We start from the raw sequence: 57,023 nt of genomic DNA, 5'->3' as shown, positions 1-57,023 counted from the left end.
TAATGCGGATGCTTTTTGCAAAGACGGTTATTGCCCGCAAAATTACAGTGGTCAAGACTATGGAAATGTCACATTAGATCAAGCTTTTATTCATTCCTATAATACACCTGCTGTCAGGCTTGCAGATAGTATTGGACTAAAAACTGCTTTCAGCTATTTAGCTCATTTTCCTTTTAAAAAGGTGACAGAAGAGGATGTTCATCTGTCCTCCGCTATCGGTGGATTCACAGTTGGTATGTCTCCGCTTGAGATGACGAATGCTTATACTGTCTTTGGAAATAACGGCAGCTTTAAAAGCTCACATGCCATCACGTCCGTAACAGATGCTGACGGCAATCTGCTTTATGAATGGAAGGAAGCAGAGGAAACGGTCTGGAATAAAGCGACGAATGACAAGATGAGAACCTTGCTAAAACACACAGTGACATCCGGAACAGCAAAGAAGGCAAATTTTCAAGCTCCTTATCTGGGAGGAAAAACTGGTACTACGAATGATTATAAAGATTATTGGATGGTCGGTTTATCTAATGATTTAACTGTTGGTGTTTGGGTCGGAAAGGATGCCCCAACCAATTTGAAAAGCATTGAAAGCAATGCTCCCCATCTTTCTATTTGGAAAAAGATATTGATACCATAAAAAAGCACCTGTTCAAAAAATGGACAGGTGCTTTTTTAGATTGGCAAGCTGCCAATAATAGCGTTATATAGCTTGATACATAATAACAGAAATCCTGTAATCATGACAGCCCATGTTAATACTTGAAAGAAAATATAAAAAATGATTCCGCTAAAATTCAGACTGCCGCTTGCAGAGTTAACGAAATAAACAAAGTAAACAAGTGTCGTCACGACAAAGATAGCAAGAAGAATAATATAGCTGTATACACCGAACAAGGAGAGAATACTGCCGCAAAAATAAATGAAGCTTCCTTTCCTTGTTTTGATTAAGCTGTCCCCTTTTGAATCAATGGAAAAAAACAATAACGATAACCCATTTAAAGTGTCTGCAATCAGTTTAAGTGCAGATAACGCCATAAAAATAAACACGCAAAAAAACAGCAGCAATGCAAGCCTAATCCCTGTCTCTGAGAAAAATTCCAACAAACCCTCATACATCCCCAGCCTTTTAAAAAGGTCAATCACTGTTGACTGGATGCGGATTGCAAAAGATAAGCTAAAAAAACTGATAGAAAAAAGCGGAAAGTAACTAGTCAGATATGTATTCATCTAATTCCTTTAATAACTCCTTATGCTAAACATTGGTAATAAAGATATAGCTCTTATTGTATTAGGAAATGCCTTATTAAGCAAAAATCCATCTTTCTAAAAGCTTACTCCTCTCTATTTTTTCCTTACATATTGGTTAATACACAAAGTATGAACAATTTTAATGAAGCTTTAAAAACAATATGTACCAATCCAATACAGGGCTTAATAAAGGAGGTTTAAGCACATACTATTATTGTCCTACAAGAAGGGGCAAATTATAACTGGGGTGAAGCTAAATGGAAAATATTCGTGAAGGTTTAATTCCGACTGTTTTAGGTACTGCAGTAACTACAGCTGGCCTTGTAATGAAGCAGAACCGCAAAATCGACTCTATGGTTTCCAATACGGTGTTTGGCTTTGGCTTAGCACATATTGTATTAGGAGCGATTGATTTAGTGGAGCACCGCAACAAGTAATGAATTTATGCATTAGCGCGAAGCGGCTTTTTCGTTTCGCCTAGTGCTTTTTTTATTACGCCAAAGGACATAAAAGTGCCTAAAGTGTACATATGAAAAACTGGATAGGAATACGATAAAGTAGCCACTAACAGAAACCGATTGGAGTGAATAATATGTTAAGACCTTCTCATCGTGTTTATCCTTATCAGCCAATTCCCATTCACCCATATTTGCATTATCCTTATCCCATTCGTCAGCTTCCGGAAGTAAAGCCAGATCAGTTTGTTAAAAGTGCGCAAAGCAGCATGGCCCTGTTAACAGATGCAAATACACTTATAACAAGATTCCAATCAAGAGATTATGCAAGAAGAGTTATGCAAGCAGCTCAAGCCTCCAATTCCAGCGCTGTAAATGAATTACTTCGCACAAGCGGAATAAAAAACCTCCCAAAAATTAAATATAATCCGGATGGAATCACACTTGATTTTGACAATAAGAATGCTCCTCCATGCTGTTATTTAACATTGAAGCTGCGCTGGAGTGAATAATAAAAAAAAACTCCCGCATACAAATAATGCGGGAAAATACTTTTAATAATAAGGGTATGGGCCGTACGGAGCTGGACCATATGGAACCGGTCCATAAGGGACTGGCGGTCCATAAAAATAAGGTCTTGGTCTAACTAGCGCACCTCCGACTGCTCCTCCTACTAATCCACCTATTAATCCACCAACTAATGGAGCTCCAAAGAAAATTCTTGAATCTTGAGGACGATATCTATATCCATACATATGCACGCATTGCCTCCTCTTCTTTATTTGTAGCAGTATACTCTATTACATATGCATCTGTCCCTCTTTTGGACTGGGCAGCCGCCTTCCCTGTAAAAATTCTCCCTTAATAGGCTTGGGGATTATCATTATTTTTCGCACCTTTCACCCACTGCTTGTTTATACTATAGGGAAAAAACTTGAACTACAGGAGGCAAGGGCATAGAGATGAATGAGTTGTTTGATCTAACAGGCAAAACAGCTATTGTAACAGGCGGGGGACGAGGGTTAGGCAAAGAGATGGCCGCTGCATTAGGCGAAGCAGGTGCCAACATTGTTATTTGCTCAAGAAAGCTAAGCAACAGCAGTGAAACAGTCGAGTTTCTTAAAGAAAAAGGTATACAGGCATTGGCACTTTCTTGTGATGTTTCCAATCAAAAGGATATCGATCAGGTTATCGCAAAAACTGAAGAACAGTTTGGCTCCATAGACATTCTTGTTAACAACAGCGGCACTTCCTGGATAGCACCTACATTAGATTATCCGGAAGATAAATGGGACAAAGTGATGGATGTAAATGTTAAAGGAACCTTTTTGTTTTCCCAAGCTGCTGCCAAAAAAATGCTGCAGCAAAAAAGCGGAAAAATTATCAACATCTCCTCTGTTACAGCTAACTTCGGCACACACCCTCTTTTCTTAGATGCAATTGCCTATAATACGAGCAAAGGTGCGATTATAACTCTAACTAAAGAACTAGCAGTAAAACTAGCTCCGTATAATATCCAAGTCAATGCAATTGCTCCGGGCTTTTTCCCAACAAAAATCACTTCTGTATTAGAGAAACATGAAAAACAGCTATTGATGAAGATTCCAGCACATAGAGTCGGCCATTCCAGTGACTTAAAAGGGTTGACACTATTATTGGCAGGCATAGGTTCGGACTATATAACAGGACAGACTATTGCCATAGATGGCGGTTTGTCATCCATGCTCTAAGCTTTGCAAGGGTGTGACAAATCTGATATTTGAAAAAGAAAGGATGTTAACAAATGGGTCAGGTTACATTAGATGTATATGATTTACTCAAAAAGGGAGGAACCTTCCTTCAGTTTAAAATTAACAATATGATTCAAAATCAGCTCAACCATTATTCATTAATCAATGTTGCAAAAACACAAACAAATGCCCTTACAAAAAAGATAAAAAAACTTCAACAATATACAGAACAAACAGCTGCTGTTTTAAATTTCCCTACTAAGACAGACCTGTCTAATGCCACACAGCTTATCCTGCAATCAGAAGAAAAAATCGACAATATTGACGACCAGCTTTATCAAATTACAAAAATGCTTCATGAAATGAAAGAGCTTGTCGCAAAGATTGCATTAAGCAATCATGAATCAATGGATGCTCCACTTTCTGCAAGCTTAAGTGAAGAAATTGCCAAACAAGAAGAGGAGATTGCCACACTTCAACAAGAGATGCTGCAAGTTAAACAAAAAATGGCCGAACAAAAAGAGCAGCTGATTATAACGGAAACACCTTCTGTTGATCCTTACAAGGTGAACTGATATGGTTTTAAAACGATTCTCTCATTTTTTGGATGCACTTTCGGAGGATGAAATACCTGTCGGCCTCTCTGAGAAATATCCAATCTGGAAGAAAAACAAAGCAACCCTCTGGTATTATCCTTCTAAACATAGAAAGTTTAAAGAACCGATTTTCTTGATATATTCTGTCGTTAACAAAGCATATATTTTAGATTTAGCTCCATCACTCAGTCTGATTGAGGCATTTACAAATGCCGGATATGACACCTATTTAATTGACTTTGGCACTCCAGGTTTCGAAGATCGCAATACTACAATTGATGACTATATTACGAAGTATATTGAAAAAGCATACACAAGAGCACTGCGCCATGCTTGCACAAACGAGATGACAGTTATTGGCTTTTGCCTTGGAGGGACATTGGCAACCGTTTTTGCAGCTATTACCGATCAAAAAATAAAAAACCTTATTTTAGCTGTATCTCCGATTGACTTCTCCCAATTTCCTATCTTTGACAAATGGCAGAAAGCCTTGCGCGACGGGGAAGTGAAAGTAGATGATTTTATTGATACCATTGGAATGGTACCGCCTGATTTCATTAAATACGGAACAAGGCTTATCGTTGCTCCTGTATCATACAGTCACTATCTGGCATTATTAAACCGCAGTGATGATCCAAAATACCGGGAAAAATGGCTGCGGATGAACAAATGGACGCTTGATCATATCCCGCTCCCTGGCAAAGCCTTTAACCAGCTCATGAACGACTATGTCCGCGATAACAAGATTGTTGAAGGCGGTTTAGAAGTTAACGGAATTCCTGTTGATTTTCGGAATATTACTTGCAACCTGCTTGTTTTTTCAACCAAATATGATCCCCTTGTTCCGAGTGAATTGTGCGAGCCGATCATGGATCTTGTGGGAAGTGAAGACAAGACATTCATCCTGTTTGAAGGCGGGCATGCATCGTTAGTTGCCAATAAATCTATGCCTTTCCCAATGGAGGATTGGCTACTCAACCATTGCACTCCAGTTGATGATGATTGTTAAAATGCTAAAAAGCTGCATCCCTTTGGATGCAGCTCTTTTAATATTTTTTATCCCTCTTGATTAAATCTTTCAACCAATAGCGCTAATGTTCTTGTCATAACACCTGTTGCTCCTGCTTTCTGCAGTTCTGAGCTGTTATTTGTATAAGAAGTACCGGCAATATCAAGATGTACCCATGGTGTTCCTTCCGCAAACTCACCAATAAAAGCACCTGCCACAATGGCATGTCCTTCTCGTCCAGGAGAATTGTTCAAATCAGCAACCGGGCTGTTTCTGACTCTTTTCTTATGGCTTTCAAATATCGGCAGTCTCCAAATAGGCTCTCCTGCTTCATAAGATGCTTCTAGCACTTGTTCAAACAGAGCTTCATCATTTGTCATTGCACCAGTTGTTTCCATACCTAGTGCAACAATCACACCGCCAGTTAATGTTGCTACATCCACTAAATAACCTGCACCGTGTTGCTTCGCATATGTGACAGCATCAGCAAGCACGAGACGGCCCTCTGCGTCTGTATTTAATACTTCAATAGTTTTGCCGCTCATCGAAGTGATAACGTCATCTGGTTTAAAAGCAGAACCGCTGATCATATTATCTGTTGAAGCAATGACAGCAACTACATTTTGTTCTGGCTTAAGCTCTCCAATGATTTCCATTGCGCCAAGAACAGCAGCCGCACCGCCCATATCTGTTTTCATGCCGACAATCCCGTCCTTCGGCTTAATAGAATAACCGCCCGTATCAAAGGTGACTCCTTTTCCTACAAGACCGATTACATCTGTCCATTCTTCTTTACCCTGATACTTAAGGACAATCATTTTTGGCGGTTCGGTCGAGCCTTGATTCACTGCAAGAATAGCTCCCATTCCAAGCTTGAGCATATCCTCCTTCTCCAGAATCTCAACCTCAAAGCTGTATTTTTCTCCAAGCTGCTTTGCATACTCAGCCATATCAGTAGCTGTCAGCATGTTACCAGGCAGGTTGACAAGTGTTCTCGCAGAGTTTGTTCCCTTTCCGTATGTATAGCCTACAATTGCAGCAGCACGTACTTCTTCTTCGTCTGTTGCGCTGTAGAGAATTACTTCCTCAATCTTTTTCTCTGGCTCATTGGATTTTTGCTTATAGCCTTCAAACTCGTATGTAGACAATGCTAATGCTTCTGCTAATGCATGGGAATTGTCAAGAGCATCTAGAGTTTCCGTCACAAAGGATTCTACAAAAACGGCTGCTTGCTGATACTTAGCTTTAGAAAGCTCTTGAAATACAGCTCCATAAATTTCCTGCACTTCATGGAAGGTAAGCTCCTTTTGTTTTCCTAACCCAGCAAAAACAATTCTTTTTGCACCAATTTGACCGAATGTATGCACAATATGTATGTGTTTTTTCTTTGCAGACAGATCGTTTTCCTTCAGCAGATTAGTTAATTCTCCTCCAAAGACTTCATCAAGCTCTGCTAATTTACCTTCCAGTTTAATAGACTTTTCAAACAATCCAATTACTATACATTCTAATTTATCTGTAAAGTTCCATTCTTGTTTAAAGTTAAACATATATTTTTCTTCCTCCATTCTGTTGCTGCTTCTTTTCTATTATAGCGGACTGCGAGATATTTCGTATAGCTAATTAGTTTTCTTCTCAAGATAATATTGCTTTTTAAGTAGAACTCCAGTAATTTGGTTATGTTATAATAAGAGAAAGCAATATCTTTCAATTAACACTATTTCCATAATTATTGACTTTTATTATTGGATTGGAAGGACTTGCTTTTCAAAAAGATTTAATTTGCTGCAATACGGGTAGTGTTTTATTTTAGAGAGAATACATAACCTTGAGGTGATTTTTTTGGATCTGCTTATCAATTTTCCTTTTTTAGCAAGTCTTGCAGCAATTTTCTTCGCTCAGTTTGTTAAGGTCCCAATTACTTTTTTTGTTACAAAAAAAATTGACTGGTCCTTGCTTACAAGCACAGGAGGCATGCCAAGTTCTCATTCAGCTGCAGTAACAGCACTCTCAACAGGCGTTGCCTTAGAAACTGGCGCTGATTCCCCGATTTTCGCCGTGTCAGCTATCTTTGCGATCATTACTATGTTCGATGCAACTGGTGTTAGACGGCAGGCTGGGGAACAAGCAATAGTGCTGAATCAGCTGGTGGATGATTTCAATAAATTTGTAGATGATGCTAAGGGCTGGCAGCAAAAGCCTGAACAGCAAAAGAGAAAGCAGTTGAAAGAGCTCCTCGGACATAAGCCGATTGAGGTTTTCTTTGGAGGACTTACCGGGATAGCTTTAACACTCATTCTCGATTTAATTTTTCACTAAAAAAAGTTCCACGGAGAAATCTCCTGTGGAACTTTTTTTTATTTGCTTTCTGCACTTGTGTATTGCTGGCGGAAAACCTGCATAGATTTCGCTTCATTAAACGCTGTTAATGTTTTCTCTGTCAGTTTCCCTTTGCCCATTTCCACTATGTATACGTCTACTGTTTTCTTGCCCCATTGGCTATATACGTCGTCTACTGTTTCATAGTATAAATCAAGCTTATTCCCTTTGATGGCAGAGCCAGTGTCTGCAACAACTCCAAATCCATAGCCTGGGATAAATAGCACGGTCCCGATTGGGAATACACTTATATCTGCAGCAATCGTGCTGTATAAATCACGCTTCACCTTTACACCAGAATAGGTGATGCCAAATGACGGATGACTAGGGTTTTTTCCTGTTGATTCAAAGCCAGCCGTATAACCAGTAGCCACAACTTGTTTCTTTGGATATTGGGACCAATCTCTTTCTTCAAGCAAAGGCGGATTGCCTGTTACCTCTGTACTAGAAGATATTTGTGTGCTTGCTGCAAAAGCTTCCTTCAAATTCTTAATTCCAAATCCAATCTTTTTAAATGTATGATCTAAATAAGAATCATCCTCTGTTTCATTACTGTCTGAAAGATGGAATGAGCTCGCTTGTACTCCTGAAATGGATTGAAATGTTGTTAGTAGTGCTGCAATGAAAAGTAAGGTCATTCCGACCCTTCTAAAAATTTTTTTACTTGTCATATTTTTCAACTCCTCCAAAACTATTCATTTCCCAAAATGGAAACAATTATTCACAAATAGTTTAAAAGAGAAGCCATTTACCTAGTAAATTAACAAAAATTGCTATAAAATACCGGTTTTTCACTAGTATAATTTGGTTAACAGCCGCCTATTTATCTTTTTCTGCACTCTTTTTTAGGTATTTTACATATTTTAAGAGGAGATTTAAAAGAGAAAAAAACTGCCTCTTCCATTCGGAAAAGGCAGTTTTTGTTTAGCACTCTTCAGGCGTACCTGCGTTAACTGCTGTGCGGAAAGAGGAACCGCATCCGCAAGATGCGATGGCGTTCGGGTTGTCGATTGTGAAACCGCCGCCCATTAAAGATTGTTTATAATCAATTTTTGTGCCTTTTAAGATGGCTGTGTCATTCTTATCAACAAGCACTTGAATACCGTGCTGCTCTGTTACATAATCATTTTCTTCTTTTTCAGGTGCAAAGCCCATCCCGTAAGAAAGTCCGCTGCAGCCTCCTCCTCTGATTGCAACCCTAAGATAAGAGCCTTCCTCTTCGTTGTCTTTCATCATTTCTTTAATTTGCAATGCTGCCGCATCTGTAATATGAAGTACTTCTTCTGTCATAATAAATCCTCCCTTTCTGATGTTTCTTCTTCCTTATATTATATACCTCGCGACAAAACTACTCAACTTGTGCAACTCACCAAATATATACCAATTAATTGCAGAAGCATGACAACTGTTATTTGATAATATTATTAATTTTTTAAATAATCGTTACTTTAATAGGTAATTATCCTTAATGTTATGTATAATAGTAGTATAAATTAACTAAATTATTTTTGGAGAGGTATGAGAAAATGACCACCATTGAACCTCTTTATGATAAAAATTGTCTATGTCCATTATGTACCACCTCTTTTACAACAAAGAAGCTGCGTTCCCGATTTATTAAAGCAAAAGGGTTTGATTCTGACTTTTTTCCATTTTATGAAGAACATAATCCGCTTCTTTATTATGTCAATGTCTGTCCTGCATGCGGTTTTGCGTTCGCAGATCAAGCAGAGGTCCGTTTAAATGAAGCAGAAAAAGCAATCTTAACAGAAAAGATTTCAAGCCAATGGAATCCGCAAAACTTTGGAGAAAGCAGAACGATAAGAGACAGTGTAAAAACATATAAACTTGCTGCATATGCTGGGATTCTAAGACATGAGAAGCATATTTTGATAGCTGGTTTATACATAAGACTGGCATGGCTTTATCGAATGCTGGAGGACGTAAACGAGGAAACTCGCTTCATGAAGCTGGCGTTATCTGAATACGAGCTGTCTTATTCAACCGGAGACTTCAGAGGAACTCAAGTTTCTGAAATAAAGACACTATATTTAGCAGGTGAGCTTTGCAGAAGAACAACAAAAACAGAACAAGCTGTTAAGTATTTCTCAAAAGTAATCGAACAGCAAAGCAAAACGATTGAAAAAAATATTATCAGTCTCGCAAAAGATGGCTGGCTAAAAATCAGAGAGCTGCAAAAAGCTTAAAAGCAGGCGAGTTTCGCCTGCTTTGTCTGTGTTCCTTCTATTTAAAACATCGGATTTTCTTCTATATGCTTGTACACATTCTGAACAAGCTCTTCAGGTGTTTCACCTGTCACCATTTCTCCGTCTACAAGGGCAAATAAAGATTCCCCGCACTGTCCGCACATGCCTAAACAGCCATAATCTATTACATCCAGTTTATCATCCTGCTCTAATTGGAGCTTTGCCGGTTCTGCCCCGGATGCTAGATTGCTTAAACAAAATTCAATAATCGGTTTAAACAATATAATCACCTCTTCAATAACACATATACTAACTTTTTTTATTTTATTTATCAAGCTTAACAGTATGTTTGTTATTTCTTCTTCAATTAAGAATAAACCGCCTAATCCTCATAATATACTTAAAAATAGTTAAGGATAAAATGCTTCGAAAAAGTTGTATATATTAACAACCTTTGTTCAAATACAATATGAATGTCCTTTTTAGGGAGGTTTTATGAAAAAACTAATTATACTTGGAGGCGGCTATGGCGGCATGATGCTGTTGTCCCGCCTGATTTCTAATCTGCCATATAACATAATGGTTATCCTTATTGATAGAGCCCCTTACCATTTTTTAAAGACAGAATACTATGCTTTAGCCGCAGGCACCGTCACAGATGAGCATATTAGGATTCCCTTTCCTAAACATCCCCAAGTTTCCATTCTAAATGCAGAAGTAGCAAGTATTGATTTACCATCACATAAAGTGAATCTCGTAAATGGAGAAAGTATCGTTTACGATGATTTAGTTATTGGCTTAGGCTGCGAGGATAACTATCATGGCATAACAGGAGCCGATAAGTTTACACACAGCATTCAAACGAGAAGCCGCTCACAGATGACTTACTCAGAGCTTAATCTATTGGCGGAGGAATCAAGGGTTGCTATCATCGGCGGAGGCTTAAGCGGGGTGGAGCTCGCCTCTGAAATTGCGGAGAGCCGCCAAGATTTGCATGTTACCTTGTTTGACCGGGGAGATACAATCCTTTCATCATATCCTTCGAAGGTAAGCGATTATGTGGAGAAGTGGTTTGGAGAACGAAATGTGGAAATAATCAAAAATTCCACTATTACCTTAATTGAAGAGAATACGGTATACAATAATGGAGAGCCTTATCCCTTTGACTGCATTGTTTGGACTGCTGGCGTCAAGCCGAACAAAATAGTTCTCGATCTTTCGGCAGACAAAGATAAAAAAGGGCGAATACTTCTCACCGATCATCATCACTTGCCTGATGATGACAAAGTATTTGTAGTTGGAGACTGCGCGAGTCTTGGCCTGCCACCGAGCGCCCAGCTCGCAGAAAAACAGGCTGTGCAAATAGCTGCCGTTTTGATTGCCCGTTGGAAAGGAGAGAGACTTCCTTCCTTTCCAACGCTGAAACTGAAAGGGGTGCTGGGCTCACTTGGAAAAAAGCATGGATTTGGGCTTATTGCCAACACTGCATTGACTGGCCGTATTCCGAGAATTTTAAAGCACGGGGTATTATGGAAAGATAAAAATAAAAAAAAAAGTTACTTCATTCAGCCCAAAAATCGCGGCTGAAGCGATGAGGCTTTGAGCCTTTTGAGGCTGACGAGACAACATCTCTTCAGCCTGTTTTCTTTGGATTATTGTGCGCTATTGTATCCGTACCTTTCAAACTCCTCATAAATCCGTTTCAGCTTCGGATTGCCTTCACCAATTATTTCATCGTCAATTACGACAACTGGATAGAATAAATCTTCTTCAATGACCCTTTTACAAAAGGCGTTTTTATCCTCATCATAATTAGCTTCAAAGATATCATAATAATGAATCTTGAAATCTTGATCAGGGAATTTCCTTTTAAGAGCAGCCTGCAGCCACTCATATGTATCCTTTGAAGAAGGGAGATTCACACAGCTCGCACAAATTTGTTCTGCACCGTAAATGCTTATTTCTAATTCTCTTTTCATTTTTCTTCCTCTCTTTCCTGTTTAATTCACTCATTGAAGTGTTGACATTATTGTCTCAGGAAGAGACAATGCAATATGAAATAATGTTTAGGTGTTTTCATGTTTCTAGAATAGATTTTTCTCTTTAATGTGATTATAATAAATTATAGGAAAGGAGTCGATATGAATGGCAGAATTAGAAATGAGAGAACAAGTACAGGAAGTACTAGATAAATTACGCCCATTCCTTCTTAGAGATGGTGGGGATTGTGAATTGGTAGATGTGGAAGACGGCATCGTAAAATTGCGTTTGCTTGGAGCTTGCGGAAGCTGCCCAAGTTCGACAATCACGCTAAAAGCTGGTATTGAGCGCGCTCTTTTGGAAGAAGTTCCAGGGGTATATGAAGTAGAGCAAGTATTCTAATACAACTTTAATAGCTAAAAAGGGCAGCCAATGGCTGCCCTTTTTATATATTGCTGTATGCTTTCCCTTTTACTTCCACACCATTCTTATCAATTTGCACGGGAAGATAATTCATATCAGGCAAAAGCTCCTTCAGTCCAGCGGCAACCGCTTCTGTCTTCCCTGTTTCAATGAAACATAAGACTGTTGGACCTGCACCGCTTAAGGCGACACCGTATGCCCCTAATTTCTGAGCATGCTGTTCTATTATCTCCAGATGCGGGACAAGCTCCTTTCGATACGGCTGATGATATTTGTCCAGCGCCATCATCTTGCCGGCAAGCTTGTTGTTGCCTGTCAGCAATGCGGCCACAAGAAGATTGGAAACAGCACCTGCTGCAACTGCTTCTGCAAATGGCATCGATTTAGGGAGCACATCTCTTGCTGATTTCGTAAGAAGCTCTTCATTCGGTATAACGGCCAGCAATTCCAATTCTACTGAATGGATTACTTCCACATCTGCCTCGCTTCCAAGCTGACATCCAACCACAAGGCCGCCAAATATGCTTGCACCGACATTATCCGGATGCCCTTCCATATTGGTTGCGATGGTAAATTTCTCTTCCTCTGTCAATTGAAGCTCACCTAAGGAATCGGCAAGCTCTATTGCAGCAACAATTGCCGACGCACTAGAACCGAGACCTCTAGCCAGCGGAATTTCGCTTGAAACGCTTACCCTGCAAGGCGGCAATTCTTTATTGTAGCTTTTGGCTACTTGTATAGCTGTTGCGATGATAAAGTTGCTTTCATCTGACGGAAAAGTCTTCAATTTTTCTGAGAGCGGTATTACCTCCCATTTTTCTGCTGGAGAAGCTTCCACAATCAAATATAGGCTCAGAGCCATGCCAAGGCTGTCAAATCCCGGTCCAAGATTTGCCGTACTTGCTGGAACCTTGATTTGAAGCATCTCACTTTCCATCATATATGAACGACTCCCTTAATATGAGCCGCCACTGCCTTTTCATCGTTCGGCAGAACAACAGGCTTAATTGGACTTACATCTATAGCTGTGTTCGGATCTTTTAAGCCATTTCCTGTCAGTACAGCAACGATCTTGCTGCCTTTAGCAATCTTACCGCTTTGCAAATGCTTGTAAACTCCAGCGATAGAAGCACAAGAACCAGGTTCTGCAAATACGCCTTCTTTAGCTGCAATCGTACGGTAAGCAGCGATGATTTCTTCATCTGTTACTTCATCAATAATACCTTCTGATTCCTGCTGGGCTTGTACAGCCAGCTTCCAGCTCGCCGGATTTCCAATGCGAATTGCTGTTGCGATTGTTTCCGGATTTTCAAACACACGATTATGGACGATTGCTGCTGCTCCTGCTGCTTCAAATCCATGAATCTTTGGCAGTCCTGTTTGTTTTGCTTCGTTATATTCCTTAAAGCCTTTCCAGTAGGCGCTAATATTGCCTGCATTTCCGACTGGAATTGCCAAGATATCAGGTGCTGTGCCAAGCTGGTCACAAACTTCAAATGCAGCTGTTTTCTGGCCTTCTAATCTGTATGGATTGACAGAATTCACTAGCGCAACTGGTTCTGTTTCGCTGATTTTCCGAACCATTTGCAATGCTTGGTCAAAGTTTCCTTCAATCGATATAATCTCAGCACCGTACATAACAGCTTGAGCTAGTTTACCCATCGCAATTTTACCTTCTGGAATTACAACGATACAGCGCATGCCTGCACGAGCTGCATATGCTGCAGCTGCAGCCGATGTATTTCCAGTAGAGGCGCAAATAACAGTGGAATTGCCTTCCTCCTTAGCTTTAGCGACAGCCATCACCATGCCTCTGTCTTTAAATGAACCAGTCGGGTTTGTACCTTCTGTTTTTACATACAGCTCTACTCCCCATTCCTCTGAAAGCTGTTCAAGCTTTATTAAAGGAGTGTTACCCTCATTTAAAGTCAGACTTGGTGTGTTATCGTTAATTGGCAAATAATTTTTATATTCTTCAAGCAGGCCTTTCCATCTCATTACTTAGTTCCTCCTTCTACACGGTAAGAGCTTTTTACTGTACGGACAGATGATAAGTCTCTTAATTGAATTAGTATATTTTCATAGTTTAACAAGGATGCATGATGCGTAATTAAGACTATTTCTGCCATGCCTTTTTCTTTTACAGGCAATTGCAGAATCTTTTCAAAGCTCACACCATTTTTGGAGAAGATTGATGTAATTTCAGCAAATACACCTACTGCATCTTCTACTTGCAGACGAAGGAAGTATTTGGAGTACATTTCGTCCGGTTTCTTCAAGTTCTTTTTAAATTGTGGTGTAATAGCGGTTTTTCCGTTTACACCCAATCTCATGTTTTTTAGGACATTCACTAAATCAGAAACGACTGCAGTTGCTGTCGGCATGCTGCCGGCACCAGGCCCGTAAAACATCGTTTCTCCTACTGCTTCACCGTATACATAAACAGCATTAAATTCATTGTTGACTGCCGCTAGCGGGTGACTGTCAATTAAGAAGGCTGGCTGTACGCTCACTTCTACTTTTCCGTCCTGTCTATGGGCAAAACCAATCAATTTCATCGTATAGCCAAGCTGCTTGCCATACTGAATGTCTTCTTCCGTGACCTGAGTAATCCCCTCAACCTTCACATCTTCAAGGCTGATGTTCATAGAAAAGCCTAATGTAGCCAATATCGTCATTTTCCGAGCTGCATCAAGACCTTCCACGTCAGATGTCGGATCGCTTTCGGCGAATCCGAGTCGTTGTGCTTCTTCCAAGACTTCGTCGTACGCTTTTCCTTGCTTAGTCATTTTTGTCAAAATAAAGTTTGTCGTTCCATTCACGATTCCCATCAGTTTCGTAATGTGGTCTGATGCTAGGCCATCGACAAGTCCTCGAATGATAGGAATCCCGCCAGCAACGCTTGCTTCGTAGAATAAATCACAATTATTTTCTGAGGCAACTTGTAAGAGGCGCGCCCCGTAAACAGCCATTAAATCCTTGTTAGCTGTTACAACGTGCTTGCGATTTTTAAGGGCTTGGAGCAGCCTTTCTTTTGTCTCCTCTACGCCGCCCATCACTTCAATAATCACATCTATTTCTGGATCATTCAGAATCTCATCTGGATTTGTTGTTAACATGTCAGTTGCAATGGATACATCCCGGTCTTTATCTATATTTTTTACAAGTATCTTTTTTACTTTGACGGGACAGCCGATTTGGTGCATGATTTTATCTTGGTGATTTTCTATGATTTTTACAACACCTGTGCCGACAGTGCCCAATCCAAGCAGTCCAATTGATATTGTCTCCAATTTGCTATTCCCCCTAAGATGTTCTCTTTAAAAAAACAACTGTCTTTGTATAGTAGACATTATAGTGTTAGATCTGATTTTTTACAAGAGGTGAATTATATATTCTTTGAAAATTTATTCAACTCTTATTTTTGTCATTTTACTGTTTTTTCTATTATAAAGTAATTTGTAAGAAAAAGGGGAACTATTTTGGACAAGAATACCCGGCTAGAAAGCGAGCCGGGGAAAGGGTAATTGTATAAAAAGGAAGGTTAATAAAGCCAGCTTAATGTGGGGATTTTTGATTTTTTGACAGGTGCTTCAACCATCTCAAAAAAAACGCGCAGGAACTCCTCTGAATCCTTTGACTGATTTAAATATTTCTTTAATTGATCCTCTAAATAATGCCGTTGTGCCTCACTTGAGCTTGAATAATAATTTTCGACACACTCCACAAAATGGAGAGGAAACAGCAATCTCGCATAGATCAGCCTCCAGGAAAACGGGCTTAATGGTGCAATGCTTTGATAGTCATTGTAAAAATTTCGAACATCCCGATAATAGGTTTTAATATTAAGAAAATATCTTTCTCTTGTCCATTCTGCTAAATCTCTGCCGCAATGATCGAATACCCAATCAAATGGATTCTTTACATAATACTCTCCCATCCATGTTGATTTCATGAAACGGTTATGGCAAATCGTCCCGCTGTCAATCGGTGAAGGTTCATCATCAAGCTCTGTATCGACCAAATACTGAATCGCATTTTCAGAAACTCCCATATAATATGGAAATGCCTCGAGAAACAGTTTATCAAATTCGCTTTCAGGTTCCTGGTACATCTTTGTATTCCAAAAGGCCTCCATCTGGTCAATCCTCTTTTCCCACAAACCTTTCCATTGTCCCATTCGCGAAATTTTCTCGACACCAAATTGGACCGATCTGCCCCGATAATGAAACTTTCCTAATTTCCTTCCTAATTGCTTTGATTGAAAAGGCTGAACATGCTCATTCAGCATAATACAGTACGCCTGTCCTTCCACCTCTTCTCTAATATTGCCATCCTTTGATTCCAGAAATGTCCCAACTCTGTAATCACCCAAATTTGTCATATGATTTACAAGCTCATGAAGCTCTAATATCTCTTCATCCTCTTTGTTGTCTACTGGTATAAGCGTATACAGCTTGCCATCCTTTCTGCAGGCTTCATAGTGACCAAACCTCATTTCATCTGTGACCTCTACGCCATAATGACTGTGTAAGATTTTCCGAATCATCATACTCCTCCTTTTCAAAGAACGAATCTGCAAAACACCTTATAAGAAAATATATGTCGTTAAGTGATAATCTTGAGTTTTTTCTTTTATAACCTGTTGCTAAAGAAATTTTCAGTAAAGAATGACACATACCTTTATAGAAGTCCTACATATACTAACAAGTATACAGCTATTATCACAGCCTGCCTTTTACGCAATGCTCGGTAAAGCGTACAGCCAATATTGGCATAGTAAGCAATGATGACCACTGTGTTTAGATAGTGAATACAATTAGAAAAGGTGATAATATGTCAGATATTACAGAAAAAACAGCGAGAAAATGGCTTCACGAGCGCGGAGTTACCATAGAAGATATTGGAGAACTAGTTTATTTATTACAGGAAAAATATCACGAGAATTTAGAAATGGCTGAATGTATCCATAATGTAGAGCGTGTATTGTCCAAAAGGGAAGTACAAAATGCCTTGTTAACTGGCATACAATTAGATGTGCTTGCAGAAAAGAAAATGCTCGAGGCACCGCTTCAAGCCATTATCGAAAGTGATGAAAGTCTTTACGGCGTTGACGAAGTACTGAGCTTTTCCATCGTAAATGTATATGGCTCAATCGGCTTTACTAATTACGGATATGTAGATAAATTAAAACCTGGCATCCTTAAGAAGCTTAATGATAAATCGACAGGGAAATGTCATACTTTTTTAGATGATATAGTTGGTGCTATTGCTGCGGCAGCATCAAGCAGGCTGGCACATAGTGTCAGGGGTGAAAAATAGATGAAAATAAAAAAGGAAGAACACACTAAGTGCTTCTTCCTTTTTTGTTATTCCCACTCAGAAAGACTGTTAACGGAATATGTAGGTTTTTGCTCATAAGTGGCTAAATGCTCTGCTGTTGTGACACCAGAATGAACTAACAATGTATCAATTCCTGCATTTACCCCAGCTAATATATCGGTATGATAATTATCGCCTACCATAATAGCCTCATTCTTATTTACGCCAAGCAGTTTCAATGCTTGTTCCACGATGATTGCCTCTGGCTTGCCCATATTAAGTGGGGCTGTGTTTGTTGAAACTGTTATGACTGATGTAAGGGCACCGTTTCCAGGAAGAAGTCCCCTCTCCGTCGGCAAAGCTGTATCACCGTTTGTGATAATGTATTTAGCTCCGCTGCGGACAGCAAGACATGCCTGCGCCAGCTTTTCATACGTGATTTGCTGGTCCATGCCTGCTACTACATAATCAGCCTCTTCATGATTAGCCAGTATTTGAATGTCTTTTTCTGTAAGTGCATGGCGCAAGCCTTCTTCACCTATCATATAAACACTTGCTGATTTGTTCTGTTCGTATATATATCCAGCTGCAGCCATAGCGGAAGTAAACACTTCCTCTTTTTTTGCAGGTATGTGGAAATCTCTTAACTTTTGGGCTACTTGCTCTGGTGTTTTTGTCGAGTTGTTCGTCACATATAAATATGGGATACCAAGGGCAATTAAGCGTTTGACAAATTCAGCCGCTTCTTGAATTACTTCTGTCCCTTTATACATAGTCCCATCTAGATCGATTAAGTATCCTTTATAGTTTTTCATGAATATAAAAGCCCTTTCTATTCCATTTATCATGCTAGTTTTTGAAGGCAGTAACTGGACCGAGTTCATTAATCAAGTAGTTTTTAACAGATAACGAGAAGGATTCAACAGAAGGTATTCCCTTCTCCAATGCTTCCCTGACAATCTCATGAGAGATATTCGTATAATCATGCACCAGTGTTTTTCTCAAACCTAGCAGCTCTTTAATTTCACCTGCAACGCTAACTGAAAGTACTTTTTCGTCAGTAAGAATTTCCATAATATCCTCATAGCTGCCTGGATCTCGCATGATAAAACCGTCAATCATACTGTTGCCGACATCAAGCATTGCCTCAATCATCATATGTGCAAGTCTTTCTAATGCCAATTTCTCAAGTTTGGATTCAAACGAATCCTGTTCTTTAAACATCTGAACCAATTGCTGTAAATATTGTAATTGCTGCCCGATTTTTTCCCGATCCACAAAATACATTTGAATGCCTCCTTCATTTTTTTTTAGTATAGACAAAACCTCACACAATCGTTTGCAGATTATTGCTTAAGCTTGTCGGCCTCGCATAAAAATAGCCTTGTGCCAAATCAACCTTATTTCTTGAGAGAACAAGCGCTTCTTCCGCACTTTCAATCCCTTCTGCTACAACTATTGAACCTACTTCCTTAGCTATTAGCAGCAAGCCTTTAAGCATCGATTCTTTGACAGAATTTTTGTCAATATTCTGGATGACAGAACGGTCTATTTTAATGATATCAGGCATGATTTCACTTATCGAGTTCAAGCTTGCATAGCCTGCTCCTGTATCATCTATAGCCACTCTGAATCCAATTAGGCGCAAAAGCTTCAAGTTAGAAATGAAGTATTCTAATCCCTCAATTGAATCCCGTTCTGTCACCTCAATGGTAATCCTGTTTGGAGATATCTCTTTATATTTGTTCATCAGCTTTTTCAAGTCTTTCACAAAATGCTGATTACCTAATGTTAACGGTGTAAAATTAATAAAAATATCGAACTTCCAGGTAGTTAATTTTATTTGTTCAAGCGCTTTTTCCAATACGACCATTTCAAGGTCATAAAGATGGTTGGTTTGCCGTGCAACAGAAAACAGTTGGAGGGGATTTTCAAGCGATGTGCCGACAGGTCCTCTTGTCAGCATTTCACATGCTTTAACCTTATTTGTTTCCACATCCAAAATCGGCTGTGCTAACAAGCGAATATCTTTATTTGCTACAATTTTCCCTAACGCAAATGACATTTCATTAAATTCGGACGTTAAGCCTTTTTGGGCCATCGATAAAGCCTGCTGATAAGCAAGATAAATAGCATCCCTTAATTGGTCGATTTGCCTGTCAATAAATATATAGCCTGTGCAAAAAATCGGCTGTACCGACTGCTGCAGAGATCTCCAAACTTTTGTTTGCAGCTTTTCCAATATTAACTGGATCGTAAAATCTATGTTAGGAACAGTGTCCATCTTGTGATCAATCTTCAAGAATAAGGCAATTCCATCCTGATAATAGGCACGGACTGCTGCAATTTGGTCAGAAGGTATTTCTTCTCTAATAACGGTATGGAATGCTTCTCTCACTTGCTCCCATAATCTTTGGGATGCTGCGCTGTCCATTTCCCGTTTTAAGATGGCCAAGTTATGGATGGAAAAGACAATTACAGCCACTTCATTTCCTTTATGAAGGGCCGCACTTACGTTTTGCTCCACAGGATCCCTCAAAATAAATTGAGGAGGATAATATTTTAATTTACTGGCAGGAAAAATAATCTTCCCCCAGTTCGTTAAGCTTTTTATTTTGTTGACATACACATGGACCATCTCTTCATTTCCTCTCATACAGCAAACCTGATAAGTAATAGCAAAACAGCTCTAAAAAAAACATTTATTTTTATTAGTAAACGTTTTCCTTATTTATGAAGAAGTGCTGCAAAAAGAGTCAGCACTGTACTTACATTATTGTTTTTTTATTTTCTTAACGACAAAATAAGGACATCCGAAATTGCAATATTCATACAAATATTCTGTTAACGTACTGATTTTTGTATCAAAGCTGGATTTCTGATTTTGGTCATCAAAAAATCCTCTGAGTCTAAGCTGACCATAGCCCCAATCACCGACAATATAATCATACTTTGTTAAAATATCACTGTATCTTCCTTTAAATGCCTCCTCATTGAAGCCCTCTTTTCGTTCTTCAATAAGTTCATAACAATGATTATTTATGCAAACCAAAACCTTCACCCCACTTTTTTGAAGCTTCCTTTTTCATATGTATATATGTATGACTTTATATGTAATCCTAAATAAGTCCTATTTAAGATAAACGTGCATATAACCTAATAGGTACTATATCTCACCATTTCATTATAACCCGACAATAGACAATTTACATAGTGCTGGCAAGGAAAAATTATAATAATTATGACAAGAAATAGGAAAGGCCCTCCATTTATAACTGATTATTCAGGAAAAACAAAAACAGAGTAAACTATGCTTCCTAAATAGCAGCAAGATTTACTCTGTTCCTTTACATTATGCTTCTTTCTTTTGTCCTGAAAGCATTTGGTTTTTCTTTGCCTCACTGACTTGTTCATCCGCATGATACGAAGAACGGACAAGCGGACCTGCTTCACAGTGACTGAAGCCTTTGCTTAAAGCAATTTTCTTTAGTTCCTTAAATTCATCTGGATGATAATACTTTTGTACTTTAAGATGCTTTGCTGTTGGCTGCAAGTATTGTCCTATTGTCATGATATCAACGTTGTTTGCTCGCAAATCATCCATCGTTTGAATGATTTCTTCCTTCGTTTCCCCTAATCCAATCATCAAGCTTGATTTTGTAGGAATCTCAGGATACATTTCTTTTGCTCTTCTCAAAAACTCAAGCGATCTTTGATATTTAGCACGTGCACGTACTCTTGGCGTCAGGCGCTCTACTGTCTCAATATTATGGTTCATAATATCAGGCTTCGCATCCATTAATTGGCGCAGATTCTCCTCTATTCCTCCCATATCAGACGGAAGGACCTCTATGCTAGTAAATGGATTTTTCCTGCGGATTGCCCGTACCGTTTCAGCAAAAACAGCTGCACCGCCATCCTTCAAATCGTCTCTTGCGACAGCTGTGATAACAACGTGCTTTAAGTTCATACTAAAAACAGAATCAGCAACTCTTTCCGGCTCTTGCCAGTCAAGCTCTGTCGGCAAGCCTGTTTTAACTGCACAGAATCGGCATGCTCTTGTACAAATATCTCCTAAAATCATGAAGGTAGCTGTTCGTCTCACAGCCCAGCATTCATGAATATTCGGACATCTTGCTTCTTCACATACTGTATGCAGCTTTTTTTCTCGCATCATTTTTTTTAAACCAGTGTAGTTTTCATTCGTGTTAAGTTTGATTTTCAGCCATTCAGGTTTTCGTTGGTATTCGTCTTTTCTTTCTGCCATTTCGATTCATCTCCTAGTGATCCTTTTTTAGAACTCGTATCTTCTAGTCCTCTCTTTTCTTTGTATTTCGAAAAAAGAGACAACTGTTTGTAAACAAGTGTCGCCAGCAGCTTAAAAATGCTGCAAAGCTAGCTATACTACAACACATGTCACAATGATTTAGATGTATCTTATACACAAATACTAGGCTTGTTATTGTTCCAATGTCACTTTAACATAACCAAATCTCACCTACAAGCTGGTTATTACCATTTATTGATATTCATTTATTTTGCTGGTTGCACACAAAATAAAACGACTAGTTTTAGGAAGGAGGGATTTGATGCGAAAAATATGTTTCTTAGCTGTCTTGCTTGCATTTTTGGCGCCTAATATTGTATCTCATGCAGCGGAAAATAAATCCTCTGCTGATGATACATATTATAAAAGGATGGAGCTGTATGAAAAGATTGAAGCGGTAACACAGCTGCCATGGTATTATATAGCTGCAGTTGACCAATATGAACGAAATATACGAGCTTCACGTAGGGATCTTCCTAAAGCGACCGGCTTGACCGGCATCTATTTCCCAAAAGAAACATGGGCTGGCATCATAAATCCAGACAGTGATGATACAAATCCTAAAAGCATTGCTTTTTTCGGAGGACTTGGTGTCGATGGCAATGGGGATGGAAAAGCAGACTCTTTAAATGACGAGGATGTGCTATTTACATTTGCCAATCATATTCTTAAATTTGGCGTTGATGAAGATAACTTCCGAATTGGACTTTGGGATTATTACAAACGAGATAAAACAGTAAGCATTATTATGGGTAAAGCTTCCATTTACCGGCATTTCGGCCGCTTAAACCTCGACGATCATGCATTTCCAGTTCCGTTAAGAAGTAATTACAGTTATCGGAGTACTTGGGGAGATGCACGAGGATGGGGCGGAAAACGAATACATGAGGGAACAGATATTTTTGCCGACTACAGTGTTCCTGTCAGGGCAACATCTTATGGCATCATAGAAATGAAGGGCTGGAACAGATATGGCGGCTGGAGAATTGGAATCCGCGATATCAATAACAATTATCATTATTTTGCCCATCTAAGCGGTTTTGCGAAGGATGTGCATAATGGCATGATTGTCGAACCGGGAATGCTTATCGGCGGTGTCGGCAGTTCAGGCTATGGACCTCCAGGAACTTCTGGAAAGTTCCCGCCTCATTTGCACTATGGCATGTATAAGGATAACGGCAAGACAGAATGGTCTTACGACCCGTTCTCCCATTTAAAAGTGTGGGAAAGGCAAGAAAGAATTAAATTAAAAGCAAAAAAATAGAATATTGGCTCATGTGTCCCGCTGCTTTTAAAAGGACCTTGAGCCAATATTCATTCTTTATTATCTGCCGGTAATTCTACAGCAGGAATACTGCTCCCGCTTCCATTATAAAACTCAGGCACATCTCCTTCAAATCCTGCCATCGCAATTAATATATCTTGTTTGACAGTCGTCAGCTCTGTTGCAAACGGGATAATAATTTGAATGTCTACCTTTAACTCCACGAATGCTTTTACTACAACATAATTAATGCCGACATTCTCTGTCTCTGTCTTTAAATCTGATTTAACACTGCCGACAACATTAAATTTAATTGGTACATCAGGACCAAGATTTGCGAGCAGTGCATTATTTGTTGCTTGGCCGATCGGGACATTATAAACTATTCCTTCATCTCTTGCAGTTAAATCTTTATCTAATTTAATATCCGTTAACTCTGCTGCTGCAGGAATATCGCCCTTTTCCATCCTGTTTATGTTGTCCTGTACTAAGCTCGTAATTTCTTGTTGTTTTTTTACAACTTGTGCCGTATTGAATACAAAATTATTGCCATCTATCATTAAATTATTCTCTTCTTCTCCTGTCTCGCTTTTAAGTGCATCATTAATCACCAAAGTTGCCAGCTTCTTTGTCTGTGACTGTGCATAATAGGCCAGCGTAGGCTTTAAGCCATTATTGATAATCCAGAGGCTCAATATGGTGGAGAAGATAAAAAACACTGCTGTAATTACAAGAGTCTGCTGAAAGGTCAACGGTTTTTTCCGAGTCATCCTTTGACGAAAATAAAATTTCCGCAAAAAAATATCCCTCCTTCCCATGCTAATGTATATGCAGAAAGAGGGACATGTAGAAGGCTAAACCACATGTGAATATTCGATATTTTGCTTACCCTAAAGCCTCACAATCAATAATTGTAATTGCAAGGTTTTCCTTTAAATCAAGATCATATGGTTGTATTGCTGTTCCATTCTTTTCAATAACGCGGATGACAGGACGTTCATTAAATCCTTTGTTCTGCCTTGAAACAATGCCTTTTTCACCGCTGCTTAACATAACACTTACTCCATTTGGGTAAAGAATGATGGCATTGCGGAATGCTTCGACAATTTTCGCGTCAAAGAGTGTATCGATCCCTGTATACAGCACTTCCAACGCCTCATGCGGAAGCATTGCCTGTCTGTAAACACGATTGGAAGTTATCGCATCAAAAACATCTGCAACAGCAATGACCTTGCCGAACAGATGAATTTCTTCCCCTGTAATTCCTCTCGGATAGCCTGATCCATTCAGTCTTTCATGATGTTGATAAGCACAGTGCGCTACAATTAAAGGCATATTATGGACTTTCCTAAGCATATCAAATCCAGCATTTGCATGCTTTTTAATTTCCGTAAATTCATCTAACGTCAGCTTTCCAGGTTTGAGCAAAATCTCCAATGGAATATCCATCTTGCCGACATCATGCAGAATCGCACCAAGACCGAGAGTCTCGAGCTGCTTCCTTGGCAGCTTTAACTCCATTCCTAACGCTAAAGAATAAAGAGTGACATTCAAGCTATGTGAAAAAATATAATTGTCATACAAAAACACATCGCTCATAATAGAAAACAGTTCTTGATGTCCTTTTAGTTCCTCAAGGACTTTGTCAATAAGCTGCTTAAAAGCAGGAGCTGATTTTTCCATGATGAAGGATTTTTCCTTACTGCTGGAACCCTTCAGTTCCTTAAAGCTTGTTTCAATTGTCTGCATTGCCTCTCTCTTTAACCGATCAGAGATCGGAGCAACCGGATAGATATCATCGGTTAATTTATCATCTATATATAAATAAGCAACGCCTAACTGCACTAATCGTTCTATTAATTGTTTATCAAGCCTCACGCCGTTGTTGACGAGAATATTTCCCTGTTCATTATGTATTGGTTTCGCTAATATTGCTCCTTCTGAAAGGTATTTTGTTCTTACTAATCTCATTCCATACTAGCTCCTATTGTCAACTTGATATAAGAAAATATGTGCCATGATTACATAAAAGACATAAAAAGGAGGGAATGGTTTTCCCATCCTTTTAGATTTAATAAAAAGCTTGCACAATCTGCTACACCATCTTTAGTAATGCTTCCTTACCTATCATACCCTTATGAATACCAAGGTTTTCTGCTTCATAAGTTATCGATTCCAGCGGGGCATCAAGCAGCTGCTCGATTGTCTTTACACCGACAGCCCTCCCGGCAATTACTTTTCGATCCTTTAATTTTTCATTTAATAAACCAACATCCAATGCTCCGCACATGATATACCCTTTATCATTTTTTACTACAAGCAGGTTTGTCTTGGGCAGCTGGACGCTTACTGCTATGAATGTCTGCTCCTCTATCACAATAGGATAAACTTCCACCATGACATGTCACCCCTCTCTTTTTCCTTATATACTATTCAGCGAAAGAAAGAGGCGTGTATTACAAGAAGTCCATTTTTAACAGCTAAACGGCCATTCTCTGCAAAGCTTCTGCCAAAATATTTCTCATAAACTCAGGCAAAAAATACTGTTTTTCTGGTGCGCGATATATAGATGGAAAGAAATCGCCGAATGTGAACATATCCGGTATTGCTACAATATATTCTGCTTTCGGGTCAAGTTCTTTGCCGCCTATCCAATAGGTAATAACTTCACCATTGGTTTTTGTCTGTACACCCCTTGAAATCATTTTGCCCATTAATGTTCCTCTAAACCCTAGTCCTTTTACATGAAGGGTTTCCCATGAAGGCTGCTTCATATCTGTGAGAACTTCTTTCAATTCTGCTCCTGACAAAGTAACATTACAAGGATTGATAGGATGTGGACAGATGCTTAAAAGGTCAAAATAGCTGACCGGGCCCTTGTTTAGATTGTCAAGAATCAAACCTTCATTAAGGATAGCTACATCTGCATTGCACCATGCAAGAACTGCCTCACATAAAAGGCCCGCTGTTTCCTGTTTCGTAAGCTGCTTAGACAGTGAGATCACTTCCTCAGAAAGTGCTTTTTTGCCTTCTAAATAAAGATTCTCAATATATTCCGCTTCGTTTTCTGCTGGAGGCAGCTTGCTTGTTTCATATACCTCTGCCTGTTTTGCCAGCACTTTTTTTGCATGAGGATCATATTTTATTTCAATATGTCCAGCAAATTGTCCATATTTACCAGCAGCTCCTAACAGGCTGTTATTAATGAGTTTTCCTTGATGAAAGATATGGTGTGTATGTGCTCCTAAAATTATATCAATTTCCGGATAGTTTTCAGCCATCTGCTCGTCATCATTAATTCCTAAATGCGACAAGACGATAATGATGTCTGTTTTATCTTTTAACAAACCCAGCTGTTCCTCTAAAGCCTGAAAAGGAAGTGTCAGCTTCCAGCCAAGCAATTCATATAAAGTGTGAAAATAGGCAGTCAAACCAATAACACCAATGCGTGTCCCTTTATTCGTTTCATATATCTTATGTGGGATGCACCAATCTGGCCTACTCCCATTTTTATGAAAGAGATTGGCTACAATCACATCGTAGGAAGCATCTTGATAAAGTTGATCTAGTGCATGATAGGGCAGTGTGATTCCTTCATTATTACCGATTGTTACTGCATCGAACTGTTCTATCTCCAGCAGTGTAGCATTCGCTTTTCCTTGTGTTGCCTCAGTGTATGGATGAGATAAATCTAAATGGTCACCAATATCAAATAAGAAAACAGAATCGCCTGCCTCTGTATGCCAGTTTTTTCTTTTTTGGAAAAGCTCCTTGATTCTAGGCCAGTTCTCAAAATGACTGTGCAAATCATTAGTATGATATATATGGATATTTTCCATTGTTTCGCCTGCCTATCGTATTAAAAGATTCTAGAACTAAGATGTTAAAACAAATCCAGTTGTCTAGGTGCAAGATTTCTATATTCAATGCCAAGTATTTTCATTAACTGCAGTGCATTGTCTGCAGCATCCCCGCCAGAATTATTGTTGAAAAGAACATAAACATGTTCACATTGCTTCTGTAATCGTTTAATATTCTCTGCCCATTCCTCTAATTCCTTCTGATTATATCTGTAAAGATACCGAACCTCTCTCCAGTTTGGATTGTTTTTTTGTGCCCAGCCGTAGTAGTTCCTGCCATGGAAACGGATAAGCACCTTATCGGTTCGGACAGTTTCTAGGATAGCAGGAATGGATCCTGGCATTACCTGGGGTTCATCACAGATGCTATGAATCCAATTTTCTTCCTGCATAAAGGCAAGTGTTTGCTCTCTAAATTTCTCATCAAACCATGATTGATGTCGAAATTCTAGTGCACAAGGGATGTCCTTCATCTTCGCTTTGCATACCCTTAAATAATCCACATGCGCCTTTGTGCAGTCAAACCATGGAGGAAATTGGAAAAGCACCATACTCAGCTTATTATTTTCAATATATGGTGAAATAGATTCAATAAACGCATCAAACATTTCTTCCTTCGTTGCAAATGGAAGCTCTCCTCTTTGATGGCCAGTCATGCCCTGATATGCCTTTACAATAAATTGAAAAGCCTCTGGTGTTGTAGCTGTCCATCTTTGCGCATTCTTTATTGGCTGTATAGCATAAAAAGAAGAGTCTACTTCAACTGTCGGGAAATAGCTTGCATATTCCTGCAGTTTATTTCGCGGAGAAACATGGGAGCCATACAAAGAATCATGGTCGCCCCATCCAGTTAAACCAATCTGAATCAAATGACCACCTCTACTAACATTATGTACGAAAACGGTAAAAGTTCCTAGAGCTAATGACCTATTTACCGCTTTTAATTTTCTGTTTATACAGGTTTCTAATATTATTATCTTAACATACCCAATCGTAACTTTGCTTTTTATAAAAAAAATTCGTATCTAAACTAGATACGAATTTTTTTACATTAACCGATGGAGCCTTCCATTTCAAACTTGATTAGGCGGTTCATCTCAACGGCATATTCCATTGGTAGCTCTTTAGTGAATGGCTCAATGAAGCCCATTACGATCATTTCAGTAGCTTCCTCTTCTGAGATACCTCTGCTCATCAAGTAGAATAACTGCTCTTCTGAAACTTTAGAAACCTTCGCTTCATGCTCAAGTGAAATATTATCATTTAATATTTCATTGTAAGGGATAGTATCTGATGTAGATTTATTATCCATTATTAATGTGTCACACTCGATATTAGCACGTGCTCCGTCTGCTTTACGGCCAAAGTGTACAATACCGCGGTATGTTACTTTTCCGCCTTGTTTCGAAATAGATTTTGAAACAATTGTTGACGAAGTGTTTGGTGCTAAGTGAATCATTTTTGCACCAGCATCTTGGTGCTGACCTTTACCTGCAAGTGCGATAGACAATGTCATTCCTCTTGCTCCTTCACCTTTCAAGATGACAGCAGGATATTTCATTGTCAATTTACTTCCGATGTTACCGTCAATCCATTCCATTGTAGCATTTGCATCACATACAGCTCTTTTTGTAACAAGGTTGTATACGTTGTTTGCCCAGTTTTGGATTGTAGTATAACGGCAATAAGCATCTTTTTTGATGATTATTTCTACTACTGCACTGTGAAGAGAGTTTGTTGTATATACAGGAGCTGTACAGCCCTCTACATAATGAACATGTGCCCCTTCATCAACGATGATCAATGTTCTTTCGAATTGACCCATATTTTCTGAGTTAATACGGAAATACGCTTGCAACGGCGTATCTACTTTGATTCCTTTTGGTACATAGATGAAGGAACCACCAGACCATACAGCTGAATTCAATGCAGCAAACTTATTGTCAGTTGGAGGAATTACAGTTGCCCAGTGCTCACGGAAGATATCTTCATTTTCTTTCAATGCTGAGTCTGTATCCTTAAAGACAATTCCCATATTCTCCAAGTCTTCTTGCATGTTGTGGTAAACAACTTCAGATTCATACTGAGCAGAAACACCTGCAAGATATTTCTGTTCCGCTTCTGGAATACCAAGCTTATCGAAAGTTTGCTTGATTTCTTCTGGAACTTCATCCCAAGAACGTTCTGTCTTTTCAGATGGTTTTACGTAATAAGTGATTTCATCAAAATTCAATGAAGCCAAATCTCCGCCCCATTGAGGCATTGGCATATTGTAGAAATGCTCTAGAGACTTCAAGCGGAAGTCAAGCATCCACTGCGGCTCTTCCTTCATTTTTGAAATTTCTTCAACGATTTCTTTCGTTAATCCACGCTTAGAACGAAAGATGGAAACGTCTTTGTCTGAAAATCCATATTTATAATCCCCAATATCGGGTGCTTTTTTTGCCATTTCGTTTTCCTCCATTCTAATGCAACTCCTAAGATGGGACTAAAAAGACTGCAATTAGTTAAGACCTTCGTTGAAGCCCTTTTCCATCGCTTTCCATGCCAGTGTTGCACATTTAATCCTAGCCGGGAATTTGCAGACGCCCTGAAGCGCTTCAATATCCCCTAAATCTATATCTTCACTATAGTCTTTTCCCTGCATCATTTCGGAGAAAGTATTAGAAAGCTCAAATGCTTCTTCTACTTTTTTTCCTTTAATCGCTTGTGTCATCATTGAAGCTGATGACATGCTGATGGAACAGCCTTCTCCATCAAACTTTGCGTCTTTAACAATGCCGTCCTCCACTTGCAGTGTCAGCAGGATTCGGTCACCGCATGTCGGATTATTCATGTTAACCGTCAGACTGCCTTCTAAAATCCCTTTATTCCGGGGATTTTTATAGTGATCCATAATGACACTTCTGTAAAGTGTATCTAAATTATTAAAAGACATCGCTGAAATACTCCTTTGTTTTAACAATTCCGTCAACAAACTTATCAATATCATCTTCGGAATTATAGAGGTAGAAGCTCGCCCTTGCTGTTGCAGAAACGTTCAGCCATTTCATCAACGGCTGTGCACAGTGGTGGCCTGCCCTTACAGCAATACCTTCTGCATCAAGCACTGTCGCCACATCATGAGGATGGACATCCTCAATATTAAATGTAATGACACCTGCTCTGTTTTCGGCACTTTTTGGACCGTATATTGTCAGACCCTCTACTGTAGACATTCTCTCCATTGCGTATGCAGCAAGTTTATGCTCATGCTCTGTAATATTATCAAGACCAATCTCTTCTAAAAAGTCAATTGCTGCTCCTAGACCAATAGCGCCAGCAATGATTGGCGTGCCTGCTTCAAACTTCCATGGAAGCTCCTTCCATGATGATTCATACAAGCCGACAAAATCAATCATCTCGCCGCCAAATTCGATTGGTTCCATGTTCTCAAGCAAATGCTTTTTGCCATATAAAACACCGATCCCTGTCGGACCGCACATCTTATGGCCAGAGAAGCCGAGAAAGTCACAGTCAATATCTTGAACATCCACCTTTAAGTGAGGAGCAGCTTGAGCAGCATCTACGACAAGCACAGCACCATGTTTGTGAGCAATTGCCCCTATTTCCTTCACTGGGTTGATGATGCCAAGAACATTGGACACATATGTCACAGAAACAAGCTTAGTTGAATCTGTAATTGTTTCCTCCACGTCGGCTAAGCTGATCGTGCCATCCGCTTGAAGTGGCAAGTACTTCAGAACAGCTCCTGTTCTTTTGGCCACTTGCTGCCATGGAATGATATTACTGTGATGCTCCATCGGAGAGATGACAATTTCGTCACCCTCCTTTAGGTTTTCCATCGCATAACTTTGTGCAACCGTATTAAGGGCAGTAGTCGTACCTCTCGTGAAAATAATTTCCTCTGTAGATGTCGCATTGATAAAGTTCTTGACCTTTTCTCTTGCTCCTTCATAACCATCAGTAGCTCTTGTCCCAAGTGTATGGACACCACGATGGACGTTGGAATTATATTCTCTGTAATACTTTTCTAATGCTTCAATTACTTGCACCGGCTTTTGCGAGGTTGCAGCACTGTCTAAATACACCAAAGGATGACCGTTGACTTCTTGGTTTAATATTGGGAAGTATGGACGAACATCTTTGATATTCATTATTTTACTTTCCTTTCAATTACCTCAACCAATTGCTTTTTAACCCCTTCAATTGGAAGCTGTTCCACTACAGGAGCCAAGAAGCCATGAATAACAAGTCTTTCTGCCTCATGTTTTGGAATACCGCGGCTCATCAAGTAGTAAAGCTGCAGTGGATCTACTCTTCCGACAGAAGCAGCATGCCCTGCTGTTACATCATCTTCATCAATAAGCAGGATCGGGTTTGCATCACCACGAGCCTTTTCACTTAGCATAAGGACACGTGATTCTTGCTCGGCATTAGCTTTTGTAGCACCATGCTCGATTTTTCCGATACCGTTGAAGATAGAAGAAGCACTATCCTTCATAACACCATGTTTTAAGATATAGCCTTCTGAGCTTTTACCGAAGTGTACAACCTTCGTTGTAAAGTTTTGCTTTTGCTCACCGCGGCCAACAACAACTGATTTCGTATCACCAAATGAACCATCGCCCATTAGGTTTGTTGTGTTTTCACTGATTGTGTTTCCATCGTTCATGAAGCCTAATGCCCATTCAATCTTCGCATCACGATTAGCTACTCCACGTCTGTTAACATATGTTGTAACACCTGTTGCCAAGTTGTCTACAGCACCGTATTGCACTCTTGAATTAGCATTTGCTACAACCTCTGTAATGATGTTGAAAACTGCTTCTTTCGGCTCTGCAACAGAAAGATAGTTTTCCACATAAACAACAGAGCTATTATCTTCTGCCACAACCAATACATGGTTAAACAAGTTTGTTTCCTCATCATCATGAAGGAAGATTGATTGAATCGGTTCTTCAACCACGACATTTTTCGGAATATACAGGAATACTCCGCCGTTCATCAATGCTGCATGCAAGGCAGTTAATTTATGCTCATCAATCTTCACTGCATCCTTCATGAAATATTTTTGCAACAGGTCACCGTGTTCTCTAGCTGCTGTGAAAATATCTGTAAAGATTACGCCTTTTTCCTTAAGCTCGTTAGAAACAGCTATAAAAGTAGGGCGGTTGTTGCGTTGTATATAAAGAGTTTTATTGTTTTCCAGGTCGATCAATGCTTTTGCTTCTTCTGGAAGGTCGTTTACACTGTCGAAGTCCTGGCTGCTCACGATATGTTTATCTATTTGAGTGAAGTTCCAGTTCTTGATGTTTGTTTTGTCCGGCTTTGGCATCGGCAAGTCTTCAGCCAATTCCAATGCTTTCACACGCAATTCTGTTAACCAAGCTGGTTCACCCATATCTTTTGAAAAGGAAGTGATGTATTCCTGATCAAATGGTAATTTAATTTCCGTTGTCATGGTCGGGTCCTCCTAACTATTACGCTTCTTGTTCAACTGTTTCGTCTTCAATGCCAAGCTCTTGCTTAATCCAATCGTAACCTTCTGCTTCAAGGCGTGCAGCTAGTTCAGGTCCGCCAGACTTAACGATGCGGCCTTGCATCATAACATGGACAAAATCAGGTGTAATGTAGTTCAATAATCTTTGGTAATGCGTAATAATTAAGCAACCGAAGTCTTCGCCGCGCATTTGGTTGATACCTTTAGAAACGACTTTCAATGCATCGATATCCAAACCAGAATCGATTTCATCCAAGATTGCAATTTTCGGCTCAAGCATCATCAATTGAAGAATCTCATTACGTTTCTTTTCACCGCCAGAGAAACCTTCATTCAAATATCTTTGTGCCATATCTTGATCCATTTCCAAGAATTCCATATTGCTGTCCATTTTACGGATGAATTTCATCAATGAAATTTCGTTTCCTTCTCCTAATCTGCTGTTTAGGGCAGAACGCAAGAAGTCAGCATTTGTGACACCGCTGATTTCACTTGGGTATTGCATTGCCAAGAAAAGGCCAGCACGGGCGCGTTCGTCTACTTCCATTTCCAATACATCTTCGTCATCAAGCTGAACACTTCCGCTTGTTACTTCATACTTAGGATGTCCCATGATTGCAGAAGAAAGAGTTGATTTACCTGTACCATTTGGTCCCATGATTGCATGGATTTCTCCGCCTTTAACCTCAAGGTTTAAACCCTTGATAATTTCTTTCTCATCAATTGCTACATGTAAGTCATTAATTACTAATTTAGATTGACCCATTATTTAATACCTCCACAGTAAAAGAAGTTTTGTTCACAAAATTGTCGAAACTTCATTATCAATTTATTATCATTCTAATCTTATAACAAATAAAATCTAATGGCAACCTTTGTAGCCCCAAACTTATTTGTTCATTACACATAATAATACCAAATATTATGTATTTTTTAAAATATGGCGATTTTTTCATTTTGCTGTAGTACACTGGAGGGAATTATTGTCATTTTTCCACTGTCAAACTTGAGTAGTAAAAACAATTTCCTTCCTTATTATATATTCCAAAAAAACACATCATGAAGAAGGAGCCGGAAGACGCTTAACGCTAACCCCCGGCTCCTTACTTCCTGCGTATCTTCATGCTTATTGCTGGATTGATGTAAATTCTGCCATTGCTTCTTGCACCAATGTAACAGCCTGACTCATAACAGCTCCGCCTCCGAAAGCAGCAGTGACACCAATTGCTTCGAGGATTTCTGCTTCTGTAGCGCCTTGGTCGATGCAGCCTTTTACGTGATAGATAATGCAGTATTCATCTTGAGAATACAAGCTAATTCCTAATGCGATAAGCTGCTTTTCCTTTTGCGATAAATGTCCTTCTTGGAAGCATTTCTCCGTATATGCATTAAATAATTCAGCAAGCTCAGGCATTTTTTTCGTAAATGTTCCTAATCCTTCTTTATAGTGGTGAATTGCATTTCCTATTGAACCATGTGTTTGCATATCCATCAATCATAGCCTCCATTTTTCAAAAGTTAGCACTAAATTGCAATGTGAATCGCAAACTTAGTATTGATAAATGAAGTAATTCTTATTCCTTAAAATAAAGAAACGCTCTTTAGAGATAAGAGCGTTTCTGCGTATTATTCAGATACAGGGATAACTGCACCTTTATATTCTTCGTTGATGAAATCTTGAATTTCTTTAGATTGTAATACTTCAACAAGTGTTTTAATTTCTTCTTTATTTTCGTCTTCTTTGCGAACTGTGATGATGTTTGCATATGGAGACTCGCTGCCTTCAATTTCAATGGAATCTTCAACTGGGTTTAGGCCAGTGTCCAATGCATAGTTAGCATTGATTACAACAGCGTCACCTTCGTTGTTATTGAAGATTTGCGGCAACAATGATGGCTCATAATCAGGTTTGAATTTAATATTTTTTGGGTTTTCTGCAATATCGTCAACCGTTGCGCTTACTTTATCTACGCCATCTTTAAGCTTGATTAAACCGCCTTTTTCCAATAGTGAAAGCACACGGCCTTGTTCTGCCACAGAGTTAGAGAAAATTACTGTTCCGCCATCTGGAAGTTCATCTAAGCTTTTGTATTTTTTAGAGTAAACAGCCATAGGTTCAATGTGGATTGCTCCAGCGCTGACAAAGTCATAGCCGTTTTCTTTAATTTGATTTTCAAGGTAAGGAATATGTTGGAAATAGTTTGCATCTAATTCTTTAGATTCTAAAGCTTTGTTTGGCAAGATATAGTCTTGGAATACTTCAATTTTTAAGTCAATACCTTTGTCAGCCAGGATTGGTTTTGCTTTTTCCAAAATTTCAGCATGCGGAACGTTTGAAGCTCCAACTACTAATTCTTTTTTATCGTCGCTGCCTGATGATGAATCTTCATCTTTAGATGAACCGCAAGCCGCTAAAGCCAACACTAAAGCTAGTGCAAATAGTAATGATAATAATTTCTTCATGCGTTTTACCCCTCTTTTTGTTTTTTTATTTATCTTGCATGATTTCCGCCCACATATACAGCAGGAAAGAAAATCAAGAAAATAACATTATCTTTTATCAATTTTCGATGTTATTATGTCACCAATAAATTGGATGACGAACACGATAATCAAGATGATAATTGTCGCAATCAAAGTTACATCAGATCTGCTTCGCTGGAACCCTTCCAGATAAGCAAGATTTCCTAATCCGCCTGCACCGATAACACCTGCCATTGCAGTAGAACCAACAAGGGCAATGGCCGTTACAGTAATCCCGGAAACTAATGCTGGCAATGATTCTGGGATTAAGACCTTTGCGATAATTGTCATCGGTTTTGCTCCCATAGCCTTAGCTGCTTCAATTACACCCTTGTCCACTTCTCTCAAACCAATTTCAACAAGTCTTGCATAGAATGGTGCTGCGCCGATAATCAATGCTGGCAATGCAGCATCTGCTCCTATCATACTGCCGACTAGCAGCTTAGTGAATGGAATAAGCAAAACGATTAAAATGATGAACGGAATAGAGCGAAAAATATTAACGATAGCACTGATGATTTTATTGATGACCACATTGCTCCACATATTCCCTTTCGCTGTCAAAAACAATGTAATCCCTAAAACTAACCCTAATACAAATGTGATAACGATTGAGTATCCAGTCATGTAGAGCGTTTCTACTGTTGCTGTCCACATTTTCTCCCAATCTACATTCGGAAATAATTGTGTCATCCTTCAATCACCTCCACACTAATTTCTTGTGATTGAAGAAATTGCAGTGCTTTGCCAACTTCTTCTTCTTGACCATCCAAATGGATATACAATGTTCCGTATGAACCATTTTGAGTTGGTGAAATTTTTCCTTGAATGATGTTTACTGTTATTTCAAATGAACGAATCAGCTGTGTAATAATCGGCTTTTCTGCGCTTTCGCCAACAAATCCAAGCATGATGATTTTGCCTGTTGAATAGTTCGCAACAAGATGCTCGATAGTATCTTTAGCATCATCCGGCTCGATTACTTGCTGTACAAATCTTTTTGTGATGTTTTGTTCCGGCTGCTTGAACACATCGATGACAGGTCCTGTTTCTACCACTCGGCCGCCTTCCATCACTGCGACACGATGACAAATTTTGCGGATAACATGCATTTCATGCGTAATCAGCACAATCGTAAGACCTAATCGTTTATTGATATCTACAAGCAAATCCAAGATCGCATCTGTCGTTTGCGGATCAAGAGCGGATGTTGCTTCATCACAAAGCAGAACCTTCGGATCACTTGCAAGTGCTCTCGCAATGCCGACACGCTGCTTTTGCCCACCGCTCAATTGGGATGGATAAGCATCTTCTCTGCCTTCAAGACCGACAAGCTTAATCAGCTCCAATACCTTTTTCTCACGCTCTGCTTTTCCTACACCAGCAATTTCTAACGGAAAGCTGATATTCTGTTTAACTGTACGGGACCAGAGGAGATTAAAATGTTGGAATATCATGCTGATTTCCTGACGAGCCTGTCTCAGCTTGCTGCCCTTTATTTTGGAAACCTCATATCCTACAACAGAAACTGTGCCCTCTGAAGGAATTTCAAGACCGTTAAGCATGCGGATTAATGTACTTTTTCCTGCGCCGCTGTAACCGATAACTCCAAAGATTTCTCCTTTATCTATCGTTAAGTCTACACTGTCTACTGCAGTCACTTTTCCTTTTTTCGAAGGATATATTTTTTTGACCTTTTGAATATTAATCATGTCTTACTCACCTACTTTGCTGTCTTATCAAAAGTTCCATCTACTTATTATCGTAAATAGTGTTTTACGGAATTGTCTAATCCATACTTTGGGTACAAAAAAAGCCTTCCTGCTTATATAAAATGAGCAGAAAGGCATTATGATTTAACCTTCCTCTCATCTGTCAAAGCAATTGCTTTGTGTGAATTGGCACCATGTCATACTTTGACGGTTGCCGGGCTTCATAGGGCACATCCCTCCACCTCTCTCGATAAGAGTATAGAATATATAGTTATAATAAGTTTGCTGAATAAATTTGATAGTCGTAATGTAACATGGGAAAACAGAAGGTGTCAATCATTTTTTTTAAGTTCCTAATATAGTGTTTTTTCTGAATTATATGTTTATTTATTGTAATATTTTCTAACAATAATATATATGGTTAACTTTTCTAAAAATACTGTCAATATCCCACTCAAAAGACTTACTCGACGATAATCCTTGGAAACACTTACAATTAATTAACATTATTTCAAAATAAAAACTTCCTTTAAATTAAGGAAGTTTTTGGTTAAGAGCAGCTTTTACACCAAGCTTGTTCATTAACATTCACTAGGTGAAACAGTGATTCTAATAGCAACAGTTTTCTCAAAGATGAATGAACTTCCACATCCTGCTCTTTCTTCGCACGTCGGAGCAGCACTCTGCCTTCAAAAACGTCTTCAATGGAGTTTCGGCTGCCTTTTAATAAAATAGTGTGGTTATCAGCAGTAGGCAGTACGGTAAAAACACCATTCTTTAATTCTAAATAAAAGCTGCTTTCTCCGCTTTCAACCTTAATAATAAAAGCTTCTCTTCTAAGCAGCGGTTTTATGACATGACTTTGATTCAAATTTTTCACTAACTGATTGAAAATATGCCCCATTGCTTCACACCCTCTATATTTTCATATAGTAGGTAATTCTGTTTTCTCCCATTATTCCCTCTAAAAACACCTAAATACTTTTAGACATGTTTCACCATTTCCCGGGAAATACAAAAAATCTTGTCGAATGGAATACTTGTTAGGAAGACATTTTCTCTAATAAATGTGGCACTGATTCGAAACGGTAGATTTTTTCTGTTAATTGTCCCTCCTGAAAAATTAACAGGCAGGGTACACTTTCTATTTTATACTCCTCTGCTAACTGAGGTGCATAGTTCAAATCCATTTTCCCTATCGATACATTATTGTTCATTGCTTCAACAACAGTAAGCATTTTGCTCGCCACCATGCATGTTCCGCACATCGGTGTGTATAAGTAAAGAAAGAACGGCTCCCTTTCCCGCTCCTTTAAGGCAGACCGCAGTCCGTCTTCTGTGCATTCAATCATGACTATCTCATCCTCATATCTAAAAATTTAGGGTAGATATCTATATTCGCCTGCAGCAATGCAGCCGCAATATGATGTTCAGGCGCACTTGCAACTTCCCGATACATTTTATCAATATATATATGCTCTGCTTCTGGCAATTCCTTTCTGAAGAGCTTTCTGATTTTTTCTCCAGATGCATCTGCATCAACAAGAATATAAACATCCTTGTCAAATAAGTCTTCAATAAGATCATCTAATTTCGAAATCCCGATTGTGCCATTCGTACAAATAATATCTACTGGTTCTCTTACAATATCCTTTACTTTCCGCTTATCTGATGTACCTTCGACAATAATAATTTTTTCCATTATAATCACCTGAAGTATTATTTTTGCAGCTAGTATCCCCGCATCTTGCAAGTTATATTATGTAATACTTTAACATATTGCTAATTGGAGTGAAAGTTATCGGCATTTGAAACGAAAAGAAGCACCAAAACGGTGCTTCTTTAACATCAATCTTCGTTTGTCATTTTATCATATTGTTCTGCTGTCATTAATTGCTCTGCATCGGCAATATTAGACGGCTCAATAATAACCATCCAAGCTTTTTCATATGGAGATTCATTTACGTATTCAGGATTATCACTTAAATCTTCGTTTACTTCTACTACTTTGCCGCTGATTGGCGCATATAGTTCAGAAACTGTCTTAACAGATTCTACGCTGCCGAAAGGCTCGTTCTTTGTTACTTCGTCTCCAACTTCTGGAAGCTCAACAAACACGATATCTCCCAATTCTGATTGAGCAAAATGTGTAATTCCAATACGCACATTTTCTCCTTCAACTTTTACCCATTCATGTTCTTCTGAATAACGCAAATCTTTCGGTGCACTCATGCAATATCCCTCCAAATAGATTAATATCCTTCAAGCGGCACAATTATGTCCAGCTTTCTTTAAAATCCTCTTCCTTAAACCCTAACGTAACCTTTTTTCCATCAGTTGTGAGAGGACGTTTGATCAGCATGCCATCAGAAGCCAGTATATCTAAAAGCTCTGAATCTGACATATCCTTCATTTTATCCTTCAAGCCAAGATCGCGATAACGCTGTCCGCTAGTATTAAAGAATTTCTTTAATTCCAAACCGCTGTTTTTATATAGGTCTTCAAGCGTAGAGCGTGAAGGAGGATTTTCAACTATATGTACGTCTTTGTAACTTACCCCGTTATCATCCAGCCATTTTTTGGCCTTGCGGCAAGTACTGCATTTAGGATACCAATAATATGTAAGTTCCATATGATCACCTTACTTACTTATGTATTTTTTTGAACATATAATTGAATATTATCATAAATTAGGACAAATTCATAACAATGTCTAATAAATATATCTTTATTATAAAGTAAAAAAGAGGAAAAACCTGCCGCAATTCAGGTTTCTCCTCTTTCTCGAACTTATACGACGTACTCATTGGCTTTAATAACACTTTCGGCAGCTTCACGCTTTAACGCAATCAGCGGCTTCGGCAGGAATCTAGTATATTTTTTTAAGATCGATAACGCAAAGCGCAAATCATCACCAGACTCCATATATGAAAGAGTATTAGTTGCTTCATTATGAATGATTTGGAAAGCCTCCTGGCAATATATTTCTGTATATAGAACCTTTTGTTTTTCTTCTGTATTTGATTTGGCTATAGCCTTCTCGGTCCGTAAAATACAGGATTCCATTGCATATAAGTGGGAAATCATTGTCGCAATATGAGCAAGCACCTCTTGCTGCTGGTCTGCTTCCATCATAAATTTTTTCGCCAGTAAGCCTAACAGCATGCTCACTGCTTTTTTACCATTTGTCACAAGCAGTTTTTCCTGGGAAAGAAGGCTGTCATCAGGCTCACTTGGGATAAAGGTGAACATTTCCTTTTCAACTGCTTTTGCAGCAGCTATTAACGGAACTTCCCCTTTCAGTGCTCTTCTTAAATAGTTACCTGTCACTGCCAACAGGTTAATTTCATTTGTTCCTTCAAAAATGCGGTTTATCCTGGAATCACGATACATTCTTGATATCGCATACTCCTCCATAAACCCGTTACCGCCATGAAGCTGCAGACATTCATCAACGATTTTATCCAAAGCTTCAGACGCAAAGATTTTATTGAGGCTGCATTCCATACTGTATTCATTGACAAGCTTGGCGGGGATTTTCCAATCTTCTGTCCCCTCCAATGGATCAAGAGCTTCAGACAATAAACCAGCAGTCCGGTAAACAGAGCTTTCAGAAGCATAAAGGAGTGCTGCCATTGTAGCAACTTTTGCTTTTGTTAAGGGAAAACGTGAAATGGGGGTTTGAAATTGCTGACGATTATTAATATAAGGTATAGTTACTTTCAATGCTTCCTTACTTGCGCCAATTGCTCCCATACCTAGTTTAAATCTGCCAAGATTCAAAACATTAAGGGCAATTAAATGACCCTTGCCTTTTTCCCCGAGCAGATTCTCCTTAGGTACAAGGACATTATCGAGGATGACAGAACAAGTAGAGGAGCTTCTAATGCCTAGTTTATTTTCTTCCTGTCCAATAGATACACCAGGAAATTCACGTTCCACAATAAAAGCTGAATAGTCTTTGCCATCTACCTTGGCATACACAGTAAAGATGTCTGCAATCCCGGCATTAGTAATCCATTGTTTCTGACCTTTTAATATATAGTGCGTGCCTTCTTCATTCAATACGGCAGTTGTTTTTATTCCGAGGGCATCAGACCCGGCAGTTGGTTCTGTTAAGCAATAGGACGCAATTTTTTCGCCTGTAGCTAAGGAAGGCAAATATTTCTGCTTTTGCTGAACATTTCCGAATAAAATCAGGGGCAAAGATCCGATTCCGACATGAGCTCCATGTGTAATAGAAAAACCGCCGGCTATGGACATTTTCTCGGAAATAATGGCAGAGCTAATCTTATCAAGACCTGAACCGCCAAACATCTCAGGAACATCAGCTCCTAACAAACCTAGTTCGCCAGCTTCCTTCATTAATTCAAGCACCTTTTTAAAATCATGTTTCTCCATACTGTCAAGATGTGGCATAACAGCATTTCGGACAAAATCACTCGTCATTTCTCCAACAAGTTCATGTTCTTCCGAAAAATCCTCTGGTGTGTATACATCTTTCCAGCTCGTATCTTCAAGAAGAAAACTTGCGCCTTTTTTCATCATTTCTCCACTCCTTCTTTCTTAGTCACAATGGCAGCGGTTTGCCTGCAGTCAATAAGTACAGCATTCTGCGAAGTGTCTCCCTCTCCTTCAGTAAGTCAATGAATGCCTGCCTTTCCAAGCCAAGCAAATAATCTTCCTCCACTTCTGTCTGAATAGGCACATCGCCTCCAGTCAGGACATAAGCAAGTTTAGCTGCAATAATTTCCCCATGCTTTGTGATAGCGCCTTTACTAGCAAAATCCTGCACCTTCTTTTGCAAAAGGTGGAAGCCTTCCTTGCCGGCCACTGGTATTTTCTTAACAACAGGTGGTTCATAACCTGTCTCAAACAGTTTGATTACTGTTTGCTTAGCTTCCTCCATAACATTAAGACTGTTAAAAGTAATACTATCTTCGCTGCTTAAAAAGCCAATTGTTTTCCCTTCCTCTGCTGAAGTGGATACATTGCTAGTCAATATTGCTTCAAAAGCCTTCGCTGCAGCTGTGATTAAATGACTGTGATCGATACCATCTTGTTCATCCAGCAAGTTCAAGTACAGCTCCTTTGTGCCTCCTCCGCCTGGAATCAGCCCTGCGCTTATTTCAACAAGACCGATATATGTTTCAATCGATGCATGAATTTTGGCAGCAGCAAGACAGATTTCCGCACCGCCCCCTAATGTTTTGCGATGGCTCGCTGCAACAACTGGCTTCTTACAGTATTTGATACGCTTTAGAGCTTCCTGAAACTCTTTCACCACAATTTCTAATTCTAAATAATCCTGATTTTGCCCTTCAAGCAGCATCATAGCCAAATTTGCTCCTGCACTGAAGTTCTTTCCGCTGCTTCCAATTACAAGACCTTTTATGCTGTCTGTGCTCTCTGCAATCGTTACAGCCTTATTTAGCATCTTTATCATATCCATACCGATAATATTATTTTGACTGTGCATTTCCAATAGCAGGACACCATCGTCCATATTAACTATGCTTGCTGCTTTATTACCTGCTATCACTTTTCCGCTTTGCCTTTTATGCTCTAGCCGATATTGATCGTTTGTCAGCGGTATTGGTTCATATTTGCCATTATGGTAGTAGGAGCGCTTCCCATCGACACTCTTATAAAAGCTTGTAAACCCATTTTTGATCATGTCTTCTATCCATTCTGGCAGCTTTTGGTTCTCACCCTTAAGTTTTTCGAGGGATTCCGTTAAGCCAATCTCATCCCATGTTTCAAAAGGACCTTGTTTGAAATTGAAGCCTGTTTTAATTGCTAAATCAATTTGAAAAATGTTTTCCGCAATCTCCAGTGCATGCTCACCAGAATAAAGCAGATACGGCATAACAGTTTTCCATAAAAAAACGCCTGTTGGGCTGCTGTCATAAATAAGCTCTTTCAGCTTTTCGCGGCTTTTGCTTCGTCTTGGGATTTGTTCCTCTACATATTGCATTGTATGATAATCAAGCACGAGCATTTTTTCTTTTGTTTTTTTATAAAAGCCTTGCTTTGTTTTCCTACCAAGCATCTTGTGATTAAGCATCTCCAGCAAGAAGACAGGAACCTTATACTGCTCTTTTTCCATCGTGTCTTCTGTCCTGTTCCGCACATTTTTAACAGTATGGAAAAAAGTATCTAATCCGACCATATCGAGTGTTTGGAAAGTGGCGCTTTTTGTCCTGCCAATAAATGGCCCTGTCAGCCTATCCACTTCACTTATGGTCAAATCCATTTGAACCATAGCATCTAATGTTGTAAGAAAGGCATGTGCCCCAATGCGGTTTGCAATAAAATTAGGTGTGTCCTTTGCTTCAACAACTACTCTTCCTAAGACAGTTTCAGCAAATGTTTTCATATAGGAAATTACTTCAGAGGAGGTTTTATTTGTTGGAATAAATTCAAGCAGCAATATATACCGGGGCGGGTTGAAAAAATGGGTTCCTAAAAAATGTGTTTGGAAATCCTCTGATAAGCCTTCTTTCATCTCAGTAATCGAAATTCCTGATGTATTACTGCTAATGATTGCTCCCTGTCTTCTCACTGCATCTACTTTGCAGAAAAGGGATTTCTTAGCATTTATGTCTTCTGTGATTGCCTCAATAATCCAATCAGCCTCTTTCAGGGCTTCGAAATCATCTTCCATATTGCCAATTTCTAAAAGCTGCTCGTTAGATGCCGAAGTAAGCATGCTCGGTTTGCTTAAACGGATCCGTTCAAGCGCTTGTGCAGCTAAACGGTTGCGAACCTTCTTGTCAGCAAGAGACAAATCAGCCGTTTTTTCTTCATCCAACAGGCTATCCGGGACCTTATCAAGGAGCAATGTAGAGATCCCGACATTAGCCAAATGCGCAGCAATAGCCGACCCCATGATTCCGGAGCCAATGACAGCCGCTTTCTTTATACTGTACATTCATTTTTCCTCCTTTTATTTATATTCATATGCAAATTTAGTAAATCCCTTCCTATCTACAATAAAAAACAATGATAAACTTCACAATAACCATATGCGGAAATTAGCTTACAGGAAAAAAGTTTAACCTTTAATTCTGTTCAAATAGGCCATCCTAAGGATATTAGCAAGGAGGTGACAATTATGGCTAAGATGAAAAAAAACCCTTCTAAAGGCGGAGTTAGTGCAGCTAGTGTAAAGGGAGATGCTGGCCCAACAGTAGAAAATGACGGCGGCGGCAAAAGGAACAGTCAAAACAATCAGTATAAAAAATAACAACTAGCTTTCATTCTTTATATAAACTTTTACAAGATATTGGAGGTTTTATCATGCAACAGCAATCAATGAGCAGCATGAGCCAAAATCAAGGGGTTATGATGGAGCCGCCGGAAATGGTGACAGTTAAAGATTCCTTGTACTTGGCAGATATGCTTTCCTGGAATCTCCTTGCGATGAAAAAGGCCCATTTCTTTGCTCAAAATATCCAGGATCAAAACATTAAGTTACAGGCAGAAAAATGCGGGCAAATGCATCAACAGCATTATGAGAAAATCTTAGCTCATTTAAATGAATCTAACCAAAGCAGTCTACAAGGACTGCAACAGCAGTGAACGGAGGTAGAGCATGAATCAGCAAAAAGTCCAAAATCCAGAAACACAAGTAGCCAAAACTCCACAAATGAATGACAGGGATTTCATCAATGATTTGCTGGCAACCGAAAAATACATGACTGCATCCTATTCTACAGCGCTTAATGAGGCAAGCAATGAGAAACTGTACGATGATTTGCTCAGCATTTTCACTGAAACGCAAAACATGCAGAGAGAGCTGTATGATCTCATGTTTCGTGAAGGCTGGTATAAGCTGGAATCAGCCGATCAGCAAAAATTGCAGCAAGCTTATCAGCAGTTTAAAGGATATGAGTCACAATTTCCTTATGGCAGCAGTTTGCAATAATAAAAAAATGCTAGTAGGCACAGGACTAGGAATAGTTGTCCTCCTACTAGCATCATATGATTTAATTTTTATTTTGCTTTTGATTATCATTTAAATTTTTTATTTCACTAATGATATCGACCACCTGCTGTTTCGCCTCAGGAAATTGACCATTCCAATGCTTCACTAAACTCGGCATTGATTTCGCCATCTGGTTGTAAAGCATCCAAATTTCCACTTCTTTCTTTAAGTGGTCATTTCCCTCTCCCAAAAGCAGCTCGGTATATTTTGACAGTAATGAATCAAATTTCTCGAGAAATTCCTTATCCACTATTATTGCTCCCTCCCCATTTTTTGATTTGACATTATGTTCATTATATTTTATTATAAATTTAAATCAATTGATAATGATTATCAATCTTGATTAAACCGCACTAGCAGCTCACTATTATTTTTCCCCCTCATAAAAAAATAATAGAACCTGAGTCTGTACTAGAAAAAAAGATGTCCTAAGATTAGCAAGCTCCCATGGATCAGGAGCGCTGCTTATCAAAGGACATCTTTTTTTAATGACGTTATTCATCACTTGAAAACATATATTTTTTATAATGGTATCGAATGGAGAAAATTAGCCCGATTGCTAGCATATTTCCAAGCAAAGAACTTCCTCCGTAGCTGATGAACGGCAAAGGAATACCTGTGATTGGCAAAACACCAACAGTCATCCCGATATTTTGGAACACGTGGAATGTCACCATGCTGATAACCCCAACACATATGCATGTATAAAAGGAATTTTTTGTTTCAAGTGCAACCTTCGTAATATGGTAAATGAGCAGGAAAAACAAGCTGATGATAATGCTTGCGCCAATAAAGCCAAATTCTTCTCCGACTACACTAAAGATAAAATCAGTGTGGTTTTCGGGAAGTACTACTTCATTTGTACCTATTCCCTTTCCTGTTGTTTGACCTGATCCGATCGCAAGCAAGGATTGGGTTAAATGATAACCTGTTGAACTTTGGTAGTTATAAGGATCAATCCAAGAGTATATCCGTCCAAACTGATACTCCTTCACTCCTAAGTATTTCTCCAGCCACTCAGGATGCCATATAACCATATATAAAATCGATGTAGCAAGCGTTACTCCGCCAATAAAAATGGGAGCTATTATCTTCCATGTGATGCCTGAAATGAAAATCATCCCAACCATAATAGCAATAAGTACAAGAGACGTACCTAAATCCGGCTGCTGCATGACGAGCAGCAATGGAGCAAACGTAATACCACCTATTTTCAACAGCAATAAGAAATCCGTCTGCAAAGTTTTTACCAGATGCTTTTCCTGATGGTCTACAATAACTTTCGATAAAATCAGGATTAAAAATACTTTAACAAACTCTGATGGCTGCAAGGAAAAGCCCGGAAGCGTGAACCAGCTTTTTGCTCCGTTTATTTCACGGGCAATACTGCTTGGCGCAACAATCAGCAGCAATAATAAGACAATTCCAATGCCATACAAATACCAGGATAGTTTCTTAAGCTGATCAGAATCCAGCTGCATAATCCCAGCGATAATTCCAGTTCCAATAACATAAAAGACAACCTGTTTAATTACAAAACTTGAATCAGCACTGTATATGGCAATAAGACTTGCCAAGCTTAACAACATTAATATAAGTACAAGTGTAAAATCTATTTTTGAAGTATTTCTGTTTGGGGTCATATTTCATTACTCCTCGAATATGTGAAACTTTAAGGTTTTAAAATGTCAAAAAAACAAGATAAGCTCATTAATAGTTTGTACAATTCTTCATTATATTTGTAATTGCAGCAAATAACAACTTTCGACAAGCATTTAATCAAAATTTAATGTTTGTTACCCCAAAAAATCTTTCCAATAAAAAAAGAAGCTTAGAAAAAGCTTCTTACAGAGGCTGTTGGCAAACACCTTTAAAGTAGTAGATATCTCGCTTATGAGCAACAGAAATCACTCGCTGCTTGTGTGAGACCCAGTCTCACTAATTGAAGTAGAAGTTACCCCAATTAAACTAACTGCTCCTTTTCACCAACAAATAAATAAAGAGAGTTACTTACGATATATTTGCGTCACTTCCACTAATTCATCTGCAATTTTTGCAAGTGATTGAGTGGACACTGTAATTTCTTCAATTGCAGCCAGCTGTTCTTGTGATGATGCGGATACATTCATGGAGTTTTGGCTGTTTTCTTTGGCAATGCTAGTAACTTGATCGACAGAACCTGCGACTTCGACAATGCTGGCATTGATGTTTTTCGCTGCATCAAGGATATTTTCCATCTGTGCGCTCATATTCTCCATGCTGCTTGAAATCATATTGAATTTTTCCTTCGTGTTGTTGGTAATATTGATTCCGTCTTTAACTTCATCTGTCACTCTTCTCATTGTTTTCACAGATGTGAGAGTATCTTTTTGAATTTCATTAACTAATACAGCAATTTGTTTAGCTGACTGATTTGATTGTTCTGCAAGCTTTCTGACCTCTTCTGCAACAACGGCAAAGCCTTTTCCAGCTTCTCCTGCTCTTGCTGCCTCAATAGCAGCATTAAGAGCAAGCAAATTTGTCTGATCAGCAATTTCTGTGATGACCTTCAAGAATTGGCCAATTTCTTGGGAACGTTCCTGCAGAAGTTCAATGGTTGTGTTCGACTCTTTCACTGAATTTTGTATTAAACTCATTTGCTGAACGGTGCTATCCACAACGGCTTGTCCTTCTTTAGCCCCCTGCACTGTTTCATTAGTAGATGTAACCATCGCTTCTGTGTTTTTTGCGATATCTCTTATTTCATTGTTAACAACAGCGACAGCGTCTGCTACACTCTCCATTCCCCTTGTCTGTTCCTCTGATCCAACTGCAACACTTTGAATCGCTGCAGAAATTTGTTCCGATACATGGCTTGTTTCAACTGCATTAGCAGTCAATATTTCTGCAGAGGAATTAACCATGTCTGCTGTTTCATTTACCTTATCAACCATTGCCTTAATAGAGTCCTTCATTAAGACAAATTCATCTGTAAGCTGGCCGATTTCATCATTAGATTTTTTTTGCAGAGTATTATCAAGATGTCCTTGGCGTATTTCCTTAGTCGCAGCAAGCAAACTTTTAATAGGCTTAATAATAATTCTCCGCGTAAAGAAAGAAGCAATTAACGTAGTGAATACTAAGTTAATAATTGTATTAATAATCATGCCTAATTCTGGCGCAAAGATTCCTGCCTCTCTAAGCATTTCATTTAATTGTATGGAAATAGGCGTGCTTATTATTGTAGCCAACACTATAATGAAAGCTATTTTTGTTCGTAAACTATGAAACAAATTTTTCTTTTTCATATACAACCGCCCTAACTATTTGTTTTTATAGGATATTATACCTAATTATTTTAGGTAAATATAGCACGAAATCAGTATAACAGTCATCCTTTTTGCTTTTCCTTTGAAATAATTCAAAACTTTTATACTATAACCTATAAAAAAAGGACCATTATGTGCATTGCACATAATGGTCAAAAGTGAGAGGAGGTTATGGGGTTACGGTATAAAGAAAAGCGCTGTATTTCTTTCGGAAAAGATGATACAAGCTATTCTTTATACTTATTAGATATGCTTTTTCTGACGAAAAGTGAGGGCTTATCCCCTTTTCAGCTGAAAAAGGGCAAGCATCTTACCTTTTCCTTTATAAGGTTTGTCCTGTCTCCGCTTCTAAACATACAAGTCAAGCCATATATTATACAGATTGTATTTACTTAGGGAGCTGTATGTAAGGAGGTTACTCTTTGGAAAAACTAAAAAGACTCACTAGTGTTCAATATTGCATGCTTTGGACATTTATCAGCACGCTGATCTTCTATGCTGCAACAGATATCTCCGTGTACACGGTCGCTGCACTAATTGCAGGAATTGTACTTTCCTTCATCAACCTGCTGGAAGATGAGGTCATCCATCAAAAAATACGTGGAGATTAATTTTTTTTAATTTCATGTATAAAAACAAAAAAAAGGGACCACAATGTTATTACAAAGTGTAATTCCCCCTTTTGTTAAAGAGGTATTAGGCCATCATCCCCCCTAAGGATTTTTTAGCCGAATACCTCTTTTTTTTTATTGCAGCAACTGCAGAAATTTTTTCGTCCTTGCTTCCTTAGGAGCAGAGAAAAACTCCTCTGGAGTTCCTTTTTCCACAATATAACCGCCGTCCATAAACAGGACTTCGTCTGCTGCTTCTCTGGCAAATTTCATTTCATGTGTGACGACAATCATCGTCATCCCTTCTTTGGCAAGATCCTTCATTACCTTTAAAACCTCACCGACAAGCTCTGGGTCAAGTGCTGATGTTGGCTCGTCAAAGAGCATTACTTCCGGCTCCATTGCCAGCGCTCTTGCGATGCCTACACGCTGCTGCTGTCCTCCAGACAGCTGAAATGGATAAAAATCAAGCTTATCAGCCAAGCCAACTTTTGCAAGAAGCAGTTCCGCTTTCTTCCTTGCTTTTTCTTTGTCTTCTTTTTTGACGATAACAGGTCCTTCCATCACATTTTGCAATGCAGTCTTATGCGGGAATAAGTTATAGCCTTGAAAGACCATGCCTGTTAATTTTCGAAACTCTGTCACTTCTCTTTTGGAAACCTTTTGAGAAAAATCGATGCTTTTATTACTGATGCCAATCGTTCCTCCTGAAGGTGTTTCAAGCAAATTTAAACAGCGAAGCATTGTCGTTTTCCCTGAACCTGATGGTCCGATTACAACAATTACTTTCCCTTTATCAACATCCAAGTTGATATCCTTCAAAACTTCCAGCTCTCCAAAGCTTTTGGACAAACCTTTAATGTTAATCATATGGCATCCTCCTTTCTGCGCAAAAGTGCGTGCCTATTTAAGTAAATGCCTGCTGAATCGATCTTCCAGCCTTTGCTGAACGATGGATAATGGGAAACATATCAACCAATAAAGCAGAGCTACTTCTGAATACAATAATAAAAACTCGTAGTTGGTGCTTGCAATCTCCTGTGCTTTCCGGAACATTTCTGTCACTAGAATTAGGGCAGCAAGCGATGTATCCTTCACCAAGCTGATGAAAGTATTAGATAACGGCGGCAGTGATACTCGTGCTGCTTGTGGAAGGATAACTCTTTTTAAATTTTGTGTATATGTCATCCCAATCGAGTAGCCTGCTTCCCATTGCCCTTTAGGAATGCTGGAAATGGAGGCACGGACAATTTCTGACGCATAAGCCCCGACATTCAAAGAAAAGCCGATAATTGCTGCCGGCACCGGATCGATTGTAAGGTGTTCAGTACTTATATTTGGAAGTCCGTAAAAAATGATAAACAGCTGTACTAATAATGGCGTCCCTCTAATGATGGAAACATATATACGTGCAATAATTTGAAAAATCTTTATGCTTGATAACCGTGCTAACGCGGTTACTACTGCGAGTATAAGACCGATGATGAATGACACAATGGCTAAAGGCAACGAATACAAAAAGGCCCCCTTCAGCAAAGGCAGAAGGGAACTTGTTGCTATATCCGTATATCGTTGGAGCTGCTCCGGATCTGTGAAGATATTATTTAAGAACATCTTCCCCGAACCATTTCTCAGATATTTTTGTGTATGTGCCATCATCGATCATATCTTGAAGTGCTTTATTGACTTCATCTACTAAAGAATCGCTGCCTTTTCTGAACATTAAGCCACTTTGTGCAACATCATCTGCTGTATCAGCAATCACGATATCTACATCAGGCTTTTGTTTTTTGTAATCTAAGAAGGATAGCTTATCATTAACTGTTGCATCAACACGGTTAGAGTTTAGCAATTCAACCGCTTGGTTAAAGCCATCAATACCGACAAGTTCAGCACCGTATGACTCTGCTGTTTTCGCATAGTTGCTTGTTAAGGACTGAGCTGATTTCTTCCCTTTAAGATCCTCAAAACTCTTAATGTCTGAATCAGACTTTGTAACTAAAACAGCAGTTGAAGAAATATATGGATCAGAGAATAGGTATTTTTCTTTTCTCTCATCATTAATCCCAACTTGGTTTGCAATCATATCAAAGCGTTTTGCATCAAGACCTGCAAAGATTGCATCCCATTGTGTTTCTTTAAATTCTACGTCGACACCAAGACGCTTGCCCACTTCTTTGGCAATCTCCACGTCAAATCCAGTTAAGTCGCCTGTTTTTTCATCATGAAAAGTAAACGGAGCATATGTACCTTCTGTACCAACGACAAGCTTTCCATCACTTTTCACTTTTTCAAGAAGATCCTCACTGCTGCTGTCAGCATTTGAATCTTCTTTTTCTGCATTGCTGCCACATGCAGCCAATGCTATAGTTAAACTTAATAATAAGCATAGCAGTAAACTAAATTTCTTCATGCAAAAATCCTCCTAATTCCGATATGTCTTGTCAGACAAAAGCTATCATATTATATCGTGAAGTTATTTGTCAAAACATATTTACTTTCAACTATATTTTCACCAAAAGTCTGCTTGTTAACCGCATTTTTATAAAAGAGAGCAAAAAAATAACCATCATTTGATGGCTAGGAAATATGAATAAGTGCAAAAGAAAAATGAAAATAACTTAAAAGGAAGAGATAGGCTGCAAATGAAAATAATGTTGCAGTTTCCCTTCATATATATGCTCCATTTTATAATCATCAAGCAAGTCATACGGCGTTACTAATGATGGGTGCTTATTCCAATACAAAGCTCCGCTTTCATGAAGAACGGAAGCAACAAACTGTGAGCAAAAATACGCGTTTTTACGCGGAAAAGGAATGTTTAACATAATAAAGAATAAACCGAGCAAATTGTAGCGGTAACAATGCTTTTCTTTTTCAATCTGCTGAATAATCTCCTTCATCTTATCAAGCTGCTCTTTTGTGACGCGAATGCTGTAAATCGCGCAACACGCATTTCTAAAGAAGTCATCCCTTATATCTTCTCTGACAAATCCGCCTATAAACGGATTATTCGGCTTCTTTCGTCCAAAGCTGTAAACCTCAATCAACTGGGAGTCAAAAGAAATAGAGGCATGGTTATGCGGTTTTTTTGTAAAAAGCTTAATGCACCGTGTAAACAAGGTGCCAGTATCACTTAGTATTAAATAAACAATATGCTCATCCATTCTTTACCTCCACCAAAAAACCGTTTTATTGTATAACGACTAACATATGCAAAAAGTTTCCATTTATTGAAAAAATGGTTCATTTATATCAATAGGAATATATCCATTAAATGAAGCATTTTCCTATCTTTATCATATATACTAACAGCTTTTTGGTGAACAATCTTTAGTATTATCTTTGCTCGGACTAAAGTCTTAGAGTGGGATTAACACAAAAAAAGAGCGGACAGTTCTCCGCTCTTTTTCTTGCTGACATTAAGCAGTCGCTTCTGAAAATTGACTGTAATACAAATCTGCATAAAAACCTTTTTGCTGAAGTAATTCTTCATGATTGCCCTGTTCAATCACTTGCCCGTGTTTCATGACAAGGATGATGTCTGCATCCTTAATTGTTGAAAGCCTGTGTGCAATGACGAAGCTGGTTCGATTTTTCATCAGCTCTGCCATTGCCTCTTGAATTTGTGCTTCCGTTCGAGTGTCAACACTGCTCGTTGCCTCATCTAGAATCAGCAGGCTTGGGTTTGCCAGCAGTGCCCTTGCAATTGTAAGCAGCTGCTTTTGTCCCCCGGAAATATTCGAACCATCTTCATTAATGACTGTGTCATAGCCTTCAGGCAATGTGCGGATGAAATGCTCGGCATTTGCAAGCATTGCAGCTCTTGTTATTTCCTCATCTGTCGCACCTTGCTTACCATACGCTATATTGTCGCGAATCGTCCCTTTAAACAGCCATGTGTCTTGCAAAACCATGCCAAACATACTTCGTAAAGCTCCTCGATCCATTGTTGAGATATCAACACCATCAATCTTAATAACCCCGCTGTCAATATCATAAAATCTCATCAGCAAGTTAATCAATGTAGTTTTTCCAGCACCTGTCGGACCAACAATTGCCACTTTCTGACCCGGTTTAATTTGAATCGTTAAATCTTTAATAAGCTCCTCATCTTCTTTATAGCTGAAGTAAACTGCATCGAAGTCTACTGCGCCCTGCGGCTGCTCTATATCCTTCACTCTGCTGGTATCTTTCGGCTCCTCTTCTTCATCGAGCAGCTCAAACACCCTCTCAGCAGAAGCAATCGTCGATTGAATGATATTTGAAATATTAGAAAGCTGCTGAATCGGCTGTGAAAATTGTCTTGCATATTGAATAAATGCTTGCACGTCCCCGACAGTAATTCTGCCTGCCGAAACAAAAATCGCCCCGATAACAACAACAAATACATAGCCTAAATTATTGATGAATTGCATCAATGGCATAATAAGCCCAGAAATAAACTGAGATCTCCAGCTGGATTCATACAGCCTGTCATTAATGCTGTCGAATTCCTCCATCGCTTTTTCCTCATGGCCGAATGCCTTAACAATCTGATGCCCGGTAAACATCTCCTCGATATGCCCATTTAACGCACCGAGTGTTGCTTGCTGGCTCCGAAATTGCACTTGTGAGCGCTTAGCGATTTTTACTGTCGCTAGTATGCTTAAGGGAATAGTTAAAAAGCATACAATGGCAAGAACAGGACTAATCGTAAGCATCATAATAATAACACCGACAAATGTAATGACAGATGTAATCAATTGAGTGACACTTTGCTGCAGCGTATTATTAATATTATCAATATCATTAATGGCTCGGCTCAATGTTTCACCATGTGGTGTTCTGTCAAAATATTTAAGCGGAAGTCTTTCCAGCTTTTCGTGCACCTCTTGGCGAAGCTGGAAGATTGTCTTTTGCGAAATATTAACCATAATGATCTGCTGTATATACATAAACAACGCACTTATAATATATAAAAGAATAAGCCAGACAAGGACCTGTCCGATTGCAGCAAAATCTATTTCTGCCCCTGGCACACCGTTCATTTTATTCATCAGCCCATTAAAAAGCGTATCAATTGCTTCAGCTAATATTTTCGGGCTGAAAATGGAAAAAACAGTGCTTAGGATCGCAGCGGCAATCACAAATAAAAGCTGGATTTTATAGGTACCAAGATAACGAGCAAGCCGTTTTAGCGTCCCTTTTGCATCCTTAGCTTTTTGAACAGGCATTCTTGGGCCACCATGTCCTCTTGAGGGAATAGGTGAAGGATGCTTGCTTTGATTATTATGTCCACTCATACTGTCTCCTCCACTACACCTTGTGACTTCACGATTTCTTGATACACACTGCAGCTTGCCAGTAATTGCTCATGTGTGCCAATCCCTGCAATCTTTCCTTCGTCTAAGACGATAATAGTATCTGCATCTTTAATGGTGCTGACCCTTTGTGCAACGATTACAACATTTGCATCCGTAATTTCCTTATTCAACGCTTTTCTTAAATTAGCATCTGTTCGATAATCAAGGGCGGAAAAGCTGTCATCAAACAAGTAAATGCGCGGCTTTCTTACAAGTGCTCTCGCAATGGACAGACGCTGCTTTTGTCCGCCTGAAAGATTTGCGCCTCCTTGTGAAAGTTCTGAATAGATGCCCTTCTCCAGCTCATCGACAAACTCCTTCGATTGGGAAATCTCCAAAGCTTTCCGTATTTCTGCCTCTGTAGCATCTTCCTTTCCAAATCGGATATTATCGGCAATTGTCCCTGTAAAAAGGACAGCTTTTTGCGGCACATAACCGATTAGCTGGCGCAGATCGCCTTGAGCATACTCCTTTATATTCATTCCATCTACAAGTATTTCACCTTTATTCACATCGTAAAATCTTGCTATTAAATGAAGGATTGTGGATTTCCCTGAGCCTGTCCCGCCAATAATGGCAGTTGTCGTTCCAGGTCTCATTTGAAACGAAAGATGCTCAAGCACTGGCTTTTCTGCCAAGGGATAAGAGAAACTCACATTCCGAAATTCTACATCTCCTCTGCGTAGCATTTGACTGTTTGTTTCGTTATCCTTCATTACTGGCGAAATTTCAAGTACCTCATTGATACGCTCTGCAGAAGCAGAAGCACGAGGCATCATTACAAATATCATGCTGACCATCATAAGAGAAAACATAATTTGCATTCCATATTGGACAAACGCCATGATGTCACCGACCTGCATATTTCCTTGGTCTACCTGAATAGAACCGAACCAAATAATAGCAACTGTAGATAAATTAAGAACAATCATCATAATCGGCATGGTAATCGCCATAATTTTATTGACCTTTAAAGCAGTAGTGGTCAAATCTTCGTTAGCATGACGAAAACGTTTCTGTTCAAACTCCTCTTTATTAAAGGAGCGAATTACACGAACACCAGTCAAATTTTCTCGAAGCACACCATTAAGGTTATCAAGCTTGTTTTGCATCACCTTAAATAATGGGATGCCCTTTTTTATAACAAGATAGATAGTAAGTGCGAGTACCGGGATGGCCACTAGGAATATCAAGGACAGCTTCGCATTTTTTGATATTGCCATTACAATCCCGCCGATACACATCATTGGCGCTAACACAACCATTCTTAATATCATCATTGTTACTTGCTGCACTTGACTTACGTCGTTTGTTGTTCTGTTGATTAGCGAGGAAATTCCTACTTGATTTGCTTCCTCTATTCCGAAGCTCTCTACCTTATAAAACATCTTTCTTCTTAAGTCCTTTGCAAAAGATGATCCAACTTTAGAGGAGTAATAGCTTGAAAAACAAGCACATACCGTGCCAAAGGCAGCGACTGCAATCATCAATCCACCTAGTTGCAGCATTAGAGGGCGGTTGTCCTTTACAATTCCATTATCGACTATATCAGCCATAATTGTCGGCAAAAACAGTTCTGCCAGTACTCTGAACAGTGTTAATAACAGTACGATCGCAACCCCTATCTTATACGGTTTTAATCCTAGCAGCAGCTTCTTCATCCATTTCCCTCCAATCTTCCTTCATTGTTGCTATAATCTCTCGACAGCTTCACTGTATACCTCATTTAGCAACTCAATAAACTTATTATTAACTGCTATATCTCTTGCTCTTTTCATACATTTACTTTGTACTATCATTTCCTTTATCTTATAAAGAAAACCTTTCAACCTGTCTGTTCCTATTTATAAACAAAGCGACAATTCTTCCTTTCATTAGGCAGGCTAACTAATTATAGGAAAGGGTATTTTTGATGTCAATTAATATAGAAGAACAGCAATCTTGCACAAAAAAACCCGCTTTGCCGGCGGGTTTTTGTCTTACACTTTAAATTTATTAACAATAACAAGCAGCTCTTCTGCCATTTTTGTCAAAGCTTTAGCAGAGGAATTAATTTCTTCCATGCTGGCAAGCTGCTCTTCTGAAGCGGCTGCCACCTCTTGGGCACCTGCTGCATTGCCAAGTGCAATTGTGGCAATATCATTGGCTGAGGAGGAAACCTCTTGTAGGCCTGCAGACATTTGCTGTGCAGCCCCAGATACGTCTTCCATTTCCGGACCCATTTCTTTTGTGCTTTGTATAATTTGGGCAAACTTGTCAGATGTAGCTTCTGAGATGGATAAACCTGCTTCAGCATTTTTTGATACTTCTCCCATGATGACAACCGATTGATCTGTATCTTTTTGAATGTCAGCAATAAGGGCAGAAATAAGCTTAGCAGACTCCTGCGATTGTTCTGCAAGCTTGCGAACTTCATTGGCAACAACGGAGAAACCTTTGCCGTGCTCTCCGGCTCTTGCTGATTCAATGGCCGCATTTAAAGCCAGTAAATTAGTTTGATCAGCAATGGAGCCAATAACTTGAATGATTTTGCCGATTTCCTTGGAGCGGTTATTTAATTCCTCAATCACTTTATTTGATTGCTTAATAGACTGGTGAATAAACTGCATTTGTTTCAAGTTTTTCTCAACAAATGCTCCGCCTTCTTCAGCCAAATGATGTGCATCCTTGGAAAGAGCTGCGACAGCAGTTGATTTATCTGCAATCTTCATTACATCTTGAAGAACTTCCTCTAACGAAGTAGAGTTTTGCCCAATACTTGTCGTAATGTTCTCTGCATCATGAGCAATTTGCTGCACAGATGTAGTCACCTGATTAGAAGCAGCTGTCGTTTGACCAGCACTTGCCACCAATTGTTCAGAAGAGGCAGTCACCTGCTCCATCGAATGATTCAGACTTGTAACAACATCTCGCAAGTGACTCTGCATGCTTGTAAAGCCTTTGGCAAGCAAACCAATTTCGTCCTTTGCTTTAATCGAAATATCTTCTGTTAAATCACCGGCGGAAATTCGTTCTGCACTTTTAGCCAACAGCTTCAATGGCATAATAATAGAGCGGATAATATAGAAAATAAGTGCGCCGCCAATTATAATTGCCGCAATCAGCACAATCGTTGTTGTTGAAAAAATAGTCGAAGACGCCTTTCCTATCTCCGATTGATCCATAACGCCAGCAATCTTCCAGCCTGTTTTTTCATCAGACTCATAAATTGCTAACCTCTCCTGCTGTTCG

General features: G+C 39.1%; 63 protein-coding genes and 1 riboswitch (2 of these 64 running past the window's edge). Of the genes, 16 read left to right on the top strand and 47 right to left on the bottom strand.

The window, feature by feature from the left end; all coding sequences use genetic code 11:
* Positions 1-637, top strand: the end of a protein-coding gene (locus tag ACLIJJ_RS20085; RefSeq protein WP_411411509.1) for a transglycosylase domain-containing protein. It extends 1,223 nt beyond the left edge of the window; the window shows 637 of its 1,860 coding nt (coding positions 1,224-1,860); its start codon lies beyond the left edge, outside the window; its stop codon occupies positions 635-637.
* A 35-nt stretch (positions 638-672) separates the two neighbouring features.
* On the opposite strand, the gene ACLIJJ_RS20080 is transcribed toward ACLIJJ_RS20085, so the two are convergent.
* Entirely contained in the window at positions 673-1,227 is a 555-nt protein-coding gene (locus ACLIJJ_RS20080; RefSeq protein ID WP_233316468.1) for a DUF5366 family protein, read from the bottom strand.
* Positions 1,228-1,505: 278 nt separating this feature from the next.
* Here ACLIJJ_RS20080 and ACLIJJ_RS20075 point away from each other — a divergent pair, with 278 nt between their 5' ends.
* A complete protein-coding gene (locus ACLIJJ_RS20075; protein WP_233316469.1) occupies positions 1,506-1,685 on the top strand; it encodes an asparagine synthase in 180 nt (59 codons plus the stop codon).
* Between the two features lie 155 nt (positions 1,686-1,840).
* A complete protein-coding gene (locus ACLIJJ_RS20070) occupies positions 1,841-2,215 on the top strand; it encodes a YuzC family spore coat inner layer protein (RefSeq protein WP_233316470.1) in 375 nt (124 codons plus the stop codon).
* Between the two features lie 42 nt (positions 2,216-2,257).
* Here ACLIJJ_RS20070 and ACLIJJ_RS20065 read toward each other — a convergent pair whose 3' ends face one another.
* A complete protein-coding gene (locus ACLIJJ_RS20065) occupies positions 2,258-2,458 on the bottom strand; it encodes a hypothetical protein (RefSeq protein WP_233316471.1) in 201 nt (66 codons plus the stop codon).
* A 201-nt stretch (positions 2,459-2,659) separates the two neighbouring features.
* On the opposite strand from ACLIJJ_RS20065, the gene ACLIJJ_RS20060 reads away from it, so the two are divergent.
* From ACLIJJ_RS20060 to ACLIJJ_RS20050, 3 genes are read left to right on the top strand one after another with little or no spacing between them, the layout of a single operon-like run.
* On the top strand, positions 2,660-3,433 hold the full coding sequence (locus ACLIJJ_RS20060) for an SDR family oxidoreductase (protein ID WP_233316623.1): 774 nt from the start codon (positions 2,660-2,662) through the stop codon (positions 3,431-3,433).
* Between the two features lie 53 nt (positions 3,434-3,486).
* On the top strand, positions 3,487-4,008 hold the full coding sequence (locus ACLIJJ_RS20055) for a hypothetical protein (RefSeq protein ID WP_233316472.1): 522 nt from the start codon (positions 3,487-3,489) through the stop codon (positions 4,006-4,008).
* A 1-nt stretch (position 4,009) separates the two neighbouring features.
* Positions 4,010-5,038, top strand: coding sequence for an alpha/beta fold hydrolase (locus ACLIJJ_RS20050; RefSeq protein ID WP_233316473.1), 1,029 nt, complete (start codon positions 4,010-4,012; stop codon positions 5,036-5,038).
* A 47-nt stretch (positions 5,039-5,085) separates the two neighbouring features.
* Here ACLIJJ_RS20050 and ACLIJJ_RS20045 read toward each other — a convergent pair whose 3' ends face one another.
* Entirely contained in the window at positions 5,086-6,588 is a 1,503-nt protein-coding gene (locus tag ACLIJJ_RS20045; protein WP_411411508.1) for a leucyl aminopeptidase, read from the bottom strand.
* A 292-nt stretch (positions 6,589-6,880) separates the two neighbouring features.
* On the opposite strand from ACLIJJ_RS20045, the gene ACLIJJ_RS20040 reads away from it, so the two are divergent.
* On the top strand, positions 6,881-7,357 hold the full coding sequence (locus ACLIJJ_RS20040) for a divergent PAP2 family protein (protein WP_233316475.1): 477 nt from the start codon (positions 6,881-6,883) through the stop codon (positions 7,355-7,357).
* A gap of 38 nt (positions 7,358-7,395) precedes the next feature.
* On the opposite strand, the gene ACLIJJ_RS20035 is transcribed toward ACLIJJ_RS20040, so the two are convergent.
* Together ACLIJJ_RS20035 and ACLIJJ_RS20030 are read right to left on the bottom strand one after the other, a co-directional pair.
* Entirely contained in the window at positions 7,396-8,088 is a 693-nt protein-coding gene (locus ACLIJJ_RS20035; protein ID WP_233316476.1) for a 3D domain-containing protein, read from the bottom strand.
* A gap of 253 nt (positions 8,089-8,341) precedes the next feature.
* Entirely contained in the window at positions 8,342-8,707 is a 366-nt protein-coding gene (locus ACLIJJ_RS20030) for a HesB/IscA family protein (protein ID WP_233316477.1), read from the bottom strand.
* 236 nt (positions 8,708-8,943) lie between these two features.
* On the opposite strand from ACLIJJ_RS20030, the gene ACLIJJ_RS20025 reads away from it, so the two are divergent.
* Positions 8,944-9,624 carry a DUF2225 domain-containing protein gene (locus ACLIJJ_RS20025; protein WP_233316478.1) on the top strand — a complete coding sequence of 227 codons (681 nt, stop codon included), beginning with the start codon at positions 8,944-8,946 and terminating at the stop codon, positions 9,622-9,624.
* A 41-nt stretch (positions 9,625-9,665) separates the two neighbouring features.
* Here the strand turns inward: ACLIJJ_RS20025 and ACLIJJ_RS20020 are convergent, their stop codons facing one another.
* Entirely contained in the window at positions 9,666-9,905 is a 240-nt protein-coding gene (locus ACLIJJ_RS20020) for a YuzB family protein (protein WP_233316479.1), read from the bottom strand.
* 214 nt (positions 9,906-10,119) lie between these two features.
* Between ACLIJJ_RS20020 and ACLIJJ_RS20015 the strand changes: the two genes are divergently transcribed.
* Positions 10,120-11,211, top strand: coding sequence for an NAD(P)/FAD-dependent oxidoreductase (locus ACLIJJ_RS20015; protein WP_233316480.1), 1,092 nt, complete (start codon positions 10,120-10,122; stop codon positions 11,209-11,211).
* A 65-nt stretch (positions 11,212-11,276) separates the two neighbouring features.
* Here the strand turns inward: ACLIJJ_RS20015 and ACLIJJ_RS20010 are convergent, their stop codons facing one another.
* Positions 11,277-11,603 (bottom strand): YuzD family protein, encoded by a 327-nt coding sequence (locus ACLIJJ_RS20010; RefSeq protein WP_233316481.1) that lies wholly within the window; start codon positions 11,601-11,603, stop codon positions 11,277-11,279.
* A gap of 166 nt (positions 11,604-11,769) precedes the next feature.
* Here ACLIJJ_RS20010 and ACLIJJ_RS20005 point away from each other — a divergent pair, with 166 nt between their 5' ends.
* Positions 11,770-12,006, top strand: coding sequence for a NifU family protein (locus ACLIJJ_RS20005; RefSeq protein ID WP_233316482.1), 237 nt, complete (start codon positions 11,770-11,772; stop codon positions 12,004-12,006).
* A gap of 43 nt (positions 12,007-12,049) precedes the next feature.
* Here the strand turns inward: ACLIJJ_RS20005 and thrB are convergent, their stop codons facing one another.
* The 4 genes from thrB to yutH form a co-directional block, all read right to left on the bottom strand.
* The gene (gene thrB / locus ACLIJJ_RS20000) at positions 12,050-12,967 is read right to left on the bottom strand and encodes a homoserine kinase (protein ID WP_233316483.1); all 918 of its coding nucleotides are present in this window, start codon (positions 12,965-12,967) and stop codon (positions 12,050-12,052) included.
* Positions 12,964-14,025, bottom strand: a complete 1,062-nt coding sequence (thrC, locus tag ACLIJJ_RS19995) for a threonine synthase (RefSeq protein ID WP_233316484.1) — start codon at positions 14,023-14,025, stop codon at positions 12,964-12,966. Before thrC ends, thrB begins: the two co-directional genes overlap by 4 nt.
* A complete protein-coding gene (locus ACLIJJ_RS19990; RefSeq protein ID WP_233316485.1) occupies positions 14,025-15,320 on the bottom strand; it encodes a homoserine dehydrogenase in 1,296 nt (431 codons plus the stop codon). Before ACLIJJ_RS19990 ends, thrC begins: the two co-directional genes overlap by 1 nt.
* A 251-nt stretch (positions 15,321-15,571) precedes the next feature.
* Positions 15,572-16,579: a spore coat putative kinase YutH gene (yutH, locus tag ACLIJJ_RS19985; protein ID WP_311315875.1), complete on the bottom strand. Its 1,008-nt coding sequence runs from the start codon at positions 16,577-16,579 to the stop codon at positions 15,572-15,574.
* Positions 16,580-16,863: 284 nt separating this feature from the next.
* Between yutH and ACLIJJ_RS19980 the strand changes: the two genes are divergently transcribed.
* Positions 16,864-17,349 (top strand): phosphatidylglycerophosphatase A family protein, encoded by a 486-nt coding sequence (locus tag ACLIJJ_RS19980; RefSeq protein WP_233316486.1) that lies wholly within the window; start codon positions 16,864-16,866, stop codon positions 17,347-17,349.
* Between the two features lie 47 nt (positions 17,350-17,396).
* Here the strand turns inward: ACLIJJ_RS19980 and ACLIJJ_RS19975 are convergent, their stop codons facing one another.
* From ACLIJJ_RS19975 to lipA, 5 genes are all read right to left on the bottom strand, one after another.
* Positions 17,397-18,164, bottom strand: a complete 768-nt coding sequence (locus tag ACLIJJ_RS19975) for a TIGR01457 family HAD-type hydrolase (RefSeq protein ID WP_233316487.1) — start codon at positions 18,162-18,164, stop codon at positions 17,397-17,399.
* A 34-nt stretch (positions 18,165-18,198) separates the two neighbouring features.
* Positions 18,199-18,636, bottom strand: a complete 438-nt coding sequence (hepT, locus tag ACLIJJ_RS19970; RefSeq protein WP_233316488.1) for a type VII toxin-antitoxin system HepT family RNase toxin — start codon at positions 18,634-18,636, stop codon at positions 18,199-18,201.
* A 40-nt stretch (positions 18,637-18,676) separates the two neighbouring features.
* Entirely contained in the window at positions 18,677-19,876 is a 1,200-nt protein-coding gene (locus tag ACLIJJ_RS19965; RefSeq protein ID WP_251644704.1) for an EAL domain-containing protein, read from the bottom strand.
* Between the two features lie 246 nt (positions 19,877-20,122).
* Entirely contained in the window at positions 20,123-20,401 is a 279-nt protein-coding gene (locus ACLIJJ_RS19960; RefSeq protein WP_233316490.1) for a YutD family protein, read from the bottom strand.
* A gap of 300 nt (positions 20,402-20,701) precedes the next feature.
* Positions 20,702-21,616 (bottom strand): lipoyl synthase, encoded by a 915-nt coding sequence (gene lipA / locus ACLIJJ_RS19955; RefSeq protein ID WP_237941848.1) that lies wholly within the window; start codon positions 21,614-21,616, stop codon positions 20,702-20,704.
* A 322-nt stretch (positions 21,617-21,938) separates the two neighbouring features.
* Between lipA and ACLIJJ_RS19950 the strand changes: the two genes are divergently transcribed.
* Complete coding sequence (locus ACLIJJ_RS19950) at positions 21,939-22,940, top strand: M23 family metallopeptidase (RefSeq protein ID WP_411411507.1); 1,002 nt, start codon at positions 21,939-21,941, stop codon at positions 22,938-22,940.
* Positions 22,941-22,990: 50 nt separating this feature from the next.
* Here ACLIJJ_RS19950 and yunB read toward each other — a convergent pair whose 3' ends face one another.
* The 21 genes from yunB to ACLIJJ_RS19845 all read right to left on the bottom strand — a co-directional run bounded on the left by yunB (position 22,991) and on the right by ACLIJJ_RS19845 (position 43,472).
* Entirely contained in the window at positions 22,991-23,737 is a 747-nt protein-coding gene (gene yunB / locus ACLIJJ_RS19945) for a sporulation protein YunB (RefSeq protein ID WP_233316493.1), read from the bottom strand.
* A gap of 88 nt (positions 23,738-23,825) precedes the next feature.
* On the bottom strand, positions 23,826-24,911 hold the full coding sequence (locus ACLIJJ_RS19940) for an HD-GYP domain-containing protein (RefSeq protein WP_251644705.1): 1,086 nt from the start codon (positions 24,909-24,911) through the stop codon (positions 23,826-23,828).
* Positions 24,912-25,035: 124 nt separating this feature from the next.
* The gene (locus ACLIJJ_RS19935; protein ID WP_233316495.1) at positions 25,036-25,338 is read right to left on the bottom strand and encodes a YunC family protein; all 303 of its coding nucleotides are present in this window, start codon (positions 25,336-25,338) and stop codon (positions 25,036-25,038) included.
* A gap of 82 nt (positions 25,339-25,420) precedes the next feature.
* On the bottom strand, positions 25,421-26,779 hold the full coding sequence (locus ACLIJJ_RS19930) for a bifunctional metallophosphatase/5'-nucleotidase (protein WP_411411506.1): 1,359 nt from the start codon (positions 26,777-26,779) through the stop codon (positions 25,421-25,423).
* A gap of 44 nt (positions 26,780-26,823) precedes the next feature.
* Positions 26,824-27,669 carry a DUF72 domain-containing protein gene (locus ACLIJJ_RS19925; RefSeq protein WP_233316497.1) on the bottom strand — a complete coding sequence of 282 codons (846 nt, stop codon included), beginning with the start codon at positions 27,667-27,669 and terminating at the stop codon, positions 26,824-26,826.
* A gap of 182 nt (positions 27,670-27,851) precedes the next feature.
* Positions 27,852-29,249 (bottom strand): Fe-S cluster assembly protein SufB, encoded by a 1,398-nt coding sequence (gene sufB / locus ACLIJJ_RS19920; RefSeq protein ID WP_233316498.1) that lies wholly within the window; start codon positions 29,247-29,249, stop codon positions 27,852-27,854.
* Positions 29,250-29,303: 54 nt separating this feature from the next.
* A complete protein-coding gene (gene sufU / locus ACLIJJ_RS19915; protein WP_233316499.1) occupies positions 29,304-29,738 on the bottom strand; it encodes a Fe-S cluster assembly sulfur transfer protein SufU in 435 nt (144 codons plus the stop codon).
* Entirely contained in the window at positions 29,728-30,957 is a 1,230-nt protein-coding gene (locus tag ACLIJJ_RS19910) for a cysteine desulfurase (protein ID WP_233316500.1), read from the bottom strand. The genes sufU and ACLIJJ_RS19910 overlap by 11 nt, the downstream gene beginning before the upstream one ends.
* Positions 30,957-32,264, bottom strand: a complete 1,308-nt coding sequence (gene sufD / locus ACLIJJ_RS19905; protein ID WP_233316501.1) for a Fe-S cluster assembly protein SufD — start codon at positions 32,262-32,264, stop codon at positions 30,957-30,959. Before sufD ends, ACLIJJ_RS19910 begins: the two co-directional genes overlap by 1 nt.
* A gap of 19 nt (positions 32,265-32,283) precedes the next feature.
* Positions 32,284-33,069, bottom strand: a complete 786-nt coding sequence (sufC, locus tag ACLIJJ_RS19900) for a Fe-S cluster assembly ATPase SufC (RefSeq protein ID WP_233316502.1) — start codon at positions 33,067-33,069, stop codon at positions 32,284-32,286.
* Between the two features lie 360 nt (positions 33,070-33,429).
* Positions 33,430-33,795 carry a carboxymuconolactone decarboxylase family protein gene (locus ACLIJJ_RS19895; protein ID WP_233316625.1) on the bottom strand — a complete coding sequence of 122 codons (366 nt, stop codon included), beginning with the start codon at positions 33,793-33,795 and terminating at the stop codon, positions 33,430-33,432.
* Positions 33,796-33,929: 134 nt separating this feature from the next.
* On the bottom strand, positions 33,930-34,766 hold the full coding sequence (metQ, locus tag ACLIJJ_RS19890; RefSeq protein WP_237941851.1) for a methionine ABC transporter substrate-binding lipoprotein MetQ: 837 nt from the start codon (positions 34,764-34,766) through the stop codon (positions 33,930-33,932).
* 87 nt (positions 34,767-34,853) lie between these two features.
* A complete protein-coding gene (locus ACLIJJ_RS19885; RefSeq protein WP_233316504.1) occupies positions 34,854-35,519 on the bottom strand; it encodes a methionine ABC transporter permease in 666 nt (221 codons plus the stop codon).
* Complete coding sequence (locus ACLIJJ_RS19880) at positions 35,516-36,538, bottom strand: methionine ABC transporter ATP-binding protein (protein WP_411411505.1); 1,023 nt, start codon at positions 36,536-36,538, stop codon at positions 35,516-35,518. Before ACLIJJ_RS19880 ends, ACLIJJ_RS19885 begins: the two co-directional genes overlap by 4 nt.
* A 153-nt stretch (positions 36,539-36,691) precedes the next feature.
* Positions 36,692-36,795, bottom strand: a riboswitch (SAM riboswitch).
* A 293-nt stretch (positions 36,796-37,088) separates the two neighbouring features.
* Complete coding sequence (locus ACLIJJ_RS19875; protein ID WP_233316506.1) at positions 37,089-37,442, bottom strand: hypothetical protein; 354 nt, start codon at positions 37,440-37,442, stop codon at positions 37,089-37,091.
* A 139-nt stretch (positions 37,443-37,581) separates the two neighbouring features.
* Positions 37,582-37,890, bottom strand: a complete 309-nt coding sequence (locus ACLIJJ_RS19870) for a thioredoxin family protein (RefSeq protein WP_251644708.1) — start codon at positions 37,888-37,890, stop codon at positions 37,582-37,584.
* A 2-nt stretch (positions 37,891-37,892) separates the two neighbouring features.
* Positions 37,893-38,240, bottom strand: coding sequence for a toprim domain-containing protein (locus tag ACLIJJ_RS19865; RefSeq protein WP_233316508.1), 348 nt, complete (start codon positions 38,238-38,240; stop codon positions 37,893-37,895).
* A gap of 146 nt (positions 38,241-38,386) precedes the next feature.
* A complete protein-coding gene (gcvH, locus tag ACLIJJ_RS19860; RefSeq protein WP_233316509.1) occupies positions 38,387-38,770 on the bottom strand; it encodes a glycine cleavage system protein GcvH in 384 nt (127 codons plus the stop codon).
* Positions 38,771-38,813: 43 nt separating this feature from the next.
* Positions 38,814-39,170, bottom strand: a complete 357-nt coding sequence (locus ACLIJJ_RS19855) for an arsenate reductase family protein (RefSeq protein ID WP_233316510.1) — start codon at positions 39,168-39,170, stop codon at positions 38,814-38,816.
* Between the two features lie 158 nt (positions 39,171-39,328).
* Entirely contained in the window at positions 39,329-41,083 is a 1,755-nt protein-coding gene (locus ACLIJJ_RS19850; protein WP_396953780.1) for an acyl-CoA dehydrogenase FadE, read from the bottom strand.
* A 25-nt stretch (positions 41,084-41,108) separates the two neighbouring features.
* Positions 41,109-43,472, bottom strand: coding sequence for a 3-hydroxyacyl-CoA dehydrogenase/enoyl-CoA hydratase family protein (locus ACLIJJ_RS19845; protein WP_237941852.1), 2,364 nt, complete (start codon positions 43,470-43,472; stop codon positions 41,109-41,111).
* 183 nt (positions 43,473-43,655) lie between these two features.
* Between ACLIJJ_RS19845 and ACLIJJ_RS19840 the strand changes: the two genes are divergently transcribed.
* Genes ACLIJJ_RS19840 through ACLIJJ_RS19830 form a run of 3 tightly spaced genes read left to right on the top strand, consistent with a single transcriptional unit; the run spans position 43,656 to position 44,468 of the window.
* Positions 43,656-43,787 (top strand): YuzL family protein, encoded by a 132-nt coding sequence (locus tag ACLIJJ_RS19840; protein ID WP_233316513.1) that lies wholly within the window; start codon positions 43,656-43,658, stop codon positions 43,785-43,787.
* A 53-nt stretch (positions 43,788-43,840) separates the two neighbouring features.
* Complete coding sequence (locus ACLIJJ_RS19835) at positions 43,841-44,122, top strand: hypothetical protein (protein WP_233316514.1); 282 nt, start codon at positions 43,841-43,843, stop codon at positions 44,120-44,122.
* Positions 44,123-44,135: 13 nt separating this feature from the next.
* The gene (locus tag ACLIJJ_RS19830; protein WP_237941854.1) at positions 44,136-44,468 is read left to right on the top strand and encodes a spore coat protein; all 333 of its coding nucleotides are present in this window, start codon (positions 44,136-44,138) and stop codon (positions 44,466-44,468) included.
* 61 nt (positions 44,469-44,529) lie between these two features.
* Here the strand turns inward: ACLIJJ_RS19830 and ACLIJJ_RS19825 are convergent, their stop codons facing one another.
* The 3 genes from ACLIJJ_RS19825 to ACLIJJ_RS19815 form a co-directional block, all read right to left on the bottom strand.
* A complete protein-coding gene (locus ACLIJJ_RS19825; protein ID WP_233316516.1) occupies positions 44,530-44,778 on the bottom strand; it encodes a DUF2573 family protein in 249 nt (82 codons plus the stop codon).
* 244 nt (positions 44,779-45,022) lie between these two features.
* Entirely contained in the window at positions 45,023-46,171 is a 1,149-nt protein-coding gene (locus ACLIJJ_RS19820; protein WP_233316517.1) for an FtsW/RodA/SpoVE family cell cycle protein, read from the bottom strand.
* Positions 46,172-46,534: 363 nt separating this feature from the next.
* A complete protein-coding gene (locus ACLIJJ_RS19815) occupies positions 46,535-47,815 on the bottom strand; it encodes a methyl-accepting chemotaxis protein (protein ID WP_233316518.1) in 1,281 nt (426 codons plus the stop codon).
* Positions 47,816-48,258: 443 nt separating this feature from the next.
* On the opposite strand from ACLIJJ_RS19815, the gene ACLIJJ_RS19810 reads away from it, so the two are divergent.
* Positions 48,259-48,447: a hypothetical protein gene (locus ACLIJJ_RS19810; protein WP_233316519.1), complete on the top strand. Its 189-nt coding sequence runs from the start codon at positions 48,259-48,261 to the stop codon at positions 48,445-48,447.
* A 135-nt stretch (positions 48,448-48,582) separates the two neighbouring features.
* Here ACLIJJ_RS19810 and ACLIJJ_RS19805 read toward each other — a convergent pair whose 3' ends face one another.
* The 7 genes from ACLIJJ_RS19805 to ACLIJJ_RS19775 form a co-directional block, all read right to left on the bottom strand.
* The gene (locus tag ACLIJJ_RS19805; RefSeq protein WP_233316520.1) at positions 48,583-49,317 is read right to left on the bottom strand and encodes an amino acid ABC transporter ATP-binding protein; all 735 of its coding nucleotides are present in this window, start codon (positions 49,315-49,317) and stop codon (positions 48,583-48,585) included.
* A 33-nt stretch (positions 49,318-49,350) separates the two neighbouring features.
* A complete protein-coding gene (locus ACLIJJ_RS19800; RefSeq protein ID WP_233316521.1) occupies positions 49,351-50,061 on the bottom strand; it encodes an amino acid ABC transporter permease in 711 nt (236 codons plus the stop codon).
* The gene (locus ACLIJJ_RS19795) at positions 50,048-50,860 is read right to left on the bottom strand and encodes an amino acid ABC transporter substrate-binding protein (protein WP_233316522.1); all 813 of its coding nucleotides are present in this window, start codon (positions 50,858-50,860) and stop codon (positions 50,048-50,050) included. The genes ACLIJJ_RS19800 and ACLIJJ_RS19795 overlap by 14 nt, the downstream gene beginning before the upstream one ends.
* Before the next feature lie 208 nt (positions 50,861-51,068).
* Positions 51,069-51,614, bottom strand: a complete 546-nt coding sequence (locus ACLIJJ_RS19790) for a hypothetical protein (RefSeq protein ID WP_233316523.1) — start codon at positions 51,612-51,614, stop codon at positions 51,069-51,071.
* A gap of 255 nt (positions 51,615-51,869) precedes the next feature.
* Complete coding sequence (locus tag ACLIJJ_RS19785; protein ID WP_411411504.1) at positions 51,870-53,732, bottom strand: ABC transporter ATP-binding protein; 1,863 nt, start codon at positions 53,730-53,732, stop codon at positions 51,870-51,872.
* Positions 53,729-55,453, bottom strand: a complete 1,725-nt coding sequence (locus ACLIJJ_RS19780) for an ABC transporter ATP-binding protein (protein WP_237941856.1) — start codon at positions 55,451-55,453, stop codon at positions 53,729-53,731. Before ACLIJJ_RS19780 ends, ACLIJJ_RS19785 begins: the two co-directional genes overlap by 4 nt.
* Positions 55,454-55,771: 318 nt before the next feature.
* Positions 55,772-57,023 carry the 3' portion of a methyl-accepting chemotaxis protein gene (locus ACLIJJ_RS19775; RefSeq protein ID WP_341078401.1) on the bottom strand. It continues 836 nt past the right edge of the window, so the window shows 1,252 of its 2,088 coding nt (coding positions 837-2,088); its start codon lies beyond the right edge, outside the window — the gene reads right to left on this strand; its stop codon occupies positions 55,772-55,774.

Source organism: Niallia laureatilytica (assembly GCF_046613985.1).
GTDB lineage: Bacteria > Bacillota > Bacilli > Bacillales > Cytobacillaceae > Niallia.
The sequence above is the reverse complement of the archived record's forward strand: the minus strand, read 5'-3'. Positions and strand labels throughout refer to the sequence as shown.

Excerpts from the sequence above, each read along its gene's own strand:
- lipA (WP_237941848.1), bottom strand. The coding sequence starts at position 21,616 with ATGGCAGAAAGAAAAGACGAATACCAACGAAAACCTGAATGGCTGAAA.
- sufB (WP_233316498.1), bottom strand. The coding sequence starts at position 29,249 with ATGGCAAAAAAAGCACCCGATATTGGGGATTATAAATATGGATTTTCA.
- ACLIJJ_RS20045 (WP_411411508.1), bottom strand. The coding sequence starts at position 6,588 with ATGTTTAACTTTAAACAAGAATGGAACTTTACAGATAAATTAGAATGT.
- ACLIJJ_RS20075 (WP_233316469.1), top strand. The coding sequence starts at position 1,506 with ATGGAAAATATTCGTGAAGGTTTAATTCCGACTGTTTTAGGTACTGCA.
- ACLIJJ_RS19805 (WP_233316520.1), bottom strand. The coding sequence starts at position 49,317 with ATGATTAACATTAAAGGTTTGTCCAAAAGCTTTGGAGAGCTGGAAGTT.
- ACLIJJ_RS19875 (WP_233316506.1), bottom strand. The coding sequence starts at position 37,442 with ATGGGGCATATTTTCAATCAGTTAGTGAAAAATTTGAATCAAAGTCAT.
- yutH (WP_311315875.1), bottom strand. The coding sequence starts at position 16,579 with ATGATGATTCGGAAAATCTTACACAGTCATTATGGCGTAGAGGTCACA.
- ACLIJJ_RS19845 (WP_237941852.1), bottom strand. The coding sequence starts at position 43,472 with ATGTACAGTATAAAGAAAGCGGCTGTCATTGGCTCCGGAATCATGGGG.
- metQ (WP_237941851.1), bottom strand. The coding sequence starts at position 34,766 with ATGAAGAAATTATTATCATTACTATTTGCACTAGCTTTAGTGTTGGCT.
- thrC (WP_233316484.1), bottom strand. The coding sequence starts at position 14,025 with ATGAGATGGAAAGGCCTGCTTGAAGAATATAAAAATTATTTGCCAATT.
- ACLIJJ_RS19795 (WP_233316522.1), bottom strand. The coding sequence starts at position 50,860 with ATGAAGAAATTTAGTTTACTGCTATGCTTATTATTAAGTTTAACTATA.
- ACLIJJ_RS20010 (WP_233316481.1), bottom strand. The coding sequence starts at position 11,603 with ATGAAAAGAGAATTAGAAATAAGCATTTACGGTGCAGAACAAATTTGT.
- ACLIJJ_RS20070 (WP_233316470.1), top strand. The coding sequence starts at position 1,841 with ATGTTAAGACCTTCTCATCGTGTTTATCCTTATCAGCCAATTCCCATT.
- ACLIJJ_RS19840 (WP_233316513.1), top strand. The coding sequence starts at position 43,656 with ATGGCTAAGATGAAAAAAAACCCTTCTAAAGGCGGAGTTAGTGCAGCT.
- hepT (WP_233316488.1), bottom strand. The coding sequence starts at position 18,636 with ATGTATTTTGTGGATCGGGAAAAAATCGGGCAGCAATTACAATATTTA.
- sufU (WP_233316499.1), bottom strand. The coding sequence starts at position 29,738 with ATGTCTTTTAATAATTTAGATACACTTTACAGAAGTGTCATTATGGAT.
- ACLIJJ_RS19780 (WP_237941856.1), bottom strand. The coding sequence starts at position 55,453 with ATGAAGAAGCTGCTGCTAGGATTAAAACCGTATAAGATAGGGGTTGCG.
- ACLIJJ_RS19790 (WP_233316523.1), bottom strand. The coding sequence starts at position 51,614 with ATGGATGAGCATATTGTTTATTTAATACTAAGTGATACTGGCACCTTG.
- ACLIJJ_RS20030 (WP_233316477.1), bottom strand. The coding sequence starts at position 8,707 with ATGACAGAAGAAGTACTTCATATTACAGATGCGGCAGCATTGCAAATT.
- ACLIJJ_RS19820 (WP_233316517.1), bottom strand. The coding sequence starts at position 46,171 with ATGACCCCAAACAGAAATACTTCAAAAATAGATTTTACACTTGTACTT.
- ACLIJJ_RS20050 (WP_233316473.1), top strand. The coding sequence starts at position 4,010 with ATGGTTTTAAAACGATTCTCTCATTTTTTGGATGCACTTTCGGAGGAT.
- ACLIJJ_RS19850 (WP_396953780.1), bottom strand. The coding sequence starts at position 41,083 with ATGAAAAAAGGCGCAAGTTTTCTTCTTGAAGATACGAGCTGGAAAGAT.
- gcvH (WP_233316509.1), bottom strand. The coding sequence starts at position 38,770 with ATGAGTGCACCGAAAGATTTGCGTTATTCAGAAGAACATGAATGGGTA.
- ACLIJJ_RS19895 (WP_233316625.1), bottom strand. The coding sequence starts at position 33,795 with ATGGATATGCAAACACATGGTTCAATAGGAAATGCAATTCACCACTAT.
- sufD (WP_233316501.1), bottom strand. The coding sequence starts at position 32,264 with ATGACAACGGAAATTAAATTACCATTTGATCAGGAATACATCACTTCC.
- ACLIJJ_RS19885 (WP_233316504.1), bottom strand. The coding sequence starts at position 35,519 with ATGACACAATTATTTCCGAATGTAGATTGGGAGAAAATGTGGACAGCA.
- ACLIJJ_RS20080 (WP_233316468.1), bottom strand. The coding sequence starts at position 1,227 with ATGAATACATATCTGACTAGTTACTTTCCGCTTTTTTCTATCAGTTTT.
- ACLIJJ_RS20005 (WP_233316482.1), top strand. The coding sequence starts at position 11,770 with ATGGCAGAATTAGAAATGAGAGAACAAGTACAGGAAGTACTAGATAAA.
- ACLIJJ_RS20025 (WP_233316478.1), top strand. The coding sequence starts at position 8,944 with ATGACCACCATTGAACCTCTTTATGATAAAAATTGTCTATGTCCATTA.
- ACLIJJ_RS19785 (WP_411411504.1), bottom strand. The coding sequence starts at position 53,732 with ATGAGTGGACATAATAATCAAAGCAAGCATCCTTCACCTATTCCCTCA.
- ACLIJJ_RS19940 (WP_251644705.1), bottom strand. The coding sequence starts at position 24,911 with ATGAGATTAGTAAGAACAAAATACCTTTCAGAAGGAGCAATATTAGCG.
- ACLIJJ_RS19830 (WP_237941854.1), top strand. The coding sequence starts at position 44,136 with ATGAATCAGCAAAAAGTCCAAAATCCAGAAACACAAGTAGCCAAAACT.
- sufC (WP_233316502.1), bottom strand. The coding sequence starts at position 33,069 with ATGGGTCAATCTAAATTAGTAATTAATGACTTACATGTAGCAATTGAT.
- ACLIJJ_RS19835 (WP_233316514.1), top strand. The coding sequence starts at position 43,841 with ATGCAACAGCAATCAATGAGCAGCATGAGCCAAAATCAAGGGGTTATG.
- ACLIJJ_RS19870 (WP_251644708.1), bottom strand. The coding sequence starts at position 37,890 with ATGATTGAATGCACAGAAGACGGACTGCGGTCTGCCTTAAAGGAGCGG.
- ACLIJJ_RS19935 (WP_233316495.1), bottom strand. The coding sequence starts at position 25,338 with ATGGTGGAAGTTTATCCTATTGTGATAGAGGAGCAGACATTCATAGCA.
- ACLIJJ_RS20015 (WP_233316480.1), top strand. The coding sequence starts at position 10,120 with ATGAAAAAACTAATTATACTTGGAGGCGGCTATGGCGGCATGATGCTG.
- ACLIJJ_RS19910 (WP_233316500.1), bottom strand. The coding sequence starts at position 30,957 with ATGAATATCAAAGATGTTCGTCCATACTTCCCAATATTAAACCAAGAA.
- ACLIJJ_RS19980 (WP_233316486.1), top strand. The coding sequence starts at position 16,864 with ATGTCAGATATTACAGAAAAAACAGCGAGAAAATGGCTTCACGAGCGC.
- ACLIJJ_RS19855 (WP_233316510.1), bottom strand. The coding sequence starts at position 39,170 with ATGGAACTTACATATTATTGGTATCCTAAATGCAGTACTTGCCGCAAG.
- ACLIJJ_RS19880 (WP_411411505.1), bottom strand. The coding sequence starts at position 36,538 with ATGATTAATATTCAAAAGGTCAAAAAAATATATCCTTCGAAAAAAGGA.
- ACLIJJ_RS19865 (WP_233316508.1), bottom strand. The coding sequence starts at position 38,240 with ATGGAAAAAATTATTATTGTCGAAGGTACATCAGATAAGCGGAAAGTA.
- ACLIJJ_RS19800 (WP_233316521.1), bottom strand. The coding sequence starts at position 50,061 with ATGTTCTTAAATAATATCTTCACAGATCCGGAGCAGCTCCAACGATAT.
- ACLIJJ_RS20035 (WP_233316476.1), bottom strand. The coding sequence starts at position 8,088 with ATGACAAGTAAAAAAATTTTTAGAAGGGTCGGAATGACCTTACTTTTC.
- ACLIJJ_RS19930 (WP_411411506.1), bottom strand. The coding sequence starts at position 26,779 with ATGGAAAATATCCATATATATCATACTAATGATTTGCACAGTCATTTT.
- ACLIJJ_RS20065 (WP_233316471.1), bottom strand. The coding sequence starts at position 2,458 with ATGTATGGATATAGATATCGTCCTCAAGATTCAAGAATTTTCTTTGGA.
- ACLIJJ_RS19975 (WP_233316487.1), bottom strand. The coding sequence starts at position 18,164 with ATGAAAAACTATAAAGGATACTTAATCGATCTAGATGGGACTATGTAT.
- ACLIJJ_RS19815 (WP_233316518.1), bottom strand. The coding sequence starts at position 47,815 with ATGAAAAAGAAAAATTTGTTTCATAGTTTACGAACAAAAATAGCTTTC.
- thrB (WP_233316483.1), bottom strand. The coding sequence starts at position 12,967 with ATGATGGAAAGTGAGATGCTTCAAATCAAGGTTCCAGCAAGTACGGCA.
- ACLIJJ_RS19950 (WP_411411507.1), top strand. The coding sequence starts at position 21,939 with ATGCGAAAAATATGTTTCTTAGCTGTCTTGCTTGCATTTTTGGCGCCT.
- ACLIJJ_RS20055 (WP_233316472.1), top strand. The coding sequence starts at position 3,487 with ATGGGTCAGGTTACATTAGATGTATATGATTTACTCAAAAAGGGAGGA.